At 68.5% G+C, this 57,213-nt stretch carries 53 protein-coding genes, 1 tRNA gene and 1 pseudogene (2 of these 55 running past the window's edge); 19 read left to right on the top strand and 36 right to left on the bottom strand.

The features are described 5' to 3' along the window. The 3 genes in view from F8566_RS18130 to F8566_RS18120 are tightly spaced (each overlapping or abutting the next) and all read left to right on the top strand, a layout consistent with a single transcriptional unit that may run on beyond the window. A protein-coding gene (locus F8566_RS18130) for a hypothetical protein (RefSeq protein WP_151561434.1) crosses the window boundary here: on the top strand, positions 1-295 show its 3' end. Its footprint begins 332 nt before the window's first position; the window shows 295 of its 627 coding nt (coding positions 333-627); its start codon lies off the left edge, out of view; the stop codon is at positions 293-295. After that, positions 292-897: a hypothetical protein gene (locus F8566_RS18125; RefSeq protein ID WP_151561433.1), complete on the top strand. Its 606-nt coding sequence runs from the start codon at positions 292-294 to the stop codon at positions 895-897. The genes F8566_RS18130 and F8566_RS18125 overlap by 4 nt, the downstream gene beginning before the upstream one ends. Further along, positions 894-1,649 carry a hypothetical protein gene (locus F8566_RS18120; RefSeq protein ID WP_151561432.1) on the top strand — a complete coding sequence of 252 codons (756 nt, stop codon included), beginning with the start codon at positions 894-896 and terminating at the stop codon, positions 1,647-1,649. The genes F8566_RS18125 and F8566_RS18120 overlap by 4 nt, the downstream gene beginning before the upstream one ends. Here the strand turns inward: F8566_RS18120 and F8566_RS18115 are convergent. The 10 genes from F8566_RS18115 to F8566_RS18075 all read right to left on the bottom strand — a co-directional run bounded on the left by F8566_RS18115 (position 1,531) and on the right by F8566_RS18075 (position 7,969). After that, positions 1,531-2,838 carry a hypothetical protein gene (locus F8566_RS18115; protein ID WP_151561431.1) on the bottom strand — a complete coding sequence of 436 codons (1,308 nt, stop codon included), beginning with the start codon at positions 2,836-2,838 and terminating at the stop codon, positions 1,531-1,533. The two genes, F8566_RS18120 and F8566_RS18115, sit on opposite strands and share 119 nt — an antisense overlap. 304 nt (positions 2,839-3,142) lie before the next feature. Next, entirely contained in the window at positions 3,143-3,451 is a 309-nt protein-coding gene (locus F8566_RS18110) for a DUF1416 domain-containing protein (protein ID WP_151561430.1), read from the bottom strand. A gap of 56 nt (positions 3,452-3,507) precedes the next feature. Continuing rightward, positions 3,508-4,347 carry a sulfurtransferase gene (locus F8566_RS18105; RefSeq protein WP_151561429.1) on the bottom strand — a complete coding sequence of 280 codons (840 nt, stop codon included), beginning with the start codon at positions 4,345-4,347 and terminating at the stop codon, positions 3,508-3,510. Beyond that, entirely contained in the window at positions 4,344-4,781 is a 438-nt protein-coding gene (locus tag F8566_RS18100) for a DUF4395 domain-containing protein (RefSeq protein ID WP_151561428.1), read from the bottom strand. Before F8566_RS18100 ends, F8566_RS18105 begins: the two co-directional genes overlap by 4 nt. 74 nt (positions 4,782-4,855) lie before the next feature. Next, positions 4,856-4,921: a putative leader peptide gene (locus tag F8566_RS52985; protein ID WP_360610734.1), complete on the bottom strand. Its 66-nt coding sequence runs from the start codon at positions 4,919-4,921 to the stop codon at positions 4,856-4,858. A 116-nt stretch (positions 4,922-5,037) separates the two neighbouring features. Continuing rightward, on the bottom strand, positions 5,038-5,481 hold the full coding sequence (locus tag F8566_RS18095; RefSeq protein ID WP_151561427.1) for a TlpA family protein disulfide reductase: 444 nt from the start codon (positions 5,479-5,481) through the stop codon (positions 5,038-5,040). A 72-nt stretch (positions 5,482-5,553) separates the two neighbouring features. Beyond that, positions 5,554-6,285, bottom strand: a complete 732-nt coding sequence (locus F8566_RS18090) for an anti-sigma factor family protein (protein WP_151561426.1) — start codon at positions 6,283-6,285, stop codon at positions 5,554-5,556. Next, positions 6,282-6,836, bottom strand: a complete 555-nt coding sequence (locus F8566_RS18085) for a sigma-70 family RNA polymerase sigma factor (protein WP_449691931.1) — start codon at positions 6,834-6,836, stop codon at positions 6,282-6,284. The genes F8566_RS18090 and F8566_RS18085 overlap by 4 nt, the downstream gene beginning before the upstream one ends. Positions 6,837-6,885: 49 nt before the next feature. Further along, positions 6,886-7,581 carry an LmeA family phospholipid-binding protein gene (locus tag F8566_RS18080; protein WP_151561425.1) on the bottom strand — a complete coding sequence of 232 codons (696 nt, stop codon included), beginning with the start codon at positions 7,579-7,581 and terminating at the stop codon, positions 6,886-6,888. Between the two features lie 127 nt (positions 7,582-7,708). Then, complete coding sequence (locus F8566_RS18075; RefSeq protein WP_151561424.1) at positions 7,709-7,969, bottom strand: MoaD/ThiS family protein; 261 nt, start codon at positions 7,967-7,969, stop codon at positions 7,709-7,711. Between the two features lie 223 nt (positions 7,970-8,192). Here F8566_RS18075 and F8566_RS18070 point away from each other — a divergent pair, with 223 nt between their 5' ends. Then, entirely contained in the window at positions 8,193-8,903 is a 711-nt protein-coding gene (locus F8566_RS18070; protein WP_151561423.1) for a winged helix-turn-helix transcriptional regulator, read from the top strand. Between the two features lie 221 nt (positions 8,904-9,124). Here the strand turns inward: F8566_RS18070 and pstB are convergent, their stop codons facing one another. From pstB to F8566_RS18020, 10 genes are all read right to left on the bottom strand, one after another. After that, complete coding sequence (gene pstB, locus F8566_RS18065) at positions 9,125-9,901, bottom strand: phosphate ABC transporter ATP-binding protein PstB (RefSeq protein WP_151561422.1); 777 nt, start codon at positions 9,899-9,901, stop codon at positions 9,125-9,127. A 35-nt stretch (positions 9,902-9,936) separates the two neighbouring features. Then, a complete protein-coding gene (gene pstA, locus F8566_RS18060) occupies positions 9,937-10,845 on the bottom strand; it encodes a phosphate ABC transporter permease PstA (protein ID WP_318836421.1) in 909 nt (302 codons plus the stop codon). Then, positions 10,842-11,819: a phosphate ABC transporter permease subunit PstC gene (gene pstC, locus F8566_RS18055; RefSeq protein WP_225993292.1), complete on the bottom strand. Its 978-nt coding sequence runs from the start codon at positions 11,817-11,819 to the stop codon at positions 10,842-10,844. Before pstC ends, pstA begins: the two co-directional genes overlap by 4 nt. A gap of 92 nt (positions 11,820-11,911) precedes the next feature. Further along, on the bottom strand, positions 11,912-13,018 hold the full coding sequence (gene pstS, locus F8566_RS18050; RefSeq protein ID WP_151561421.1) for a phosphate ABC transporter substrate-binding protein PstS: 1,107 nt from the start codon (positions 13,016-13,018) through the stop codon (positions 11,912-11,914). Between the two features lie 216 nt (positions 13,019-13,234). Beyond that, entirely contained in the window at positions 13,235-14,131 is an 897-nt protein-coding gene (gene mshD / locus F8566_RS18045; protein WP_151561420.1) for a mycothiol synthase, read from the bottom strand. An 85-nt stretch (positions 14,132-14,216) separates the two neighbouring features. Continuing rightward, the gene (locus F8566_RS18040) at positions 14,217-15,377 is read right to left on the bottom strand and encodes an anion permease (protein ID WP_449691926.1); all 1,161 of its coding nucleotides are present in this window, start codon (positions 15,375-15,377) and stop codon (positions 14,217-14,219) included. Next, positions 15,374-15,991 (bottom strand): DUF47 domain-containing protein, encoded by a 618-nt coding sequence (locus F8566_RS18035; RefSeq protein ID WP_151561419.1) that lies wholly within the window; start codon positions 15,989-15,991, stop codon positions 15,374-15,376. Before F8566_RS18035 ends, F8566_RS18040 begins: the two co-directional genes overlap by 4 nt. Before the next feature lie 306 nt (positions 15,992-16,297). Then, on the bottom strand, positions 16,298-16,486 hold the full coding sequence (locus F8566_RS18030; protein WP_151561784.1) for a hypothetical protein: 189 nt from the start codon (positions 16,484-16,486) through the stop codon (positions 16,298-16,300). 284 nt (positions 16,487-16,770) lie between these two features. After that, positions 16,771-20,640: an AAA family ATPase gene (locus F8566_RS18025; protein ID WP_151561418.1), complete on the bottom strand. Its 3,870-nt coding sequence runs from the start codon at positions 20,638-20,640 to the stop codon at positions 16,771-16,773. Between the two features lie 305 nt (positions 20,641-20,945). Continuing rightward, positions 20,946-21,470: a gamma carbonic anhydrase family protein gene (locus F8566_RS18020; protein ID WP_151561417.1), complete on the bottom strand. Its 525-nt coding sequence runs from the start codon at positions 21,468-21,470 to the stop codon at positions 20,946-20,948. A 218-nt stretch (positions 21,471-21,688) separates the two neighbouring features. Between F8566_RS18020 and F8566_RS18015 the strand changes: the two genes are divergently transcribed. Further along, entirely contained in the window at positions 21,689-22,771 is a 1,083-nt protein-coding gene (locus F8566_RS18015; RefSeq protein WP_225993291.1) for a DivIVA domain-containing protein, read from the top strand. Between the two features lie 109 nt (positions 22,772-22,880). Further along, entirely contained in the window at positions 22,881-23,444 is a 564-nt protein-coding gene (gene def, locus F8566_RS18010) for a peptide deformylase (RefSeq protein WP_151561416.1), read from the top strand. A gap of 111 nt (positions 23,445-23,555) precedes the next feature. Here the strand turns inward: def and arfB are convergent, their stop codons facing one another. From arfB to F8566_RS17990, 4 genes are read right to left on the bottom strand one after another with little or no spacing between them, the layout of a single operon-like run. Further along, positions 23,556-23,981, bottom strand: coding sequence for an alternative ribosome rescue aminoacyl-tRNA hydrolase ArfB (arfB, locus tag F8566_RS18005; protein WP_151561415.1), 426 nt, complete (start codon positions 23,979-23,981; stop codon positions 23,556-23,558). A gap of 48 nt (positions 23,982-24,029) precedes the next feature. Then, positions 24,030-24,860 (bottom strand): NAD(P)H-binding protein, encoded by an 831-nt coding sequence (locus F8566_RS18000; RefSeq protein ID WP_151561414.1) that lies wholly within the window; start codon positions 24,858-24,860, stop codon positions 24,030-24,032. A 24-nt stretch (positions 24,861-24,884) separates the two neighbouring features. Further along, positions 24,885-25,562 carry an SDR family oxidoreductase gene (locus F8566_RS17995; protein WP_151561413.1) on the bottom strand — a complete coding sequence of 226 codons (678 nt, stop codon included), beginning with the start codon at positions 25,560-25,562 and terminating at the stop codon, positions 24,885-24,887. Next, positions 25,559-26,020 (bottom strand): nuclear transport factor 2 family protein, encoded by a 462-nt coding sequence (locus F8566_RS17990; RefSeq protein ID WP_225993290.1) that lies wholly within the window; start codon positions 26,018-26,020, stop codon positions 25,559-25,561. Before F8566_RS17990 ends, F8566_RS17995 begins: the two co-directional genes overlap by 4 nt. A 61-nt stretch (positions 26,021-26,081) precedes the next feature. Here F8566_RS17990 and F8566_RS17985 point away from each other — a divergent pair, with 61 nt between their 5' ends. Together F8566_RS17985 and F8566_RS17980 are read left to right on the top strand one after the other, a co-directional pair. Beyond that, positions 26,082-26,990, top strand: coding sequence for a LysR family transcriptional regulator (locus F8566_RS17985; RefSeq protein ID WP_151561411.1), 909 nt, complete (start codon positions 26,082-26,084; stop codon positions 26,988-26,990). Beyond that, positions 26,987-27,865 carry an oxygenase MpaB family protein gene (locus tag F8566_RS17980; protein WP_151561410.1) on the top strand — a complete coding sequence of 293 codons (879 nt, stop codon included), beginning with the start codon at positions 26,987-26,989 and terminating at the stop codon, positions 27,863-27,865. Before F8566_RS17985 ends, F8566_RS17980 begins: the two co-directional genes overlap by 4 nt. Positions 27,866-28,169: 304 nt before the next feature. Here F8566_RS17980 and F8566_RS17975 read toward each other — a convergent pair whose 3' ends face one another. From F8566_RS17975 to F8566_RS17935, 8 genes are all read right to left on the bottom strand, one after another. Continuing rightward, entirely contained in the window at positions 28,170-29,315 is a 1,146-nt protein-coding gene (locus F8566_RS17975) for a S1C family serine protease (protein WP_151561409.1), read from the bottom strand. A 259-nt stretch (positions 29,316-29,574) separates the two neighbouring features. Then, positions 29,575-31,020, bottom strand: a complete 1,446-nt coding sequence (locus F8566_RS17970; protein WP_151561408.1) for a sensor histidine kinase — start codon at positions 31,018-31,020, stop codon at positions 29,575-29,577. Between the two features lie 308 nt (positions 31,021-31,328). After that, positions 31,329-32,078 (bottom strand): response regulator transcription factor, encoded by a 750-nt coding sequence (locus F8566_RS17965; RefSeq protein ID WP_318836424.1) that lies wholly within the window; start codon positions 32,076-32,078, stop codon positions 31,329-31,331. A 104-nt stretch (positions 32,079-32,182) separates the two neighbouring features. Then, a complete protein-coding gene (locus F8566_RS17960) occupies positions 32,183-33,262 on the bottom strand; it encodes a beta propeller repeat protein (RefSeq protein ID WP_151561407.1) in 1,080 nt (359 codons plus the stop codon). A 162-nt stretch (positions 33,263-33,424) separates the two neighbouring features. Continuing rightward, positions 33,425-34,189 (bottom strand): crotonase/enoyl-CoA hydratase family protein, encoded by a 765-nt coding sequence (locus tag F8566_RS17955; RefSeq protein WP_151561406.1) that lies wholly within the window; start codon positions 34,187-34,189, stop codon positions 33,425-33,427. 8 nt (positions 34,190-34,197) lie between these two features. Then, the gene (locus F8566_RS17950) at positions 34,198-34,971 is read right to left on the bottom strand and encodes an SDR family NAD(P)-dependent oxidoreductase (RefSeq protein WP_151561405.1); all 774 of its coding nucleotides are present in this window, start codon (positions 34,969-34,971) and stop codon (positions 34,198-34,200) included. A 1,566-nt stretch (positions 34,972-36,537) separates the two neighbouring features. Next, positions 36,538-36,915, bottom strand: coding sequence for an SCO5389 family protein (locus tag F8566_RS17940; protein ID WP_151561404.1), 378 nt, complete (start codon positions 36,913-36,915; stop codon positions 36,538-36,540). Between the two features lie 57 nt (positions 36,916-36,972). Next, entirely contained in the window at positions 36,973-38,241 is a 1,269-nt protein-coding gene (locus F8566_RS17935) for a glycoside hydrolase family 1 protein (protein ID WP_225993289.1), read from the bottom strand. A gap of 806 nt (positions 38,242-39,047) precedes the next feature. On the opposite strand from F8566_RS17935, the gene F8566_RS17930 reads away from it, so the two are divergent. The 3 genes from F8566_RS17930 (at position 39,048) to F8566_RS17920 (ending at position 41,718) form a co-directional block, all read left to right on the top strand. After that, positions 39,048-39,338: a YiaA/YiaB family inner membrane protein gene (locus F8566_RS17930; protein WP_151561402.1), complete on the top strand. Its 291-nt coding sequence runs from the start codon at positions 39,048-39,050 to the stop codon at positions 39,336-39,338. Positions 39,339-40,154: 816 nt separating this feature from the next. Continuing rightward, complete coding sequence (locus F8566_RS17925; RefSeq protein ID WP_225993288.1) at positions 40,155-40,619, top strand: C40 family peptidase; 465 nt, start codon at positions 40,155-40,157, stop codon at positions 40,617-40,619. A 592-nt stretch (positions 40,620-41,211) separates the two neighbouring features. After that, entirely contained in the window at positions 41,212-41,718 is a 507-nt protein-coding gene (locus tag F8566_RS17920; protein ID WP_151561401.1) for a C40 family peptidase, read from the top strand. Positions 41,719-42,003: 285 nt separating this feature from the next. On the opposite strand, the gene F8566_RS17915 is transcribed toward F8566_RS17920, so the two are convergent. After that, on the bottom strand, positions 42,004-43,125 hold the full coding sequence (locus tag F8566_RS17915; protein WP_192809729.1) for an alkene reductase: 1,122 nt from the start codon (positions 43,123-43,125) through the stop codon (positions 42,004-42,006). 112 nt (positions 43,126-43,237) lie between these two features. Here F8566_RS17915 and F8566_RS17910 point away from each other — a divergent pair, with 112 nt between their 5' ends. Both F8566_RS17910 and F8566_RS17905 read left to right on the top strand, forming a co-directional pair. Continuing rightward, positions 43,238-45,940 (top strand): AAA family ATPase, encoded by a 2,703-nt coding sequence (locus tag F8566_RS17910; RefSeq protein WP_151561399.1) that lies wholly within the window; start codon positions 43,238-43,240, stop codon positions 45,938-45,940. Then, complete coding sequence (locus F8566_RS17905; RefSeq protein ID WP_151561398.1) at positions 45,937-46,476, top strand: hypothetical protein; 540 nt, start codon at positions 45,937-45,939, stop codon at positions 46,474-46,476. Before F8566_RS17910 ends, F8566_RS17905 begins: the two co-directional genes overlap by 4 nt. Here the strand turns inward: F8566_RS17905 and F8566_RS17900 are convergent. Further along, entirely contained in the window at positions 46,466-46,873 is a 408-nt protein-coding gene (locus F8566_RS17900) for a PaaI family thioesterase (protein WP_264159344.1), read from the bottom strand. The genes F8566_RS17905 and F8566_RS17900 overlap by 11 nt on opposite strands. A gap of 30 nt (positions 46,874-46,903) precedes the next feature. Here F8566_RS17900 and F8566_RS17895 point away from each other — a divergent pair, with 30 nt between their 5' ends. Then, a complete protein-coding gene (locus F8566_RS17895; RefSeq protein WP_151561396.1) occupies positions 46,904-48,181 on the top strand; it encodes a cytochrome P450 in 1,278 nt (425 codons plus the stop codon). An 892-nt stretch (positions 48,182-49,073) separates the two neighbouring features. Continuing rightward, positions 49,074-49,146, top strand: a tRNA-Lys gene (locus tag F8566_RS17890). Positions 49,147-49,327: 181 nt separating this feature from the next. Here the strand turns inward: F8566_RS17890 and F8566_RS52980 are convergent. Together F8566_RS52980 and F8566_RS17880 are read right to left on the bottom strand one after the other, a co-directional pair. Then, positions 49,328-49,741 (bottom strand): annotated as a pseudogene (locus F8566_RS52980) (tyrosine-type recombinase/integrase); the annotation flags it as partial. After that, a complete protein-coding gene (locus F8566_RS17880) occupies positions 49,708-50,052 on the bottom strand; it encodes a tyrosine-type recombinase/integrase (RefSeq protein ID WP_151561395.1) in 345 nt (114 codons plus the stop codon). The gene F8566_RS17880 and the pseudogene F8566_RS52980, both read right to left, overlap by 34 nt. 580 nt (positions 50,053-50,632) lie before the next feature. Here F8566_RS17880 and F8566_RS49900 point away from each other — a divergent pair. The 4 genes from F8566_RS49900 to F8566_RS17865 form a co-directional block, all read left to right on the top strand. Then, positions 50,633-50,776, top strand: coding sequence for a hypothetical protein (locus F8566_RS49900; RefSeq protein WP_192809728.1), 144 nt, complete (start codon positions 50,633-50,635; stop codon positions 50,774-50,776). Between the two features lie 722 nt (positions 50,777-51,498). After that, on the top strand, positions 51,499-53,031 hold the full coding sequence (locus tag F8566_RS17875; RefSeq protein ID WP_151561394.1) for a hypothetical protein: 1,533 nt from the start codon (positions 51,499-51,501) through the stop codon (positions 53,029-53,031). Continuing rightward, positions 53,024-53,764: an NUDIX hydrolase gene (locus F8566_RS17870; protein WP_151561393.1), complete on the top strand. Its 741-nt coding sequence runs from the start codon at positions 53,024-53,026 to the stop codon at positions 53,762-53,764. The genes F8566_RS17875 and F8566_RS17870 overlap by 8 nt, the downstream gene beginning before the upstream one ends. A gap of 760 nt (positions 53,765-54,524) precedes the next feature. After that, on the top strand, positions 54,525-57,213 hold the 5' portion of the coding sequence (locus F8566_RS17865; RefSeq protein WP_151561392.1) for a hypothetical protein. 197 nt of this gene lie beyond the right edge of the window; 2,689 of the gene's 2,886 nt are visible here — the first part of the coding sequence; it begins with the start codon at positions 54,525-54,527; the stop codon falls past the right edge of the window.

Genomic DNA, 57,213 nt, shown 5'->3' with positions numbered 1-57,213 from the left:
CGGGCTCAGGGACGGCATCGCGGCCCGTACCAAGGCCGGCAAGTGGGTCCCGCCGGACGACGTCAACGGGACCGCGACCGGCGGCAAGGTCAACGCCGTCGAGCCGGGCCTTCCCGTCGAGGCGTCGGTCATGTGGCGGATGGGACCCGCGGATGCGCCCACGACGTTCACGGTGGGGGTGCTCACCTGGGAGTACGGCACCGGCTTCACCGACAACGAGTACAAGTGGCGCGTGGTCGACAAGTCCGGGGGCAAACTCGCGGGCCTCCTGACGCTTCCGGTGGCGGGACCATGAAGGCGCAGATCGTGCTCGTCCGGGGCGGCGCCGGGGTGGTCGGCTGCGCGTTGCTCGCGGCCGCCATGTGGTTCCACTCGCTGAAGCCCAAGGTCGAGGCGGACGTGATCGACCCGATCCGCACCTCCGGCAAGGTCGGCAAAGTGATCACTAACCGCGACTTCAAGCTCCAGATCGAACGGGTGGTCGTGGCGCGCTCGCTCAAGCAGGGCCTGTCCAGCAGCACCCAGCCGCCGGTCGCCACCGAGGGGATCTTCGTGGTGGTGTCGGGCCGCGCGATGAGCCAGAAGAAGCCGATCAGCCTCAACACCGCCGTCCTGGAGACCCGTGACGGCTACAAGTACAGGAAGGCGCAGCGGCCGGGCGTGTACGGCGCCCTTGACGGGTCGGACTTCGCGCCGCTGCTCTGGGGCAAGCTCACCTTCTACTTCGAGATACCGAAGCACCGCCTGGCCGGGGCCCGTGTCGTGGTCAGGCAGAGCAGCCTGTTCCTGTCCCCGGACGCCGCCACCGAGGTCGACCTCGGCATCAGCGAGTCGCGGGCGGAGGAAATGATCCGCGGCGCCGCGCAGAACTATGACCTCTCCGGGAGGCGCCCATGAGCTCGCAGCCTCCCTGGCCGACCGAGCCGCCGCCCGGCAGACATCGCCAGCCCGGACAGGCTCCACAGCCGCCCGGGGACGGCTCGTTCGGCCAGAGTGGGGCGTACCAGGGTGTCCGCCGGGCTAAGCAGGATCCGTTCGAGCAGACCCGGCCTGAGCGCGATCCGTACGAGCAGACCCGGCCCGATCCCCGGCAGGACGAGCGCGCGGAGGGCGACGAGGGCGAGGAGACCCCGCCGCGGCGGGAGTGGCTCCGGGGCGGGGAGCGGCGGTTCATCGAAGTGATCGTGCTGGTCTGCCTGGCCTCGCTGTTGCTCGGCCTCCGGTGGGTGGATTCCAAGGACGCCGTCCGCAAGACGTTCCAACCGCCCGAGCAGGTGACCTCCGTGGCTCGCGGGGCTCCGGGCGTGCTGGCCGACATCGAGTGGCGCGTGACGGGCCGGACGGCCGGGCGGGCGCTCGGCGAGCGGGACCCCGAAGTGGCGGAGCTGCGGCTGACGCTTACGGCGCGCCCGCTGAACGCCGCCGGCATGAAGGCGATCAGGGGCTACGGGATCAGCTACCGGGTCCTCGACGCCGAGGGGCGGGAGTGGGACGCGACGGGCCTGCCACGCCCTGGCGCCCCCTACCAGGTCACCGTCCGGGCGACGGTGCCCCGCTCCAAGGCTGACTCGCTGACACTTGAGGTGCTGGCTCCGCGGGACGTGGAGAGGCGGGGGGCGCCCCGGCCTTCGCTGCGGTTTGCACCATGACCCTGGTCACCACGAGGTTGAACGCGGCGGCCAGCAAGCAGATCCGCAACATCTCGAAGAGCATCCCGACGCCGAAGCCGACGAACGGGAGGGTGACCGCCCACCAGGCCGCGTCGTGCGGGCCCAGCAGCTCGTAGACCAGCCGCCGGGTCATGACCTCCACCACGTGCAGGCCCATGAACATCGCGGCGAACGTCGCGAACGGAACGAGGCCCGACCGCCGGACGAGCCGGAGCCCGTACCAGGCGGGAAGCCACATCTCGCGGAAACCGCGGGTGACGAGCTCGCGGAAGCTGTTGGTGCGTGCCAGTCCGCTGGCCCGAGCCAGCCGCTGGGCCGCCCGGCTCCGGCCGAGCACCACCTGCTCGTCGCTCGCGTCCAGGCCCAGGATCACACCGGCGATCACGAGCCAGATCAGGCCGCCCAGCACCGCGTGCTTGAACGACGGCCACAACGCCAGGACGTCGCCGGCGACCTCGTTGATCCATCGCCAGAGCTCGCGCTGGGTGATCCAGTCGCCGAGCTTGCGGCGCAGGTCCTCGATGGTGAACAGGGCCGCCAGCGCGAAGTTGATCTCGATGAACGCCAGCACCAGCCCGGACACGCGAGGCAGCCGGTCCCGCAGCAGCCACTCACCGAGGATCTTGAGCACGATGAAGCCGATCGTGAGCCCGATCGCCAGCTCCATGTGCTCGCCGACCGCGATGGCGAGCTCCAGCCCCTTGCTGGCACCCTCGATTCCGCCCTCGGCGATCCCGCGGCTCACCGCCGCCTCGGAGAAGTCGAGGGCGTCCTCGCGCAGCATGCCCCACGCGAGATAGAAGATCACGAACGGGAGGACGGCGCGGTTGAGGGCGTCGATCGCGGACTCGTCGTTGCCGACCGCCCAGGACGTCAGGTCGCCGCCGGCCTCGCGGGCGTGCACCACGTCCAGGCCCTCGCGGACGCAGTGCACCATCGCCACGGTGATGGCGAGGCTGAGCATCACGAGCACGCCGATGGTGAGGAGGGGCGTGACGGTGGCGATGACGCCCTTCATCTGCCCGGCCTTGTATCCGCCGTACATCACCCCGTAGCGCAGCAGTTCCCCGATCGTGAACCACATGGCCAGCGGCAGGGCGAAGCGTGCCGAGAGCTTGAGCGTGGCCCACGGCAGTACGAGCGGAGAGCGCGCCGACAGTTCGAACATTCCGGAGATGGTATCGAGCCAAAGAGACACAAAGTGGGCGGAGACGCGGCTTCGCTAACCCGACTGCGGCACCGGCCGCGACACCGACATGGGGTGTTTCGCCCGGAACGAGGCCATGCAGCGGGACCAGATCGCGGGCGGCGCGGCCGGACCTCCCCGGCACCCGGGAACGTCGCCCTACCCTGGACAGCCGCCAGGCCAGGCTCCGCGAGCCTGAACGGCGAGAGACACCGAACCCCGCCGTCCGCGGTGGGCGGATGGGCGGGGTTCGAAGCGGGCTCTCAGGCCAAAAGGCGACCCTGGGTCAGATCGCGACCTCGAGGGCGGCGACTTCGCCGACCTTGGCGGTGACGGTGTTGTCCACGCTCACGCCGCCTGCGGCGAGCACGCGGACCGTCCAGTCGCCGTCGGCGGCGAAGAACCGGAACACGCCCTCCTCGCCGGTGACGACCTCGGCGGTGAACTCACCGGTCGAGTCGAGCAGCCGGGCGTAGGCGCTGGACACCGGGGCACCGTCACGGGTGACCGTGCCCTGGATGACGGCTTCGTTGTTCAGGTCGACGGTCGCCGGAAGATGCGCCGTCTGCGCGGGTGCTGCGCAGCCCTGAGTCATGTCTCCTCCTTCTCCGCCACGAGGCGGGGTCAACTCCGCTGAGGGGCGGACAGGCCTTACTTCGCCTCGCCGAGCTCGATCGGAACGCCGACCAGCGAGCCGTACTCGGTCCACGAGCCGTCGTAGTTCTTCACGTCTTCGAGCCCGAGCAGCTCACGGAGCGCGAACCACGTGTGCGACGACCGCTCGCCGATGCGGCAGTAGGCGATGGTCGACTTGCCCAGGTCCACGCCGGCCTCGCTGTAGATCTTGCGGAGCTCGTCGTCGGACTTGAACGTGCCGTCGTCGTTGGCCGCCTTGGACCACGGGATGCTGCGCGCGGTCGGCACGTGACCGGCCCGCTGCGCCTGCTCCTGCGGCAGGTGGGCGGGGGCGAGCAGCTTGCCGCTGAACTCGTCGGGAGAACGCACGTCGATGAGGTTCTTGGTGCCGATGGCGTCGACGACCTCGTCGCGGAAGGCCCGGATGGACAGGTCCTGGTCCTTGGCCTTGTAGTCGGTGGCGGGCCGGGTCGGCACGTCGGTGACCAGCTCGCGGGAGTCCAGCTCCCACTTCTTGCGGCCGCCGTCGAGGAGCTGGACCTTCTCGTGGCCGTAGAGCTTGAAGTACCAGTACGCGTAGGCCGCGAACCAGTTGTTGTTACCGCCGTACAGGATCACCAGGTCGTCGTTGGCGATGCCCTTGGCCGACAGCAGCTGCTCGAACCCGGTCTTGTCGACGAAGTCGCGGCGGACCGGGTCCTGCAGCTCGGTCTTCCAGTCGATCTTCACTGCGCCACGGATGTGGCCCTTGTCGTACGCGGACACGTCCTCGTCGACCTCGACGAGGACCAGGCCGGGGGCGTCCAGGTTGGACTCCACCCAGTCGGCGTCCACCAGAACGTCGGAGCGGCTCATGCGGGAACCTCCCAGTCGGAATGCTTCTTCGGAGAAATGCGGCGGATCAGCAGATACATCTCGCAGCCGAGGCAGAACCCGAACGCCGCGTTCAGGAACGCCGCCCCCAGCGCGAAGGCGGTGGCACCGATGCCGAGCCAATCGATCCCCAAGGCGTAACCGGCCGTTCCCACCAGGGCGAAGACCAGCCCGACCCCCTGAGCGAACCGGGGTGGGGCGGCGTCCTCGTAATCCTTGGGCGGGGCTAGACGGGGCCGGATCAGCAGTTTGAAGACCATCCCGTACGGGGCGTACCGCAGACCGAAGACGGTGCCGAGTGCGAACACCAGCGCCTGGCAGGCCAGCAGCACCCAGCTTCCCTGCACCAGAACGCCGATCAGGACGACGGTCGTGACGGCCGCGGCGAAGCGCTGCCCTCTCGGGTCAACCTGCATCGGGATGCTCCTGTGCGGAGAGAACGTGCGTACGAGCAGTCAGAAATGCTCAGGGGCGAAAAGGCTCAATGCCTCTAGGCCATGCGACAGAGCGAAGCGGCCAGGCGGCAGAAGTCGACCGCGCGGCGCTTCGTGAGCATCTGCTCTGTCCAGTAACGCACGGGTCGATGGTAAGCCGAGTTTCGGTGGGCTGTCACATCTGTCTCGCGTTTCGAGACAACGGTACGGCTTTTCACGCAGGTCAACGGGCCGCCGCTCACGGGGTGATCGCCTCGCCCAGAGCCGCGATGACATCGGCCTTCCTGGGCTGCCCTGCGGCTCGCCGGATGATCCGCCCACCGCCGTCCAGCACGAGCACGGTTGGGGTACGGATCACATTTAGCCGGCGCACCAGCTCCAAGTGATGCTCAGCGTCGATCTCGACATGTGAGACGCCTTCCACCATGCCGGCCACCTCGCCGAGGACCCGCCTGGTCGCGCGGCAGGGTGCGCAGAACGCGCTGGAGAACTGAACGAGGGTGGCGCGCTCACCGAGCTCCTCGCCACCGAGATCCGCGGCGTCCAGCCGCTCGCCCGTCCCGTTCACACCACGTGCTCCAGCCGACTTGTCCGAACGCAGCACTCCGTCGCGGCGCCGCCGGACGACCCCGAACACCGTGGCCGCCGCCAGAACCGCGATCGCGACGAGTGCACCCTCCATCGCCAGTGAAAGTACCCGGACCGCCGAAAGATTCCCGACGCGGGGTCGGCTCTGACGCTCAAGCGGGGGTGGTCAGGCGGGGATCGTGATCAGGGGCTGGCCGCCCACGGTGACGACCTCGAACGAGAAGAGCTCGTCCCGGCTGAACATCGTGGACCCGGAGTACTTCCCGTAGCCACGCGGGTATGCGACATGCCAGCTGCCGAGCATGTCCCGCCGCCCGTCCTTGGCGACGGCGTACCAGCGGCAGCTCTCGCCGTACGGCGCCCCGCTCAGGTAGATCTCCACGCTGGTGCCCCATTTCTTCTGGAACAACATCACGCGCGCGTCGACCTTCTGATCAGGCGATTTGGCACTGATCTGCTCCGCCTTCGGGGGTTTGGTGGGCGTCGGCGGCGGCGGAGTGACCGTCCGTACGGCCGCGGGGCGTTCCCCTGCGTTCAGCCCGCCGGACATCTCCACGCCGATCAGCGCCCCGATCACCAGCAGCACCGCGGCGGCGACCGCGAGCGGCGCCCAGCGCGTCACTCCCCCGCCGAACAGCCGCCCCCACGAGCCCTTCCGCTCCTCCGCCGCCCGCGCGAGCAGGCTGTCGAGGAGCTCCTCGGGAGGCCCGGCGACCTGGGTGATCTGTGCCTCGGTCACCCGCCCGAGCAGCGCAGGCAGCCCCGCCAGGCCCGCCAGCTCGTCCCGGCAGGACGGGCACGACTCCAGATGGCTCTCCAGCCGGCTCCGCTCGGCAGGGTCGATCGCGCCGAGGACGTACACCCCCAGCGAGGCCTTCTGCTCCCCGCAGCCGGTCATGGCGCCAACCCCCGCTCCTCCAATGCGAGTTTCAGCGCCCGCAGCGCGTAGTAGGTCCGCGACTTGACCGTGCCGGGCGGGATGCCGAGCGTCTTGGCCGTCTCCGCCACCGAACGGCCGCGGTAGTAGGTCTCCACCAGCACCGCGCGATGCGGGGGGCTGAGATCCGCCAGCGCCTCCGCGACCGTCCACGATTCGAGCGCCCGGTCGATGTCGTCCACACCGGCGGTCTGCGTGACCTGGTCGTCGATGCCGGTCTCGGGCGGCCGGGCCCGCCGCGCCCGGTGCGCGTCGACCACGAGGTTGCGGGCCACCGTGAACAACCACGGCCGTACCGGGCGCCCGGCCAGCGCCTCGGGATGCCGCCAGGCGCGCAGGAGCGTCTCCTGGACGACATCCTCGGCCTGCGGCTTGTCGCCCCCCGTCAGTCTCAGCACATAACCGAGGAGAGGACCGCCGTGCTCGCTATAGAGGGCGCGCAGCAACCCTTCATCCGCGGTTGGACCCACACCACAGACACGTACGCCGATCGCGCCCGGTTCACAAGTCACCGACTATTTCCAGGACGGACGCCGATCAGCTCTTTGCCCGGGACGCCGGTCAGGCGTTCGGGAGATCGTTCAGCCGGAGGTTCTTGGCGGTCGCCCCGACCCGCAGGCCGTCCGGGGTGGGCTGGATCTCGCTGATCTTCGAGCCGACCGGCAGGTTGGCGACCGGGACCGTCCAGCTGACGAGCTGGCCCACGGCGGGCAGCTGCGGCAGGCCGGTCAGGCCGCCCGAGACCGGCGTGATGACGATGCCCTTGTCGCTCGGCTTGACCGAGACGACCGCGCTGCCGCTGAGCGGGATGCCGGCGATGGTGCCGTCCAGGTCGAGCTGGAGGTTGTCGCCCCTGGCGGCGATGCCCTTGACCTCCCTGGGCGCCCGCGCCTTGATCACGCTGTACGGGATCACCGCGGAGGCCCTCGCCTCCTGGGCGGTGACGTTGTCGGCGTTGCCGCCGGCGACGTCGGCCAGCGGCGCGCTCACCCCGCGCATCTCGATCGTGACGTCGCCGACCGTGACGCCGCGCTCGGTCCACTGGCCGAGCTTCACGTCGATCTGGTCGTACTCGCCGCCGATCGCCTGGGTGAGGAACGGGAACCCGTGGATGGTCACCTCGGGCTGTTGTTGCAGGTTGTACTGCGCCGCCACCTGCTTGCCGATCTCGTCCTGCGCGACCCGCACCCCGATGCGGTCGGCGGCGACGACGCCCCCGATCAGCAGGATGAGCAGTACCAGCAGTACTTTCCGCATGTTTCTCCTCTAGGCGGCGAACCCGGCGATCGCCACACGATAGTGGCCAGGAGGGCGCCACCGAGTCGCCTCAGAGATTGAGATCGCGGCACGGGACCATCGGTTCACGGGACCAGTGAATGTGATGTCAACCACCTGCGAACGGCGGCAGGACCTCGACGACCCCGCCCTCCGGCAGCTTGATCGAATCGTGCGCGCGGGTGCCGACGGGGTCGCCGTCGACCAGGAACGAGCTGCGCTCGACCACGCGCCGGAAATCGCCGGTTCGCCCGTCCCGCAAGGCGGCACCGGCGATCGCCTCGGCGAGCGTGTCCGCTTCGTACGGTTCCTCGGCGACCCCGGCCGCGGCCTTCGCGGCGGCCCAGTATCTGATCGTTCCCTTCGCCATGACCCCAGGATCTCATCCCGGCAACCCCGGAAACCTGTAGTCAACGTCCCATTGCCCCGCTCGACCACTCGGATATGCTCAGTCCGAGGGATCCGGGCGACGAGGCCATGGAGTTCATCCGACAGCCCCTTCATGGTCACCTCTCCTTGAGCCGGCGACCTGCTGCCAGGCTGGAGGACGAACCGCCTGGGTCCTCGACGTCTTTAGGGCGAGGAGGCGGCATTTGAGCAGCTTGCTCCTGCTGACCAACGCGTTGGAACCTTCCGATGAGGTACTGCCCGCGCTGGGGCTTCTCCTGCATTCGGTACGCGTCGCGCCCGCCGAGGCGTCCGCGCTGATCGACGCACCCCCGGCGGATGTGGTCCTGGTCGACGCCCGCCGCGACCTGGTCCAGGCCAAGAGCCTGTGCCGGCTGCTGCGGACCACCGGGCTCGACTGCCCGCTGCTGGCGATCGTGACCGAGGGCGGCCTGGCCGCGCTGAGCCCCGAATGGGGCCTGGACGACGTCCTGCTCCAGTCGGCCGGCCCAGCCGAGGTCGAGGCGCGCCTCCGCCTCGCGGTGGGCCGCGTGTCGGTCGCCGAGGCCGACGAGGTGCCCGGCGAGATCCGCAGCGGCGAGCTGACCATCGATGAGGCCACCTACACCGCCCGGCTGCGCGGGCGCGTGCTCGACCTGACGTTCAAGGAGTTCGAGCTCCTCAAGTACCTCGCCCAGCACCCGGGCCGAGTCTTCACCCGCGCGCAGCTGCTCCAGGAGGTCTGGGGCTACGACTACTTCGGCGGCACCCGAACGGTCGACGTGCACGTCCGCCGTCTCCGCGCCAAGCTGGGCGCCGAATACGAATCGCTCATCGGAACGGTCCGAAACGTCGGCTACCGCTTCGTCCCCGACCACCGCCCCGGCGAAACAGAAGACGTCACGGTGTCTCATTAGCTTTTTCGGCCTCAACGGCCTCGCCTGGCGGCTCGACCGCTGAACCGCAAAAGCGGCGTGCGCGATCTCTCGTGAAGCTTCGCCTTCGGCTCGCTTCACGACCCGTTAGCGCGCCCGCGTGCGTGGCTGGGATTGTCGCGGTGCTGGAATTTCATTCTTCTCGATCATGGAATGACAGAGCCCCGCCGTCCGCGAGGGACGGCGGGGGCTGTGCGCCCCGATCAGCCGAAGCGGCCGGTGATGTAGTCCTCGGTGGCCTTCTGCTCGGGGTTGGTGAAGATCTTGCTGGTCTCGTCGATCTCGATGAGCTTGCCGGGCTGGCCGGTGCCGGCGATGTTGAAGAACGCCGTGCGGTCGCTGACGCGGGCGGCCTGCTGCATGTTGTGGGTCACGATGACGATCGTGTAGAGGCTCTTCAGCTTGGCGATGAGGTCCTCGATCGCGAGCGTGGAGATCGGGTCGAGCGCCGAGCAGGGCTCGTCCATCAGGAGCACCTGGGGCTTGACCGCGATCGCGCGGGCGATGCAGAGGCGCTGCTGCTGACCGCCCGACAGGCCCGCGCCGGGCTTGCTCAGGCGGTCCTTGACCTCGTTCCACAGGTTGGCGCCCTTGAGCGACTCCTCGACGATCTCGTCGAGCTGGCCCTTGCGGCGGACACCGTTGAGTTTGAGCCCGGCCGCCACGTTGTCGTAGATCGACATGGTGGGGAACGGGTTGGGCCGCTGGAACACCATGCCCACGACGCGGCGCACCGCCACCGGGTCGACGTCCTTGCCGTACAGGTCCTCGTCGTCGAGCATGACCTTGCCCTGCACGCGGGCGTTGGGGATCACCTCGTGCATGCGGTTGAGGGTGCGCAGAAAGGTCGACTTGCCACAACCGGAAGGCCCGATGAACGCGGTCACCGAGCGCGGCTCGACCGTCATCGAGATGTCCTCGATGGCGTGGACGCCGCCGTAGTAGGCATGCAGTCCGGAGACTTCGATGCGCTTGGCCATGAGGGTGATGCTCCTATCGGGTCTTTCGGGGGTGGTCAGCGGGAACCGGGCCGGTGCCTGCGGGCGACGAGGCGGGCCGCGATGTTGAGCAGCATGATGATCAGGATCAGCGTGAGGGCGGCGGTCCAGGCGCGGTCGATCGCGTTCTGGTTGGGGTCGCTGGCCTGGTCCCAGATGAACGTGGGCAGCGATCCCTGCGGGCCTTCGAGCGGGTTGGTGTTGATCGCCTTGGTGAAGCCGATGACCAGCAGAAGCGGCGCGGTCTCGCCCATCACACGGGCGACGGCCAGCATGACGCCGGTGAGGATGCCGGTGAGGGCGGTCGGCAGCACCACGAAGCAGATGGTCCGCCAGCGCGGCACGCCCAGCGCGTACGAGGCCTCGCGCAGGTCGTTCGGCACGAGCTTGAGCATCTCCTCGGTCGCCCGCACCACTGTCGGGATCATGAGGATCGCGAGCGCGAGGGAGCCGGCGAAGCCCGCACCCTCCTTCATGATGCCGAGGGTCAGCAGCCACATCGCAAGGACGAAGAGGCCGGCGACGATCGACGGGATGCCGGTCATGACGTCCACGAAGAAGCTGATCAGCCGGGCGAGCCGGCCGTTGGCGCCGTACTCCACCAGGTAGATGGCCGTGAGCACGGCGATCGGCACGGCGATCACGCTGGTGATCAGTACCTGCTCCAGTGTGCCGACGACGGCGTGGTACGCGCCGCCACCGGCGTCCTTGCCACTCACCCCGTTCATCGAGAACTGGAAGAACTGGGCGTCCAGCCGCTTGATCCCGTTGCCGACGACCGTCCAGAGGACCGACACCAGCGGGATCAGTGCCAGCAGGAAGGCGACGTAGACCAGGCCCTGGGCGAGCCGGTCCTTGAGCTTGCGGGCGCTGGAGACCGAGCCGAGCGTCGGGGTGCGCTTGGCGGGGCTGGACACGGCACTCACACGAACTCCTTGCGGCGGGCGACGACCGCCCGGGCCGCCATGTTGACGACGAGGGTGATCACGAAGAGCACGAGGCCAGAGGCGATCAGCGCGCCGCGGCCCGTCTCACCGGCCTCGGCGAAGCTGTTGGCGATGTTGGAGGCGAACGTGGCGCCGCCGTCCTCCAGCAGGTGGATGTTGATGCCGGGGACGAACGTCAGCACCATGGCGACGGCGATCGTCTCGCCCATCGCCCGGCCCAGACCCAGCATCGAGGCGCCGATCATGCCGGATCGCCCGTACGGCAGCACCGCCATCCGGATCGTCTCCCAGCGGGTGGCGCCGAGCGCCTGCGCGGCCTCCACGTTGGCCTGCGGCACCTGGAGGAAGACCTCACGGGAGATCGAGGAGATGATCGGCAGGATCATGATGGCGAGCACGACCGAGGCCGTGAAGATCGAGTTCTTGCCGGGGCTGCCGCCGAAGAAGGGGATCCAGCCCAGCAGCGTGTTGAGGATCTTGCTGACGCCCTCCATGTGCTGCGACAGGAAGTACAGCCCCCAGAGGCCGTAGACGATGCTCGGCACGGCGGCGAGCAGGTCGACCACGTAGCCGAGCAGCCCGGTCAGCTTGCGCGGCGCGTAGAAGGAGATGAACAGCGCGATCCCGATCGCCACCGGCGCCGCGATCAGCAGTGCGAGGAAGGACGAGACCACGGTGCCGAACGCCAGCTGCGCGATGCCGAACTTGGGGGGTATCGCGTTGGGGTTCCATTCCTCGGTGGTGAGGAAGCTCGCCTCGTTCTTCTGCAGGGCCGGGATGGCCTTCCAGATCAGGAAGACCGCGATCGCCGCCATGAGGGCGAGCACGAAGATGCCCGAACCCCGTGCGGCACCGCTGAAGATCCTGTCGCCGGCCCGGCCGGTGCTCATCGGCCGGCCGGTGGCCCGGTGTTTCGCGCCGGCGGTCGCCTCGACGCCGGTCTCACTCGTCACGGGGTGCCCTCCTCGAGTGTCATCGGTGGAACCCAGGCGTGCCCCGCCACCGAGGTCGTCGGTGGCGGGGCTGCCGGTGGTGTGGTCTCCGGTCAGGACAGGGCCTTCACCGAGGCCTGGACCTTGGTCAGCACCGACTCGGGAAGCGGTGCGTAGCCCAGGTCAGTGAGGATCTTCTGACCGTCGGCGCTGGAGGTGTAGGTGAGGAAGGACTTGACGAACTTGCCCTGCTCGGCGGGCAGGCCCTTCTCGCAGACGATCTCGTAGGTCACCAGGACGATCGGGTAGGCGCCCGCTTCCTTGGTGCCGTAGTCGATCTTGAGCGCTACGTCGTTGCCGGTGCCCTCGACCTTCGCGCCCGCGACGCCCTTCGAGGCGCTCTCGGGGGTCAGCTCGGTGTACTCACCGGCGCCGTTCTTGACCAGCGCGGTCTGCAGGTTGTTGTTCTTGGCGTACGAGTACTCCACGTAGGAGATCGTGCCCGCGGTGTTCTTCACCTGGCCGCTGACGCCGTCGGACTTGGCCGCGCCCTGGCCGGTTCCGTTCGGCCACTTCTTGGCGGGCTCCCAGGTCCACAGCTTGGGGGCCGTCTTGCTCAGGTACTTGGTGAAGTTGTCGGTCGTGCCCGACTCGTCGGAACGGTAGACCGGCTTGATCGGCGAGCTCGGCAGCTTGGCGCCGGCGTTCTCCTTGGCGATCGCGGGATCGTTCCAGTTCTTGATCTTCCCGGAGAAGATGCCGGCCAGGGTCTCGGGGGAGACCTTGAGGCCGTCGACACCCTGCAGGTTGTAGATGACCGCGACCGGACCGACGACCATCGGCAGGTTGAGCGGGGTGTTGCCCTGGCAGCGCGTCTTTGCGGCGCCGACCTCTTCGGGCTTGAGCGCCGAGTCGGACCCGGCGAAGGAGGCCTGACCCGAGCTGAACGCCTGGATGCCGGCGCCCGAGCCGCTCGCGGTGTAGTTCAGGTTCGCACCGGCGCACTTGGAGGCGTAGAGCTTGGTCCACTCCTCGATGGCGTTCTTCTGCGCGCTGGAACCGGCCGCGTTCACGGTCGCCTTGGCGCAGTCGATATTGCCGGCCGGGGCGGCAGAGCTCCCGCTCGCCCCCGTGTTGTCGTCGCTCCCGCACGCGGAGAGGGCGAGAGCGCCCGCGACGACCACTCCGCCCAGGGCGGCCAGCCGAGATCCGTTCTTCACCGGAGGGTCTCCTCGATAGTTGGTGGGCGATGCCCAGACCAGGTTTGCCGTCTTCCCCCGACCGGGTCTCTGGAGTCGTTTGTCCAGGTAAGGGGGGCACCGTCGAAAGCGACGTTAGGCAGGAGAGGTGACCAGTCACCCTGAACCAGGTGAACAGAACATGAACTGGGACGGGCAGAGCCAGGAAGAATGTCTCGACTAGACGTGGACGTGTGGTTAACAACCGCTCTGGAACATCACGTCCACGGCATAGCGGGTGAACCCCAGGGACTCGTACAACCGGACGGCCGCCTGGTTCGACTCGTCCACATACAGCAGGATCGCCGGTACGCCCCGTTCACGCAGGTGGTGAAGGCCCTTGAGGGTGAGGGTACGGCCCAGGCCGAGGCCCTGCGCGCCGGGGTCGACTCCGACGACGTAGACCTCACCGAGACCGTCGGGGTGGATCTTGGTCCAGTGGAAGCCCAGCAGCTTTCCGTCGCGTTCACTTTCGGCGAGGAAGAGGCCCTCCGGGTCGAACCACGGCTCCCGCTCGCGCAGCCGGACATCGTCGAGCGTCCAGGCGCCCTGCTCGGGATGGTCCGCGAAGGCCCGGCGGTTGACCTGCAGCCACGCCTCCTCGTCCTGGCCGACCTCGAACGTGCGGAGCCGCACGCCATCGGCCACCGTGAACTCGGGGAGCGGGTCGTCGGCGGAGCGGCGCATCTGGAAGAGGGCACGGACCCGGTCAAGGCCCTGCGACTCGGCCAGCGCGGTGGCGGCCGGAAGATCACCGTGCGCCCACACGCGCAGAGGCCCGTCCACCTCCTGGCACATCCCGTTCAGCAGGGCCAGCCCGTGTCCGCGGCGGCGCGAGTGGGGATCCACGACGAACTCCCCCGCGGCGGTCTCCTCAGCGGTGGCCAGGTCCAGGTGGGCGTAACCGACGAGCCCACCGGCGTCGTCCAGCCGCAGGAGGCCGCGCGCGTCGCCGCCCCCGCCGCCGCGCAGCCAGAGCAGCGAGCGTTCGGACAGCGGCCCGACACCGTCGTGCTCGGCGGCCGACACGACGAGACGGACGACCTTCTCGATCTCCTCATCCGACAGCGTCGCGCGCACCCGCACCTCAGACATGATCTCAGCCTAGGCGGTACGCCCGGCCCGGTCGGTACCGGGAGCCGACCGCCTTGCTCATGACCGGGCCACCGATGGGCGAACGTCACGCACCGAAGAGGTGGACCATCCAGTAGACGACGGCTGCGACGAGGGCGGCCATCGGCATCGTCAGGATCCAGGCGACGATGATGTTGCCGGCGACGCCCCAGCGGACGGCGGACAGCCGCTTGGTCGCGCCCACGCCCATGATCGCCGAGGTGATCGTGTGGGTGGTCGAGATTGGAGCGTGCCAGATGTACGCGGCCGCGTAGAGCACCATCGAGGCCGTCGCTTCGGCGGCGAAGCCCCGCGGGGGATCGAGCTCGATCACCCGGCGGCCGAGCGTCCGCATGATGCGCCAGCCGCCCGCGTACGTGCCCAGCGACAGCGCCCCCGCGCAGGCGATGATCACCCAGAGCGGGACCGACTCGCCGTCCTCGTGACCCGTGGTGACGAGCGCGAGGACGATGATGCCCATGGTCTTCTGCGCGTCCTGCAGGCCGTGGCCCAGCGCCATGGCGGCGGCCGAGAGCGACTGCGCGATGCGGAACCGGCGGCCGACCCGGCCGGGATGTGCCCGGCGGAAGATCCACAGCAGCGCCACCATCAGGAAGTAGGCCAGGAAGAAGCCGACCACCGGCGAGATCACCATCGGGATGGCGACCTTGTCGACGACCTTGCTCCAGCTGACCGAGGAGGCGGACGCCAGCCCGGCGCCCACGATGCCGCCGATCAGGGCGTGCGAGGAGGACGACGGGAGGCCGAAGTACCAGGTGATCAGGTTCCAGGTGATCGCCCCGAGCACGCCGGCGGCCACCACGGTCAGGCCGTGCAGGCCGCTGGGCGGGGTGATGACGTCGCTGACGGTCTTGGCGACCTCGACGCCGAGCAGCGCGCCGACGAGGTTCATCAGGGCGGCCATCAGCAGTGCCGCGCGGGGCGTGAGCGCCCGCGTGGACACCGACGTGGCGATGGCGTTGGCGGCGTCGTGGAAGCCGTTGGTGTAGTCGAAGATCAGCGCGACGACCACGACCAGGACCAGCACCGCCGCCTGCGCGTCGGACCGCAGCCCGACCGCGCCCATCAGCATGACCAGCAACACGCCGCCGAGCAGCGCCCACCAGAACTTGCTCGGCCCGCGCCGCGCCTGTTCGGCGAGCGACGGGTCCGCCCCGGGCACCGACTCCTTGGTGAGGGTCGTGCCCGCGTCGGAGGGCTCGCTCATGATTCCTTGACCGCGATCGTCTCGACCGTGTTGGCCACATGCTCGAAGGCGTCGGCCGCGTCCTCGAGGCGGTCGATCACCTCCTTGAGCTTGAGGACCGTCAGCGTGTCGTACTCACCGCTGAACAGCTTGGCCAGCAGCTTCCGGTAGATCTGGTCGCCCTGGTTCTCGAGCCGGTTGATCTCGATCCAGTACTCGTTGAGCTCCTTCATGGAACGCAGCCGCGGCATCGCCTCGGCGGTCAGTTCGGCCGCGCGCTCCAAGACCTCGACCATGTGGACGATGCCCTTGGGGAACTCCTCGATCTTGTAGAGGACGACGAGGTCGGCGGCCTCCTCCATCTCGTCCATGACGTCGTCGATCGTGGAGGCGAGCCGGTAGATGTCCTCGCGGTCGAAGGGCGTGATGAACGTTTCGTTCAGCCGGCGCATGATCGCATGAGTGCACTCGTCGCCCGCGTGTTCGCAGGCGCGCAGCTTCTCCGCGATCGCTTCCCGGTCGGCGCCGTCACTGATGAGCTCCACGAGCAGCCTGGCACCAGTGACCAGGTTGTTCGCCGAGTCGGCGAACATGTCGTAAAAGCTGTCCTCACGCGGCGTGAGACGCAAGCGCACGTCGTACTCCTGAAGTGCCGGAACAGTCCGCAGAGGATCGTAGGCGTAACCAGCCGTAAAAAGAACCTTTGCCCCAGCTTCGGCTGGTGTCTGCCATCCTCTCACCTACAAGGTTGCCCTAGATCAAGAGGTGCACACCCCCGAGATACAGCCCTATCTGCAGGGTTCACTGCCGGTGGGCGCCGCTGCGGCCCGCTACGGAAGGTTGCGACGTACAGTAGTGATATTTGTTACAGTGTGCGACCACTGTGCCCCGCGGTGGTGGCGCCGGGGCGTCCCTCGGACATCCCCGGCGCGTTGACGGGACTACTGCTCCTGTGACGTCAGTTCGCGACGACCGGCTTCGTCGGGACGCACTCCGAGCACCATGTCGATCTCAGCCAGCGTGAGCGGCCGCTCGGCCGCCGCCACCGCGCTGAGCATCTCGGCATAGAGTTCGATCTCGTCCAGCGCAACACGGTCGTGGACGCGCAGATCGAGATATTGCTGGCGCACCGCGTCCACCTCCGTTCGTTCCCCACACCCACTGTCGAGGCTACGCGCCGGCCGCCCGGCGGGACATGACCCAAGAGGGCCATTCGAGGGCCACTCTCAGAGGTCCGCTCAGGCCAGGCCTAACGCGCACTTGGAACGACCGTTCCCACGTACGCCCACTTCATGCGGCATCGCGGGATCTGGTGCGCGATCTCCTAGAGGCTCCTCAGAGGCGCCGGAAGCACCACCGGCCCCTGCGGAACCGCCTCGGGCCCGCAGAGCGCGCTGGGACGGCTCAGGGGCGGCTAACGGCCCTGATGGAAGTCACCCAGCATCTGCTCGAGAGGTGATTCGGGCAAGTCGCGCGCGGTGAGCCTCGCGACGGTGGCCGCGTTGACGTCCGCGCCGGCGAGCCTGGCCGCCTGGCGGGCGACGGTCTGCTCGAACAGGGCCCGGACGGTACGGGCGTAGCCGAACGCCGGGTCGTCGCGCATCCGGGCGAACCGGGACAACAACTCGACCCGCAGCTCCTCGTCGAGCATGTAGAGATCACGCTCGGCGTAGCTCTGGAACAGCTTCATCAGATCGCGGTCGCCGATGCCCTCGAACTCCATGGTCCGGCCGAACTCGGCACGGAACGCCGGGTTGCCGGCCAGGAAGCCCTCCATCTCGGCGCCCGGGCTCGAACAGACGATCATGAACTTGCCGGGCCGGCCCCGCATGTGGCGCAGCAGCTCGTTCACCACCGCCGGGTTGCGGTCCAGCCGGTAGGCCTCCTGGATCAGCAGCACCCCGCCGAGCGCCTGGTCGATCATGCTCGCCACGCGGCCCTCGGTGTCGATCGGGTCGCGGCCCGCCAGGTGCACCGGCCGGCACGCCACCACGTGGCCCGAGTCGAGCAGGCCCAGCGCCGCGTAGATCCCGCCGAGCAGTCCCGCGACCGTGGTCTTGCCGGTCCCGGGCGGTCCCGTGAAGATCAGGTGGCGGGACGTGTCGGACGTCACCCCGTAACGGGCCCGGTCGGCGGCCAGCCCGGCCTCGTCGACCAGCTCCCGGACGGCCTCCTTGACCTCCGTCAGCCCGATCAGCCCGTCCAGCCGCCGCAGGTAGCCGTCGATGTCACCGGGCGGCCGCAGGGCGGGCTCGATGCCCTCCGCGACGCCGTTGAGGTCGTCCGGCGTCAGGACGAGCCGGTCCCGCGAGGCTCCGGCCCGTTCGAGATGCCGCTGGCACGCCTGGTCGAGATAGGCCTCCACGAGGCGCGCGTTGACCAGGTCGCCCGGTCCGCGCAGCCGGCCGAGGTCCTCGCGGGCGACTTCGAGCGCCGGGTTGCCCAGCGTGACGCGGCGCTCGTCCGCCAGCAGGTGCAGCAGCGTCATGCGGTTGTCGAGCTCGGTGAGGTCGGGCATCCGGTAGACACGGAACACCTCGACCAGCCGCGGATGGTCCTTGAGGAGACGCTTGTACGCCTGGGGCTCGCAGGTGGCGATCAGCACCGTCCCGGTCGCGGGATGCCGCCGGGCCCTCCGTACGGCCGCCGCGACCGCCACGGGATCCGTAGCGGAGGTGATCGCCACATCGAGCCGCTCGAAGAGCACGGCCGCCGGGCCTTCCTGCTCCAGGATCCGTGACATTCCCTCGACCGGCGCGTTCCGTACGTCCTCCGCGTCGGCGGCGCGGATCGCGCCGTCGCCGAGGCCGGCGTCCGCGGCGGTCAGGGCGATCATCCTGGCGAGCCTGCGCTGCCCGGTGTGCGGGTTGCCGACCAGCATCACGCTCGGCACGGCGACGGTGTCGCCGGGCTGGCCGTCGACCCGGGTCGCCTCAAGGCCCCCGCCGGCGGGGGCGTTCCACTCGGCGACGCGCCGCCGCACGGTGTCCAGCAGTTCCCCGGCGTCCTGTGCCCCGGACACGAAGCTGATGGCGAAACGTTCGAGGGTCCGGCGGTCGCCGCGGTCCGCCGGCGGCGGGATCTCGTGAACGGGCCGTTCCGGCGACGGGGTGTCGTCCAGGAAGTCGAAGTTGCCGACCATGGTCTCGGACATGATCCGCGTGCCCCCGCCTCCACCCGCGCCGGCGGGCGGCGGTCCGACCGGCTGCGGAGGCGGGACGTCCCCCGCGACATCGCCTTGGTCCAGGATCCGAGTGCGGGGCGGAGCGGCCGGCGCCGGCGGAGCGGCGCTGGGCGGAGCGGCGTTGGGCTGGGCTGCCGGTGGCGGGCTGGCCTTCGCGGGACCGCCCTCGTCGAACCTCGTCGCGTATGGATCGACAGGCGGCGGCGGGGACTGCGGCGTGGGCGCAGCCGGCTGCTCGACCTGCGTCACCGGCGGCTGCTGCATTTGCTGCTGCTGCTGACGCTGTGGAACGGGCTGCTGCGGCTCTTGGCTCTGACCTGGGACCGCACCAGGACGTTGAAAGCCAAGCTCGGTGTAGGGAGGAGCGATGTTCTCCGCAGCGCTCTTCTCCTCGGGCGGACTCGGCGCTCCAGCCGGCACAGGCGGGATGGGTGGTCCTGGCTGACCTGCCTGGCCAACCGGGATGGGCGGCGCCTGCTGGTGCGCGGCAGGCTGCGCAGCCTGCGGCTGAGCGGGCTGCGGCTGAGCGGGCTGCTGCGGCTCCGACTGCGGGGGTCTGTAGCCCAGTTCGGTATACGGAGGTGCGAAGTTGCTTGCCTCCTGCGCCCCCTCAGCCGGGGAGGTCCCACCCATCTGCGGATCGGGAGACGCGAACGCCGCCTGCTGCCCGTGCTGCTGTACGGGCGGCGGCACGTTCGCAGGGGGATGAACGTTGGCGGGCGGTTGCACGAAGGGCTTGTCCGGGCCACCGGGCATGCCCATGACCGGCTGCGGGGTACCCGGCTTGACTCCGGGCTGGCTCTGCGAGCTCAACGGCGAGGGCGGCTGGGCGAACGGCGGGACAGGCTGCGGCGTGCTCGTCGTCCCGGTCGCGACGGCCCGTGCCCGGTCCGCCCCGATGATCTCGGCGACGATCGCCGTCGGCACGGGGAAGCCGCGCGGTCTGGCGGGCATCCCGGCCAGCCGGCACCAGGCGAGGTCCACCTCGTACATCGACGCGAGCAGGCGGGAGGCGGCATCGCCTCGCCCGATCGAACCGCGCAACGGCTCGGGCAGGCGCATGTCGCTCGGCCAGAGGCGGCGCAGCGGATGCCCGGGCTGACTCCGTACGGCCTGAACGGTGTAGCGGATCTCTGGATCGAGCCACGGGACGATGCCGTCCGCCACGTCCTTGCGGACCACGTCCAGGTCGGCGGCGACCAGAGCGGCCGCCACCAGCCTGGGCTCGATGTAGACGGGGTCGGCCGGGTCCCCGACCAGCGACGCGACCACGTCGGCGAGGCTGTAGTAGGCGTGCCGGAAGTTGTCGCCCGGGGACGTCTCGTTCCGCAGCGCGGGCACCAGGTGCGGCGGGCATCGCGTCAGCCACTGCTGGACGATCGCCTGGTCTCCGTACGGCAGCGCGTCGTAGTCCACCGTCGGGTTGCTAAGGGTGGAGCCGAGGATCTCCAGCAGCGCGTCGGCGCGGACCTGGAACCGCAGGTCCTCACGGAGAACGCTCGCCACGGCCCACATCGTGCGCAGGACGACGACGGCCGCGTCCACCCGGCTGGCGCGCAGGCGCTCGGCGTACAGCCCGACCAGGGCCTCCAGCGGCGGCGGCGTCAGCCAGCGCGGGCCGTCCACGCCCGGCAGCGGCTTGGCGCGGTACGGCTTCCAGAGGTCGAGCATCTGCCCGTCCAACCGGGAGTCGAACACCGGAGCGGCCCCGCACCACAACATCACGCCCCAGCACGCGACCACCGTGGACGGCGTCTCGGACGTGAAGAGCGACCACCAGTGCGGGTATTCAGCGGACGGCAGGTTGGAGGCGGAGTCGACGGTCGAACGGACGCGGGCGGTCAGTTCGAGCGCGAACCCCTGGTCGACGAACGGCAGAGCGCCGGGCGGCGCGTAGGAGAAGTCCGGCCCGGCCGGGACGACGTGCGGTGGCAGCGCCGGGACCTGTCCCCCGCCGTGCTGGGCGGGGCGGGCGGCCATCCGGACACCTGGCGAACGCGGCGGCGGGCACAGGTACCACTGGCCGTCGGACGGGTGCAGCCGGTACCAGCGCGCCCACGCCCCGAACAGCCACCACGTGCCGTCGGGGAGCATGAGCATGCGCCCCCCGATGGCGTGCTGGCGCTGTTGTGGAGGCGCCGACGCCCACCATCCGGCGGCCACCATCGCCTTCGTGTCACGCTCTGCCGCCGTGAACGGATCTTGCCCCGTCGGGGGGCTGGGCGGCGGAGCACTGCCATAGCCCGGTCCCCACACCACATGGTCATCGTAGTCAGCATCCGGAGGGAGGCACTATTGGACGGCCCATCTCCCACCGCCCGGCCACTCCCGGCGCGGCACCCGCAGGAGCGCGCGGTAGGCGCGGGGCCGCAGGTGCGCGCGGGGGCGCAGGTGCGCGCCGGGGGCTACTTCCAGACGGCGTTGCGGTGGAGCTGCGACTTCTTCACGTACACGGCGGGGGTGTGCTCCAGGACGAGGCGGTCATCGTCGGTGAGTTCGCGGACGACCTTGCCCGGCATCCCGGCGACCAGCACGCCCGAGGGGATCTGCTTGCCCGGCGGCACCAGGGCGCCCGCCGCGACCAGCGTCCCCGCGCCGATGCGCGCGCCGTTCAGCACGATCGCGCCGATGCCGATGAGCGAGCCGGTCTCCACGTGGGCGCCGTGCACCATGGCCTTGTGCCCCAGGCTGACGCGGTCCTCAAGGACGGCGGGCAGTCCCGGGTCGGCGTGCAGGCAGCTCAGGTCCTGGATGTTGCAGGCGTCCCCGACGACGATCTCCTCGTCCTCGCCGCGCAGCACCGAGCCGTACCAGACGCTGGACTCGCGGCCGAGGGTCACCTTGCCCACGACGACCGCGCCGGGCGCGACCCATGCCTCCGGATGGATACGTGGCTCGTCCGCGCCGAGGGACCCGATATAGCTGCTCATGCCACTGATGCTATAAGGGCGGCGGCTGTAATAAGGAGGCGGCGGTCGCCTCCGGACCGGCGGCACGCTGCGCGGACATTGACGCGATATTTCCTAAGATTGGACAACTTGCCTGCCCACCCCAGGTTAAGAAATGGCTGCGACAACACCCGTTCCGGTTGCGCGAATGGGGTGGACCGGACAAGAGTCAATCCTGACGTTTCCCGTGTTGTCCTCCCGTGCCGTTCTCCGACCCTGACGGGGTGATCACCCCCGCCAACGACCCCCAAGGCATCATGAACAACGAAGCAGAAATCCTGCCGAACCTCCTTCGCGAGGAATCCTTCGAGATCGTCATGCGCGGCTACAACCGCCGCCAGGTCGACGAGTTCATCGCCCGCAGCCAGAACCAGATCCGCGAGCTGGAGGCCCGGCTCGCCCGCGCACTCGACGACGTCGAGCGGACCCGCCGCGAGATGGCCGAGGTCCGGGAGGCGCGCAAGCCCACCGGTGACGACCTGAGCGACCGGCTCCGCCAGATCATCAACCTGGCCGAGGACGAGGCCAAGGACAAGGTCGCCGAGGCGGAGGCCAAGGGCGCGCAGATCCGCAAGGAGGCCGAGAACGAGTCCAAGCGGATCGTCGACGACGCCAGGGGTCACGCCGAGGAGGACCTCCACCAGGCCAAGCAGAAGGCCGAGCACGTGCTCGCCTCGGCCAAGAAGGAGGCCGACAGCGTGCTGACGGCCGCCAAGCAGGAGGCCGAGCAGACCGTGACCAGCGCCCGGCTGGAGGCCGAGCGCACACTGACCGCGTCCGAGCGCCGGGCCAGCGTGATCAACGAGGGTGCGACGACGCGCCTGACCCAGCTCACCAAGAACCACACCCAGGCACTGCAGCGGCTGACCGAGATCAGCGAGACCCTCAACCGCCTGCTCAAGTCCGAGAACGACGCCGGCCCGCTGGAGAAGATGGTCGCGGACGCGGTCAAGCAGCCGGCGCCGCCCGCGCCGCAGCGCAAGCAGCCGGTCCCGACCGGCGTACCGGCGGCTCCGGTCGCGCAGCCGTCGGCGGCCAAGCCGGTGCCGGCCGCCCCGCTGCCGCCCGCGCCGCCCACCTCGCAGGCCCCCGTCGCGACGCCGACTCCCGCGATCAAGAAGCCGGAGCCCGAGGTCACCAGGTCGGACACGCCCACGGCACACGTTCCGCAGCAGCCCAAGCCGTCCGCTCCGGCGGGAGACCAGGACAGGCCCGGGCCCGGCGGGATCCCGCCGCAGCCCGCCCCCAAGCAGCCGGGCCCCAGGCCGGGCGACGCCGGCTGAGGCGCTCCTGCAGCGAGGTTCGGGGAACCAGGCAGGGCATGACGGTGTCTCCGCCATGGGTTGCGATCCATGGCGGAGACACCGTTGTCGCTTGAATAGGATCTTCCGTATGGCGAGGGCACCACAGGGACGTGACGGCAGGCGGGGCAAGCGGCAGGACGGGCAGCAGGGCACGGTCCGCCCGATCCGGCGGCTGGGCGACCCGGTGCTGCGCACCGAGTGCGACCCGGTCCGGACGTTCGACGCCGCACTCGAACGGCTCGTGGACGACATGTTCGCGACGATGTACGAGGCCGACGGCGCGGGCCTGGCCGCCAACCAGATCGGTGTCTCCCAGCAGATCTTCGTCTACGACTGCGCGGACGATGAGGGCCGCCGCCACATCGGCCACGTCGTCAATCCCGTGCTCGTCGCCGAGGACGGGGAGATGGTCGTCGAGCAGGAGGGGTGCCTGTCGGTCCCCGGCTTGAACTTCCCGACTCCGCGCCACGCCCACGCGATCGTGGAAGGCGTGGACGTGAAGGGCAAGCCCGTGCGCATCGAGGGCACCGGCTACTTCGCCCGCTGCCTCCAGCACGAGTGCTACCACCTGCGCGGCGGCGTCTACATCGACGTACTGTCAGGCGAGGCTCGCCGTGAGGCCATGCGCGCTATCCGAGCCGCCCAGCCCTAGGCGCATCTCCATGTCAGCAGCTCTAGGCCACGCATCTCAATGTCAGCCGCCCTACTGCGCGATGTGCCCCAGGCGCGTCTCGATGTCAGCCGCCCTGCTGCGCGACGTGCCCTAGTCCCAGCGGCGGGAGCGGGCACGTTTCACGTCTGAACGGCGCTTCTTGTTCTCCAGGCGGCGCTCGTTGATGCCGCGCGGGATCTTCTTGGGGATCCGCTTCTTGGGCGGCGGGGCGATGGCCTCGGACAGGACGGCCGCCAGCCTCTCGCGTGCCGCGTCGCGGTTGCGCGCCTGCGAGCGGTAGTCCTCCGCGCGGATCGTCAGGACACCGCGCACGAGCCGTCCCGACAGCCGTTCCAGTGCCCGCTGCTTGAGCGGATCGGGCAGCGACGGCGACTCCGCGACGTCGAACGACAGCTCCACGGCCGTCGACGTCTTGTTCACGTTCTGCCCGCCCGGCCCGGAGGATCTGGAGAAACGCCAGCCGAGCTCGGTCTCCGGGATGGAGACCGAGCCGCGGACGTGGATCTCGGCGGGCATGCCCTGATTATCCCCACCGTGTGTGGATCATGTCGCGTGGTTTTCAGCTCAGCGGAACTCGCCGGCGTGCGCGTTCGCCCATTCGACGAACGTGCGGGGTTCGCGGCCGGTGACGTCGCGAACGGTCGGGCGGACGATCGACTCGTCGAGCGTGCCCTTCACGTAGAAGTCGAAGAAGGCGTCCACGTACTCGACCGGCATGGAGGCGGTCATCTCGGCGCGGGCCTGCTCGTTCGTCAGTTCCACGGCGCGCAGGTCGCGTCCGAGCACCTCGGCCAGCACGGCGACCTGCTCGGCGGGCAGCAGCGCCTCAGGGCCGGTCGGCCAGAGGATCTCGCCCTCGTAGTCGTCGACGAGCAGCGCGCGGGCGGCGACGGCACCGAGGTCGAACGGGTCGAGGATGGCCGTGCGGACGGTCGGGAACGAGACACGGACCTCGTCGCCCGACTGGATCTGCGGCAGCCAGCGCAGGGCGTTCGACATGAACGCGCTCGGCCGCAGGAACGTCCACGACAGTCCAGACGCCCAGACCGCCGCTTCGGAGGCGGCCATGTAGCGCGTCACCGCGTTCGACTGGTCATCGATCCCAGCCGAACCGCCGGACAGCAGGACGACCTTCTCGGCACCCGCCTGCTTCGCTTCGCTGAGCAGTCCGGGCATGTCCTCGTACCCCGGAAGCAGGAAGACCGCACGCACGCCGGCCAACGCCTGGGTCAAGCTGGCAGGCTTGTTGAGGTCACCGCCGACCGTCTCGACACCCTCGGGCAAGGTGACGGCCTCGGGCCTGCGTACCAGCGCGCGGGTCGGCTCCCCGGCGGCGACCAGCGCCTTGACGACTTCCGAGCCGACGTTTCCGGTGGCTCCGGTTACCAAAATCATTGATCTGTCCGTTCTCGTCGATTCTCACCAGGGAAGGGGACGGCCGTCGCGGAAGAATCCGCCGGTGGGGCCGCCATCGGGAAGGGTCGCGGCCCAGACGATCCCGGCTGCGCCATCGGCGACCGGCCTGCCGCCGGGTCCGCCCATGTCGGTCGCCACCCAGCCGGGGCAGACCGCGTTCACGAGGATGCCGTCGCCGCGCAGCTCGGCCGCCAGCATCCGGGTCAGAGCGTTCAAGCCGACTTTGGACGCGTTGTACGCGGGTGTTCCGCCGCCCATGTTCGTGAGCGAGGCCGCCTCGCTGGAGACGTTGACGATCCGCGGGTGCTCGCTGCGGCGCAACAACGGGAGCAACGTCTGGATCAGGCGCCACGGGCCGTAGAGGTTGGTCTCGGCCGCCTCGCGGACGACGTCCAGGTCGGCCTCGACGGCCCGCTGCCAGGTGTCGTACGTGATGGCGGCGTTGTTGACCAGGATGTCCAGGCGCCCGTACCGCTCGTCGACTTCGGCGACCACCCCGGCCAGGTCGGCGGCGGTGACGTCGAGCCGTAGCGGGACGGTGTCCCGCCCCAGCTCGCGCGCCGTCTCCTCCGCCGCCTTGGCCGAACGTGCGGTCACCAGAACGGTGTGGCCCGCGGCGGCGAGCTGGCGGCTCACCTCGCGTCCGATGCCCCGGTTGGCGCCGGTGACAAGCGTGATCATTGTGATCCCGCCGCCGCCGCGAGCGAGAGCAGGTCCTTGTTCCCGTCCGCCCAGGTCGCGGTCATGACGACGCCGCTGATCCGCCATCCGGAGCCGGTGCGGACGAGATCGAAGCGATAGGTGCCGCCGAGGGTCCACAGCGGCGCGCCGAGCGGGTTGGCCAGCCGGTGCGTCGCCTGGAACGAGGCGGTGCAGACCGCGGTGTCGCCGTCGACGTCCACCAGATGGTTGGTGATCAGGTGCTGGGTCGCGTCGAACGAGCCGAGGGTCGCCGACCAGCCCGCCACGATCTGCTCGGGGCTGAGCTCGGCGGGCTCACCTCCGTTCAGGCTCGTGTAGTCCAGGGTCACCGAGTCGGCGAAAATCCCGGCCAGCAGGTCCCATTCACGCTGGTCGGCATGCCACGCCATCCGAGTGCAGGTCTCGACGACGGCAAGGCGATCTTCAACGGTGCTCATGGTGATCATCTTGGGAGCAGCGGCTTGGCAGGTCCAATACACACTGTGATAACCATCGGCTATGGATGCCCATCTGCGGGACATGCGCTACTTCGTGGCCGTCGCCGAGGAGCTCAACTTCACCCGGGCGGCGGAGCGGCTGTTCATCTCCCAGCCGGCGCTCAGCAAGCAGATCAGGCAGCTCGAAGACCTCCTCCGCGTGAAGTTGTTCGACCGGGACCGGCGCACGGTGACGCTGACGGCGCCCGGCAGGGCACTGTTGCCGGCGGCCCGCGAGATCCTGCTGAAATGGGACGAGGCGCAGCGCGCGGTGAGCGACGCGGCGGCGACCGACGCCGCCCGGCTCACGGTCGGCATATCGACCAGCGTGGGCCGGGGCCTGTTGTCGACGATGCGGTCGCGCTTCTCCGAACGGCGGCCCACCTGGCAGCTGCAGATGCGCCAGGTGAACTGGGACGACGCTTCCGCCGGGCTCGCGGAGGGCGAGGTGGACGTCGCGTTCATCTGGCTTCCGATCCGTGATCAGGAGACGTTCAAGGTGTGCGTGGTCGCGTGCGAGCCGCGCTGGGTCGCGTTCCCGGAGGACCACTGGCTCGCCGGCCGCGAGGAGGTCGGTTTCGCCGAGCTCCTGGACGAGCCGTTCCTGGCACTCCCCGAGAGTGCCGGGCCGCTCCGCGACCACTGGCTCGCCCTCGACGAACGCGGCGGAAAGCAGGCACGGATCGGCGGTGTCGTCACCAACGCCGAGGAGACGTTCGCCGCCATCGAGGGCGGCACGGGGATCGTCCTGCTCGCCTCCGGGAACGCGGCGCTCTACCGGCGCCCGGGCGTCCACGCCATCCCGGTCACGGGCCTGCCGCCGTGCGAGCTGGCGCTCGCGTGGCGCCCTGACGACCATCGCAGCGTGATCCGTGACCTCGTCGAGGCAGTGGCGCCACAGCAAGTACTTACTTACAATCAGCCGTCATGACCGATGGACTGTTCCGGGACGACGACATGATCCGCGTCGTCACGCGCGAGGGCCTGCTCATCGCGGCGGGCGGGGTCGCCTCGCTCCTCCAGACCGCGCACCCCAAGGTCGCCCAGGGCGTGTACGACCACAGCTACACCGCCGAGAACCCGCTGCGGCGCCTTCAAAACACCATGGGCTGGCTCTACGCCGTGCAATTCGGCACCCGCGACGAGGCCGAACGGTTCAGCGCGCTCGTACGCAAGGGGCACGAGCAGATAACCGGCCCGGACTACGAGGCCAACGACCCCGAACTGCAGGTGTGGGTCGCCGCCACGCTGTTCGCGGTGGGCGCACAGTTCTACCAAGCGCTCTTCCGGCGCCGGTTCAGCGACCAGGAACTGGCGGAGCTCTACGGGCAGACCAAGGTGTATGCCACGATCCTGGGCTGTCCCGAAGAACGCATGCCCGCCACCTACGCCGACTTCCGCGTCTACTACGCGGACATGGTCCACAACCTGCGGATCACCGACGCCTCCCGGCAGATCGCCCATCAGGTGCTCAACCCGCGGCTGCCGATCGGACCGCTCCGCGCGCTCAGCGCGCCGGGACTGGCGATGATCCGGCTGATCACGGCCGGCATGATGCCCGCGCCGATCCGGGAGCAGTACGGATGGACGTGGACCGCGGGCCGTGAGTTGCGCTTTCGGCTGCTCATGGGTGCACTCGCCACCGTCTATCCGCGGCTGCCGTCGCGCGTACGCACCCTGCCCCGCGAGTACTACCTCATGACCACCCGGCGGACGCTGGCCAAGCTCGCCAAGCAGCGGAACCCCGTCCTGACGGTCACGACCACCGGCCGCAGGGATCCCGGACAGACGGGTACGGCTGCGTGACCAAACCCCCTCAGCGTGGTCACGCAGCCGCGTTCTCCCCTCGGAAGCCTGCTCCCCGGACTCCCTGACCCCCCGATCCCCCCAATCCCCGCTTCGCCCGACCCCCAGTCCCTGATCCGGCTCTAATCCGCTGACCCGCCCCCCTGGTCAGCCCCGATTCTTGATCCACCTCCTCTCCTCTGATCCGGTCCCCCGAACCGGATCCGTTCCGGCGTACGTGTCATCGGAGGCCGCCGCCCGACCGCCCGCTCCCCCCAGAGCCGTGCCTTGACGGCGGCCTCCGATGAGTCTCGTCAGGGCCGCGTCACAACTGCGCACCCTTGATGATCTTGTCGGCGGCCTTCTTCGCGTCGTTGATCGGGATCGCGAAGCCGACGCCGATGTTGCCCGAGCTGCTGCCGGACGTGGCGATCGCGGTGTTGACGCCGACCAGCTGCCCGGCGGCGTTGACGAGCGCGCCGCCCGAGTTCCCCGGGTTGATCGCCGCGTCCGTCTGGATCGCGTTCTTGATCACCGTGCTCTGCTGCTCGGTCAGCTGGCCGCGCAGGCCCGGCGGCAGCTGCTCCTCGTCCGAGCCCTCCTGGATCTGCCGGCCCAGCGCGCTGACGATTCCGGACGTCACCGACCCGTCGAGACCGAGCGGGCTGCCGATCGCCAGCACCGGGTCGCCGACCGCGAGCGCGCTGCTGTCGCCGAGCGTGATGGGCTTCAGCCCGGACACACCCCGCGCCTTGATCACCGCGATGTCGCTGGACGGCGCCCTGCCGAGCACCTGCGCCGGTGCGGTCTTCCCGTCGCTGAACTTCACCGACACCTGGTCGGCGCCCTGCACCACGTGGGCGTTCGTCATGATGACGCCGTCCGAGCGCAGCACGACCCCCGATCCGGTGCCGGCGCCCATGCCCGACTGCGCGGTGATGGACACCACGCTCGGCTGCACCGCGGCCGCGACCTGGGCCGTGGAACCGAGCTTCGTGGAGGCCCCCGACACCGCCGTCGGGCTCCCGTACACGGTCTCGTTGCCCGTGAGCGCCGCCGCCCCGAGCGCACCCATGCCACCGGCCCCGAACGCCAGCGCGGCCGCCGCTCCCACAGCCATGACCTTGCGGCGCAACGTCCACCAGTTCGACGTCCCAAAGGGCTGCCCCTGCGGAGCCACCTGGCCTTGACCCGGGAAAGCCCCGCCGTGCGGCGGCTGCCCAAAGCCCGCTCCCTGCGGAGTCGCCTCCCCGTAAGCCGCGGACTGCCCGTGCGGGCCTGGCTCGTATGGGCCCGGTTGGGTGAAGGTCGCGGTCTGGCCTTCGCTGCCCTGGCGGTCCGCCACGGCCGGGGCGCCCCAGACTCGCTGGTCGGTCGCGCCGGTCTGATCGTAGGTGGGGGCATGGCCGAAGCCGGTGCCTTGCGGCTCATGCCGCCCGTCCTGGTCGCCCTTCGGCGTTTCGGTGCTCATCGGACCCCCTGTCGTCCATTCACCAAGAGAATGACCAACGGGCCTGCAACCACCCTGGACCGAACCTGAAAGTCACCTGAACGCCCCGCGCGGCAAGCGAAAGGCCGTGACCGGAAGATCGGTCACGGCCTCTCGGACGTTGGCCAGGGCGCGCGCCCCGGTTCCCGTCGCGGTGTTCCGGGGGCGCCCTGTGCCTCACAGGCAACCGCATGTACCTGAACGGATCCTGAACCCATCCCCAAGGTTGGCCAAGGATCGTTCAGTCGGGGGCCAAGGGCAGCAAGACCCGGAAGACGGCGCCCTCACCGGGGGCCGACTCGACCTCCACCTTCCCGTCGTGCGCGGCCACGAGCGCGGCGACGATCGCCAGGCCGAGCCCGGTGCCGCCGTCCTTGCCGGTACGGCTGATCGCGGTTCGTGCCGGGTCCACGCGGTAGAAGCGTTCGAAGACCCGTTCAGCCTGCTCGGGTGACAACCCCGGTCCCTCGTCGGCGACCTCGCACACCACCGCGGGCTGCCCGTACAGGCTCCCCGACAGGAGCCGCACTTCGACCGGGATGTCGTCCGGGGTGTGGGTGAGCGCGTTGGTCAGCAGGTTGCCGAGCACCTGGCGCAGCCGAGGCTCGTCCCCTAGCACCTGGTAGGCGATGCCGTCCCGGACCGACAGCTCGATCGGACGGTCCGGGGCGACGACCTTGGCCTCCTGCACCGCGTCCGCCGCGACGGCGAGGATGTCGACCGGGCGCCGCTCGACCGGGCGTTGCTGGTCCAGCCTGGCCAGCAGCAGCAGGTCCTCGACCAGCAGGCCCATTCGGGCGGCGGCGTCCTCGATGCGGCCGATCAGCCGGTCGAGCTCCTCGGGCGAACGTGCCGCACCCTGCCGGTAGAACTCGGCGAAACCGCGGATCGCGGTCAGCGGCGTTCGCAGCTCGTGGCTCGCGTCCGCGACGAACCGGCGCATGCGTTCCTCGGAACGCCGCGCGCTCTCCTCCGACCAGCGCGCCGCAGCCTCGGACTCCGCCCGTGCCCCGAACGCGGCCTCGATCTGGGCGAGCATGCTGTTGAGCGAACGGCCGAGCCGGCCCACCTCGGTGCCGGGATCCCCCTCGGGCACGCGCCGGGAGAGGTCTCCGGCCGCGATGGCCCCGGCCGTCTCCTCGATCGCTTTGAGCGGCCGCAGGCTGATCCGTACCACCCAGACACCCAGAACGGTCAGGCCGGCGACCACGGTCAGGCCCACGGTCACGTCGATGGCGATGAGCCGGCCGACCGTCCGCTGCATCTCGTCCAGGCTCAGCCCGAGGACGAGGGTGCCGCCGCCCGGCAACGGCTCGGCCAGAACGCGCCACTGGGTACGCCCCTTGGTGCCGTGCACCGTGAACGGCGTGCTGGTGCGAGTGGCGATACTGGCGGGCAGCTTCGGCGCGGCGTCGGGCTGGTCGGACGCGGGATCCGGCGGCAGGGCCCGCCCGTCCGGGGTGTAGACCTGCGTGTACATCTGGCTCGGCAGCCGTATGCTGAACCCCGGAATCGAGTCGTTCATCTGCCTGGCGACCTGTTCCGCCACGCGGTCCGCCGTCGTGCGCAGCTGGTCGTCCGCCCGGTCGAGCAGGTAGTCGCGAAGCACCCAGACGCCCGCCACGCCCATCACGGTCAGGCCGATGATGACCAGCACCAGCGTCCCGGCGATCAGCTTGACGCTCATCGGCGTCCGCCCTGGAATCGACCGCAGGGCGGCCACGACTCCAGGTTGTGACGAGTCCGCGTTCGGCGTGGCCAGTTCATCCGCTGGCGCGAGTGACCCGTCCGGCTCTGGCGCTCCGGGTCCTGGCGCTCTGGGCCCCGGCCCTGGCACGGCTAGCCCTGGGTGTGGCGCGCCCAGGCCTGGCTTGGGCGTACCCGGACCTGGCCTTGGTGCGTCCGGCCCTGGCCTTGGTGCGTCCTGCCCTGGCTTTGGCGCATCGGCCCATCTGGGCTCCGGGCCTGGCACGCTCGTTCCCCCCGTGCGTGCCATCAGCTTGGATTCGGCGGCAGGCGGAGGACGTAGCCGACCCCGCGCAAGGTGTGGATGAGCCGCGGCTCCGTGTTGTCGACCTTGCGCCGCAGTGCCGACACGTAGGACTCGACGATCCCGGCGTCGCCGCGGAAGTCGTAGTTCCAGACGTGGTCGAGGATCTGGGCCTTGGACAACACCCGGCCCGAGTTCCCCATGAAGTAGCGGAGCAGCTTGAACTCGGTGGGCGAGAGCTGGATGGGCCGTCCGTTCCGCCAGACCTCGTGGCTGTCCTCGTCCAGCTCGATGTCAGCGAAGACCATGCGCGGCGACGGCTCGGCGGCGCCGCCCCCGACACGGCGGAGCACGGCGCGGATGCGGGCGACGACCTCCTCCAGGCTGAACGGCTTGGTGACGTAGTCGTCGCCGCCGATCGTCAGGCCCTTGATCCGGTCCTGGACGGCGTCCCTGGCGGTGAGGAAGAGCACCGGTGTGTGCGTTCCTCCCGAACGGAGCCGCCGGACGACGTCGAAGCCGTCAATGTCGGGCAACATCACGTCCAGCACGATCAGGTCCGGCCGGTGACGCTGGGCAGCCTGCACCGCGTCCGCCCCATTGGTGGCCGTGACCACCGCGAAGCCGGTGAAACGCAGGCTCCCGGCCAGGAGCTCCAGAATGTTGGGCTCGTCCTCGACGACGAGCAGCAGCGCCTCCGGCGCCTTGCCGCCCGCCTCGCCGTTGATCCCGGCGTTCAGCGACTGCTCAGCCAATGCCACGTTCCCCCTCCGCCATCATCGCAGAGCGTTTCAAAGGAACCTGAAAGGATCCTGAACGCCCGCCATGAGTTGGATGAGACCGGAGGATGCGGCTCGGCTCAGCTGAAGTATTCGATGAACGGGGTGTTCTTGTTCTGCGCGGCTGCGGCCCCGACGCCGGCGATCCCGGGGGTGCCGGGCCGGTGGTCGAGGTCACCGCCCTGGACCTTGCTGTTCTTGCGGGCCGGGCCGTACAGGGTGCGCCATGCCGAGCCGTTGTAGTGCAGGTACTGGGACCTGTTGCCACTGGTGACGGGGATGATGACCACTCCGGACCTGCCGTCCGACGACATGGCGAGCCCGGCGGCGTTCCAGGGAGTGTTGATGGTCGTCCAGGACTTGCCGTTCCAGCGCATGAGCGCGTTCGGCAGCTGCGCGGTCTGGCTGACACGGTCGAGATACACGTTGGTGGGCGAGGCGACGACGATCCGGTGCATGACGGCCCGGTAGGCCGGGGTGCCCATCGAGCCGGGAGCGTTGATGCGCTTCCAGGACTTGCCGTTCCAACGCAGCATGAAGGCGGTGACCCCGATGCCGTCGGAGGTCGTTCCGGCGAGCCAGACGTCGTTCTTGCTGCGCACTTCTACCGCGGTGACGCTGCTGCTCGGCGGAAGCGGCACGTTGATCTTGATCCAGGCCTTGCCGTTCCAGCGCAGCACCGAGCTCAGGCCGCCGGCCGAGGAGTCGATCCCGGCCAGGGAGTACGCCGTGCCGTCACGAGAGGCGGAGACCTGGAACGGCATGCCGACCACGGGATAGTGGGCCTTGCTCCACTTGGTGCCGTTCCAGTAGAGGCCCACGGTGCGATCGCGCAGGTTGAAGCCGACGATCCAGGCGCGTTTCGCACCGGCGGCCGCCACGTCGGTCGGGACGAAGCCGACCGGGCTGGCCTGCCGGATCCAGGCCTTGCCGTTCCAGCGAACGATCATGGTCTTGGGGTTGAGGATCGAGCCCTGGGCTCCGACCGCCCAGCCGGCGCCCTTGTCCGCGAAGTCGACCCGGTCCAGGCTGCCGTTGTAGGCGAGTGCCTTGCTGCCGACGTTCCGCCAGGCGGCGGCCTGCGCCGGCGTCGCGATCGCGATCGCTCCCGCGCCGCAGACGACCGCCGTGGCCGCGGCGAGCATCGCTTTCCTTCGCATGTGTCCACTCCAAGATCAAGTCGAGGCGGTACAAAAGAGTACGGGAACGGTTACCTCCGGGTAAGCCCTCTTTATCCCTGGCCGCATCAGGCCTTCGTGTAAACCGAAGACGCCCGGGCCATGAGGCTCCGGGCGTCTGTCGTTCAGGTGCTGCGAGGCGGGTTATTCGCCCTTCCAGACCGGCTTGCGCTTCTCGGCGAAGGCCGCCGGGCCCTCCTGGGCGTCCTTGGAGACGAACACCGGGAGGGTGATCTCGCCCTGCTTCTTGAACGCCTCGTCGGACGGCCAGTCGGCCGACTCGACGATGACCTTCTTGGTGGCGGCGAGCGCCAGCGGCGCGTTCTCGGCGACCTTCAGCGCCAGCTCCTTCGCCGCGGCCAGCGCCCCGCCCGGCTCCGCGAGCCGGTTGACGAAGCCGAGCTCGGCCATCCGCTCCGCCGGGTACTTTTCGCCGGTGAGGGCGATCTCCATGGCGATGTGGAACGGGATGCGCTGCGGCAGCCGCAGCAGACCGCCGCCCGCCGCGACCAGGCCGCGCTTGGGCTCGGGCAGCCCGAACTGGGCCTCCCTCGACGCCACGATCATGTCGCAGGCCAGCGCGATCTCGCACCCGCCGGCCAGGGCGTAGCCCTCGACGGCGGCGATGAGCGGCTTGGCAGGTGGCTTCTCGGCGATGCCCGCGAACCCGCGACCTTCCACGATCGGGTTGTCGCCCGCCAGGAAGCCCTTGAGGTCCATGCCCGCGCAGAACGTGCCGCCCGCGCCCGTGAGGACGCCGATCGACAGGTCCTTGCGACTGTCGAGCTCGTCAAGGGCGGCCGCGATGCCCCTGGCCACGGCGCCGTTGACGGCGTTCCTGGCCTCGGGGCGGTTGATCGTGATGATGAGGACGGCGCCGTCCTCCTCGGTGAGAACAGCCTCTGACATTCAGTGCCTCACTTCGGCTGGAAGCGGATGCCGCCGTCGAAACGGATGGTCTCGCCGTTCATGTAGTCGTTCTCGATGAGGGACTTCACCAGGTGGGCGAACTCCGAGGCCTTGCCCATGCGCTTGGGGAAGGGCACCGGGGCCGACAGCTTGGCCTTGAACGCGTCCGCGGCCTCGCCCTCACCGTAGATCGGGGTGTCGATGATGCCTGGGCAGATGGTGTTGACCCGGACGCCGATCGCGGCGAGATCGCGCGCGGCGGGAAGCGTCATGCCGACGATGCCGCCCTTGGACGCCGAGTAGGCGACCTGACCGGTCTGCCCCTCAAGGGCCGCGATCGACGCGGTGTTGATGACGACCCCGCGCAGCCCGTCGTCATCGGTCGGCTCGGTCTTCGCGATCGCCGCGGCACCGATGCGCATCAGGTTGAAGGTGCCGATCAGGTTGACCTGGATGACCTTCTCGAAGGTCGACAGGTCGTGCGGGCTGCCGTCACGGCCGACCGTCCGGGAGGCCCAGCCGATGCCGGCACTGTTGATGATCACCCGCAACGGCGCACCGGTGTCGACCGCGGCCTGGACGGCGGCCTGCACCGAGGCCTCGTCCGACACGTCGGTCTTGACGAACACGCCACCGATCTCGTCGGCGAGGGCCTTGCCCTTCTCGTCGTTCAGGTCGGCGACGACTACCTTGGCGCCGTTGGCGGCCAGCTCGCGGACGGTGGCCTCACCGAGACCGCTCGCGCCACCGGAAACAACGGCGGAAACTCCGTTCAGGTCCATAAGCAGCACCTTACGTGAGGAACCGAATGTGGTTCGGGTGATGTTACCCACAGGTCACAATACGGGGAACGCCCGACCCCTGCCTTGACAGGTACCCCACATTCACGTGCGCCTTTATAGGACCGGCGGATAGATCTTAAGTACGCCTCCGAATCACCGCACTCCCGTTCGAGGGTCCACCTCGCCGCCCAGCACCGCCCCGCCGTTCTCCTCATCCCGAAGGACCAGCGGGCTCCGCCCAAACTCCCACCCGACCGCTAAGCGCCCTGCCCAGGACGCGCTCCTGGCGCCAAACCGCGGCGGACAGTCGTCCGTGGCTGAGCCAGCGCGGCCTTCGCCGGAGCGGTTCGGCTGACGCGCCCCGTACCGACGGGGAATTTACGGCGGTCATAGCGGCGGCAGGCCGACGCACGTGGCAGCACCATGCTGCCACCGCGATGGCCACGACGTCCGTGGTCACCCATCCTCCCGGAAGGCGATGGCGGGCCGCGCGTGATGCCGCCACCAAGGGCCCGAGCGTGGGCGGCGGCGCCGGCCACCAGGGAGGCCACCTGCGCGTTGGGGAACGCCGTGTGACAAGGCGGCGCCTCCTGCCCGCCGGACAACACGCCCCGGCGCTACACCACGGTGACCGTGGCGGGGGGACTACGAGCCTGCACCCGCACGGCCCTACGCGGACGCGGCTGAGCGAACGCGGCCTGAGCGAGCGCCTAAGAAAGCGCGGCGTGCGAGCGCGACCCTCACCCACGCGGGCTGTGCGAGCGCGGGCTATGCGCACGCGAGCTATGCGCACGCGGCCTGCACCCGCAGGCCCTATACGGACGCGGCCTGCACCAGCGTGGCCCATGCAGACGCGCGGGCTGTGCGAGCGCGGGTTGTGCGAGCGCGGGTTGTGCGAGCGCGGGCTGTGCGAGCGCGGGCTGTGCGAGCGCGGCTGACCGGACGCGCCTGGTGCGACTGTGCGAGCGCGGCGTGCACCCACGCGGCCTGTGCGGACACGGCCTGCACCCGCCCGACCTGAGCGAGCGCGACCTGCGCCCGCGGACCTGTACCCGCGCGGCCCGTGCGGACGCGACCTGCACCAGCGCGGCCCATGCGGACGCGACCTGCACCCGCGCAGGCTGTGCGAGCGCGGCTACACCTGCGCGGCCCTACGCGGACGCGGCTGACAGGACGCGCCCAGTGCGGCTGTGCGAGCGCGGTGTGCCGACGCAGCCCGCACCCGTGGCCTGTACGGACACGGCCTGCACCCGTCCGACCTGTGCGAGCGCGACCTGCACCAGCGCGGGCTGTGCGAGCGCGGCTGACCGGACGCGCCTGGTGCGGCTATGCGAGCGCGGTGTGCACCCGCGCGGCTTGTGCGGACGCGGCTGTGCGGACGCGGCTGAGCGGACGCGGCTGAGCGGACGCGCCCAGTGCGGCTGTGCGAGCGCGGCGTGCCGGCGCAGTCTGCACCCGTGGCCTGTGCGGACATGGCCTGCACCCGCGCGGCGTGGGCGGCGGGCGCGGGGCGTATTGGGCTGGGGTGGCCTGTGCCGGGGTTCGGTCGGCACAGGCCACGGCGGATCAGCAGTCGACTAGGTCTGGGGACTGGTTCAGAAGTTGTGCGCGAGGTGAGGTGAAGGCGGCGTAGCGGTCGGTGGCGCTGGGCGCGAAGGCGGCAACGCGGTGGCAGTTCTGGAAGGCCAGGCGGACGCCGAAGTGGCGTTCCAGGGCCCCGCGCATTGCATCGCTGGCCAGGGCGCGCAGTAGTTGGCCGCGCGCCTCCTCGTTCGGCGGCGGCGTCTGGTTGTCGGCGAAGCCGTCGCGCATCCGGCCGACGACCTCGCTGATCACCTCCCAGGCGTACGGCAGCGAGGTGCGCACGCACGCGAGGAACGCCGCATCGTCGACCTCTCCCTTGCGGGCCTGGTCGAGCAGCCGGTCATCGACGGTCAAGGACATGACCGTTCTCCCTTCTCGATCTCGTCTTCGTGATCTAGGCTCGCACGGAAACGATTATCATTCCAGAGTGGGGAGGTGGGAGATTCCGCCAGAAAGCTGATAGGGCGCGGGTGGCGTCGGGACCTTGCCGAAACAGGTGGCGATGGGATCCTCGATCGAGCACCAGCCCGGCCTGCGCTTGGGCACGTACCCGGAAGGCACGCCGAGGTTGGCGATGATGGCGCGGTACGCGGGCACGGCGTCGGTGGGCCGGCGGGTGAGGGCCGGATCGGTCAGGGCGTCCACGGTGTAGAGACCGAACCGGGGACGGTAGCTGCCCCATTCGTAGTTGTCGGTGAGGCTCCAGTAGTTGTAGCCCATCACCTTGACCCCGTCGGCGAGCGCGCGCTGCACCCAGTAGAGATGGTCACGCAGATGGTCGGCGCGCGTGTAGCCGTCCGCACGGGGACGGCCGTTATCGGTGGGCATGCCGTTCTCGACAATGTAGACCGGCAGCTTCGGTAGGCGACGCTGGTAGTTCTTGAGGACGTAGTAGAGGCCCTCTGGCTCCGGGTCGATCCGCCAGAACTCGCCGGTCAGTGCGTGGACGGCCGTGGTGTTCTGCACGTTCGCGCCGTAGTAGTAGTCGATGCCGATGAAGTCGAGCTTGTCGGTGACCTGGTTGAAGACCGCCGCGTCGAAGAGGGCGTTGAAGACGGTGCCGTAGGCGACGTTGGTCGACACGAGCGCGCCGCGATCGACCTTGTGGATCATGTCGTACGCCCTGCGGTGGGTCTTGGTGAGGGCGTCCCGCATCGTCGACAGCTGGACGAGGTTCATCGGGCGGGCGAGGAACTCGTGGTAGAGGTACTGGCTGGCCTCGTTGAAGGTGATCCAGATGATGCCCATGCCCCGGTAGCGGTTCACGATGAACGCCGCGTTCCGCAGCCAGTCGTCGCTCGTCCGCGGGTTGTCCCAGGCACCCTGATCGGCGACCCAGCCCGGGTACACCCAGTGGTCGAGTGTGATCATCGGGCGCATTCCGGCGGCGCGGATCCGGCGGATCAGGTCGTCGTAGTAGGCCAGTTCGCGCGCGTCCCGAACGCCGCGGCGCGGCTCGACGCGCGACCACTCGACCGAGGTCCGGAAGACCTTGACCCCGAGTCGCCGGGCACGCTCGATGTCCTCGGCGTAACGGTGCCTGAAGTCGACCGCCTTCACGTAGCGGTCCTTGATCCCGTAGGCCTTCCTGTCCACGTACCGGGTCCAGTTGCTGTCAGGGAACGAGCCCTCAGACTGGAACCCGGAGGTCGACACCCCGAAGAGGAAGCCCTTCGGAAACTTCACCGGCGGACGTGCCCCACCCGCATGGACCGTGGCGGAAGCCTGGGCGGCGCGTCCCCCATCGGCTGCGTAAGCGGTGCAAGCCTGTGCGGAGGCCACCGCGTCGGCTGCGGCGCAAAGCTGAGTTGCGGCAGTCGCATTGGGCAAGGCGAAAGCCCGTGCGGCGGGCGTCGCAACGCCTGGATTTAGAACGGGCGTATGGGCGGCTGCCCTCTTGGCCGGGGCGGGTAGATCGAGGGCGCCCGTCGCAGCCTCGGCGGAAACCTGTGTAAGGGCGGTCGAATCGGTGACTGCACGAACGGCGGTCATCGCATCTGCAGCGGCGGACGCCGCATTGGGCAGGGCGAAAGCTCGCGCGGCGGGCGTCGTGCCATCTGCGTCTGGGACGGCGGCTGTCCTCTTGGTCTGGGCAGATAGATGGAGGGCACGCGTCGCAACTCCGGCGGGAACCTGAGCGAGTGTCGTCGAATCGGTTGCTGCAGGAGCGGCGGCCATCACACTCGCTGCGGTGGTCGCATAGGCCGAAGTGGCGGCTGGTGGAAGGGCTTCGGCGGCGGCTAGTCCGGCGAAAAGGGTGAGAGCGGAGAACGTGTGCACGGCGCGCGGCATGCCCGACACTGGATCTCCCTTCGGAGAACAGGACATTGGGCCTGCTTGGATGACAGGTGCGCACGGGAAGGCTGTCAATGGCAGTGACGTGACCGGATCCGGCAAGAGGCGGATACTCAGGGAGATCGCGGCCGGTGCTGAGTAGGGATCCCCGCGTTCCTACTCAGGCACGGCGGAACGGCTCGGCGCACAGTTGTCCCATGAACGCTCTACTGCAGCTCAAGGGGACGACCGCATTCTTCATCCAGGCGATCATCTCGTTCGCGGTCGCGGTCACCGCGATGGCGCTCGGCGTCGTCTACATGCCCGCCCCGGTGTGGATCCGTGCCTTTCTGGCGCTGGGCGGGCTCTATCTCATCACCTCGACCTTCACTCTGGCCAAAGTCATCCGGGACCGGCAGGAGGCGGGCGCGGTCATGGCCGGCCGGCCGGAGAGCCCCCTGCCGCCGAACGCGCCGTACGTCGACCCGTCGTCGGCTTCGTGGAGTTGACCGGTTCTGGACCGGGCGCGTGGCGACCGCCTCGAACGACCACCGGATGTGACCTGAACTACACAATGGTGATTCGGCCGCATGAGGCCACCGCACAGGCCGCCGGGAGACGGTCATGGACGGAAAAGGCAACCGGCGCCCGCCGTACGGCGGGCGCCTTTCTCGTCCCCGAGGTCCATGGAGTGAATTCAGTGCACCACTCACCGTGAATACGGACATACACCCCTTATTGCCGAGGATGGGCACGGGACGACACGCCGGGGGGCGGAATGTGGTCGACATCACAGAACCATAAACCGTCCACTATCTTGTGCAGCTCTGATTACTTTCTGTAATCGTCATTTCCTTGATCTAAAAGGACTTCGTAACGCTCAGGGATATTGCCGGTCCATGCTCCCGTGGTTAACGTGACCGGCGAGCGGCAAAGGGGTCGCCAACAACCGAACAATGGGCCGGTCGCGACCATGTGGCATGTCCCCATGGCCTCCAGTCCGCGCACTGTCGTATGGCGCGCACGCGGCCGACCAGCCGAATCCATGCAGACCAGAGGCATGGAACCGGGCGCCCGCCGCCTCCGGAAGCCATCCCGGACCGCCGCGGAATAAGCACAGCCGAAACCCTTTCCCATGCCTCGCCATTTCGGCTGCCCGGTAGGCAGAAACCGCGAGGTGAGGAGCAATCCTGTATACCTTCGGATTCCCCTTTAAGACCCGCACCTCCACCCCGCTTCTGCGTGGCTGCGCCATGGGCGCATCGGCCATCGCATGGGCGGCCACGCTGCCGGCCACGCCGGCCATGGCGTCCAGTCCAGGCAGGGTGTTGACATCCGGGACGGCCATGCACGCCGTCGCGCACACGCCCCCGTCGATGGCCACGGGCACGTTCTCGACGGCGGAATCGAGAAAGGCCAGGCAGAAGCGCCGGGCAGCCGCCGCGGTGGCCTACGCCCACAAGCAGATCGGTGACCGCTACCGATACGGCGGCACCGGACCCCACTCCTGGGACTGCTCCGGCCTGGCCGGCGGATCCTGGCGCAAGGCGGGGGTCAAGCTCCCACGCACGACGTACGCGATCTATCGAGCGGTCAAGTGGAAGGTCTCATGGAAGAGCGCCGCCAAGGGTGACCTGCTCTTCTTCTACTCCGGCAAGAGCCATGTGGGCATCTACGTGGGCAAGGGCTACATGATCCACGCGCCCAGCTCCGGCAAACGGGTGAAGAAGGTCAAACTGGCGGGCCACTACAAGCGGCACTTCAGCGGGGCGGTCCGTCCCGGCTACTGAGCGTGAGTGCCTGAGATCGCTTTTCTGAGCACTAAAAGCACCTGCCACCGAACGCTGTGCGCCCGGTACGGAACGTGCCGGGCGTTCAGTGTCCTGGCTCACGAATCGCCCATCCTTGACCCCTGGCGACCAAACTGTGACTCAGATCACATGGCCTCAAAACTGCGTGAATACATGCAGGCTGTGACCTGAATACGCGGTATACCAGACACCTGTCCAGGCCGAATCAAGGCTCAGGGATTTGCCGGATATCGCGGCGCTGGCTACGTTCTTGCCGTTCCATAAGCGATGGAGCGATGCAGATAACAGAACATTCACGTCGACGAGCGGCAGCAGTGCCCCAGCCTCCCGCCGCCTAAGAGACCGCCGTCGACTGCCGCGTCCACGCAGACCCGAAGCGTGGAGCCGGAAGCGTCCATCGCCCCCGCGTGCCCTCCCATGGCACCGGCGGAGGCGGTACGCGCAGCGACCCGAACCCGGTGGCCGAACGCCGCCTGCGGTACGGGCTGCCCGGTAGGCACCACCTGCTAGGTCAGGAGTCGTCCTGCATACCCCCCGAATCCCCCTCAAGCTGTTCGCCGGTGGCATCACGTTGAGCACTGCGGTCGCACTCGGAGCCTCGCTCCTGACGGCCGGACCGGTGAACGCGTCAGCTCCACAGGCAGCCCAGCCGACGGCGGCCGAGGCGAGTGTGACGGCCAAACTCTCCAAGAAGCGTCTCCAGAGGCAGCAGAAGCGCGCCACATGGGCGGTCAAGTACGCGTACAAGCAGATCGGTGACCGCTACCGATACGGCGGCACCGGACCCTACTCCTGGGACTGCTCCGGCCTGGCCGGCGGATCCTGGCGCAAGGCGGGCGTGAAGCTCCCGCGGACCACCCAGCAGATCTACCGGGCGGTCAAGTGGAAGGTCTCGTGGAAGGGCGCCCGCAAGGGCGACCTGCTCTTCTTCTACTCCGGTAAGACCCACATGGGCATCTACGTGGGCAAGGGCTACATGATCCACGCGCCCAGCTCGGGCAAGCGGATCAAGAAGGTCAAGCTCAACAGCTACTACAAGCGCAACTTCAGCGGTGCCGTGCGCCCCGGTTACTACTGAGCCTTGTAGAGACCCGAGGTACCGAGCCTCATCGAGCTCAGAGGTCACTGAGCCTCATTGAGCTCCGGAGGCGCTGAGCCTCATTGAGCTCCGGAGGCGCTGAGCCTCTTCGAGGTCCGAGCTTCGAGCTCTGAGCAATGAGCTCCGAGCACGCCGCGGGCCGAGGCTGAGCCTGCAAAGGCTGGCCTGCGGTGGGCCAAGCGGAACGGGGACGCCCCGACGGTGATCGCACCGTCGGGGCGTATCCGTATGTCAGGGCGCATCCCGTAGGTCAGGGCTTATCCGTTAGGCAGGCTGTCCTTCTGACACGGACCTCCGCACCTCACCATCGCCGTTCAGCGTCGGGTAGTCGGTGTAGCCGCGGTGGTCACCGCCGTAGAAGCTCGCCTTGTCCGCCTCGTTGTACGGCCCTCCGGCCTTGATCCGCGCGGGCAGGTCCGGATTGGCCAGCCACAGCTCCGCCAGCGAGACGACGTCGGCGACACCCTCGCGCAGCGCCTCCACGCCGTACTCAGGCCGCGAAGGGAACGAGTCGAGCGTCGGGTGCGCGTTCAGGATCAGGACGCCCGGCCACTCTGCCCGGATCAGCTTTGTGACGTCCCGCGTCGCCAGCTCCATCACGTGAACGTAGGCCAGCCCGAGCGGCGCCAGCGCCCGCGTGAGCGCCACGTACAGCTCCGGGGTGTCGCTCTCGGAGATCCCGTTGGCCGAGTTGCCCGGCGACACCCTGATCCCCGTTCGCTCCGGGCCGATGGCGTCGCTGACCGCCCGCGCGACCTCGACCGCGAACCGGATGCGGTTCTCGATGGAGCCGCCGTACGCGTCGGTGCGCCGGTTGCTCCCGTCCGCCAGGAACTGATGGATCAGGTAGCCGTTCGCGCCGTGCAGCTCGACCCCGTCGAAGCCGGCCTCGATCGCGTTGCGCGCCGCGGCCACGAAGTCGTCGACCGTCTGAGCGATGTCCTCAATCGACATCTCACGCGGCGTGGGGTGTTCCAGCATGCCCTCGTCCGGCGTGTACAGCTGCTCACCGGACGGGATCGCCGAAGGAGCGTGCGGCAAGGCGTCATCCGCATAGAGGTAGGGGTGCCCCACCCGGCCGCTGTGCATGATCTGGGCGAAGATGTGGCCGCCCTTGGCGTGCACCGCGTCGGTCACCTTGCGCCAAGCCGCCACCTGCTCGTCGTGGTGCAGTCCCGGCGTGTAGACGTACCCCTGGCCGATCTCGCTCGGCTGCGTGCCCTCCGTGATGATCAATCCGGCCTCGGCGCGCTGTGCGTAGTACTCGGCGGTCAGCTCGGTCACCTTGCCCGCGTCGTACGCACGGCTCCGGGTCATCGGGGCCATGGCCAGCCGGTTGCGCAAGGTCAGCGTGCCAAGGGTCACGGGCTCGAACAGGTCCTTCATCACGGTCTCCAGCCATCTAAAGAATGTGTTCTCGATGGTGAAGAAGGTATGAATCACGGGATACGGGCCGAATCCGTAAAGCTTCGGTAGTTGGCCCCGTAGTTTTGATGACGTGCTCTACGGACGTGAGACCGAGCAGATACAGCTCAACTTGATCATGAACGGGGCCCGGGCCGACCGGCGCAGTGGCGCCCTGGTGCTGCGCGGCGAGGCGGGCATCGGCAAGTCCGCTCTGCTCGAATGGGCGGCCGAGGACGCCGCCCGCACCGGTCCCGAGGTGACCGTGCTCCGCGCCACGGGATTCGAGAGTGAGAGCCACATCGCGTCCGCGGGCCTCCACCAGCTGCTGTGGCCCGTCCAAGAGCGGATCAACGACCTCCCCGCGCCCCAGGCGATGGCGCTCCGCCGTTCCCTGGGCATGTACGACTCGTTGGACACCGCCGAGGCCACGCCGACCGGCCTCGCCCAGGATCGTTTCCTCGGCGGCTTGGCCGTGCTGACCCTGTTGTCCTGCATGGCCGACGAGGGTCCGGTGCTCTGCCTGATCGATGACGCGCAGTGGCTCGACACCACGTCCGCCGAGACCTTGCTCTTCGCCGCTCGGCGGCTCGCCGCGGAGGGCGTGGTGATGTTGTTCGCCACGCGTGAGGACGGCTTCACCGGGACCGGACTCCCCGAGATGCAGCTGTCCCGGCTGAACCGCCAGGAGGCGGAACAGCTCCTGAACGGGCGGGACCTCGCCCCCACGACCCGCGACCGCGTGCTCATCGAGGCCGACGGCAACCCGCTGGCGCTGATCGAGTTCGGCTCGACTCCACATGCCGGGGCGCGCATCCCCTCGCCCCTCCCCGTCGCCGAACGCGTGACCGCCGCGTTCCGGGCGCAGATCGCGGCGCTGCCGGACAAGACCCGGCTCATGCTGCTGATCGCGTCCGCCGAGGGACGCGGTTACCTGCCCGCCACAGTCGGCGCAGGCGAGCTGCTAGGAGTCGAGCTCGCCGATCTGGAAGCGGCCGAGAGAGCTCGCCTGGTGGAGATCACCGGCACCTCGGTGAGGTTCCGGCATCCGCTGATCAGATCGGCGACCTACCAGGGCGCGTCCGCCGCCCGCCGCATCGAGGTCCACCGCGCGCTGGGCGAGAGCGCCGACGACCCGGACTGCCGCGCTCGCCACCGCGCCGCCGCGGCGATGGCGCCGGACGAGGACGTCGCCGCCGACCTGCAGGAGGCAGCCGAGCGCGCGCTGAACCGCACCGGCCACAACACGGCGGCCGCACTCTTCCAGCAATCAGCCGACCTGACCCCGGACCTCAACGTCCGCGCCCAGCGCCTGGGCTCTGCGGCCAACGCGTTCCTCCGCGCCGGAAGGTTCGCCGCCGCCGACGAACTGGCCGCGACAGCCGCGAAGTACGCCGAGGCTCCCGAAGAGCACGCCCGGCTCGCTCAGATCCAGGCAGCCGTCGAGTTCGAACGCGGCGAGCAGAGCACGGCCGCCCGCCTTCTGATCGACAACGCCCGCCACGCCGCCCCCGAAGACGTGCCAGGCATGCTCCGTACCGGCGCCACGTATGCCTGGAGCTGCGGCGACGTGGCCACGATCAAGCAGAGCGCCGAGCTCCTCCGGGCCGGCGGCCACGACGACAAGGCCGTCCGCGGCCTCGCCCACATCATCGACGGCGACTACGCCCGCGGCCTCCCGCTGCTCGCCCAACTGATCAAAGCAGGCCGCAACGCTCCTCTCCACGCCCCGGAAGAACGGCTGCACGCCATCACCTGCGGGCTGATCCTCGGCGACGACACGATCACCCTCGACCTGGCCGTCGCCGAAGCAGCCCGTCTCCGCCGAGACGGGCTGATCGGCGCTCTCCCGGACGCCCTGCAGGCACTCGCCCAGGTCCAGATCACCGCCGGCCGCCACCGCGACGCCGAGGCCACCGCCGCCGAAGCGATCACCATCGCCCGCGACACCGGCATGGCGGTACGGAAGAGCCGCATCAACGTCGTCCTCGCCCGCATCGCGGCGATCGAGGGAGACGAGGAACGCCTGCGGACCCTTACCGCCAATTCATCGGCCGCACCCGGCTGCGGCCTCGCCGACGTCGCCATCAGCCTTCTCGACATTGGCCTAGGCCGCTACGAAACGGCCCTCCGCCGCCTGGACGAGATCGCCGCCAACCCCCGCCGCCACACCTCGGCCAACCTCCTGGCCGCCGCCGACCAGGTAGAGGCAGCCGTACGCCTCGGCCAGCTCACCCGCTCCCAGGAGCCTCTAGAACGAGTCCAAGCCTGGGCCGACGCCGGCGGTCTAGCCTGGGTCCGCGCAGTGGCCTTCCGCTGCAACGCGCTGGTCTCCGACTCAGGCGAGGCATACGAAGAGGCCCTGCGCCTACACGAGGATGGCAGCCGCCCCTTCGAGCGTGCCCGTACCGAACTCCTCTATGGCGAATGGCTCCGCCGAGCCCGCCGCCGAGCCGACGCCCGCATCCCGCTCCGTTCCGCCCTGGAAATCTTTGACCGCCTAAAGGCCGCCCCCTGGGCCGACCGCGCCCGCTCCGAACTACGCGCGACCGGAGAATCGTCCACCACACCCGCATACGAACAAGCCGTGGCCCCCGACGTCCTAGACCGCCTGACCCCTCAGGAGCTCCAGGTAGTACGGCTAGCAGCCGACGGCATCAGCAGCCGCGAGATCGCCGCCCAGCTCTTCCTGAGCCCCCGCACGGTGGAGTACCACCTCTACAAGGCCTATCCCAAGCTAGGCGTAGCCTCCCGCAAGGAACTGCACAAACTCCACCTGGAACCAGCCGCCAAATGACCGTTCCCCTCTACCGGAACGTCTTCCTGCGGATGTTCGCTGTAGCGCCGGAGTCCGAGAGCGCCTCGCTGGCAGCCGCACTGGCGGCCGAATTGCAGCGGTACGGCAAGGTCCGCGTGCAGGAACATGGCCCGTACTGGAAGATCCCGGACAACCTGGAATTCACCGTGGACGTGACCCCATCCGGCCGGACCGGCGAGTGCGCCGCGTCATTGCGCTCTCGCGCCCCTGCCGGATGGGAAGGCACGAACCCGGGCGATGACGTCTGGACCAGCCGAGTCGGCGAGGTGTTCCTGCACCCGGCCGTCGAGTGGGTCAACATGGTCGTCACTGAGGCGCCGACATTGCCACGCTTCGCGCCAGGCGAGACCGTCCGCATCCTCGACTCGCCACCCGCCCGCGAGCACGACGTCGTGGACGCCTTGGCTGAGGTTCACGGTGCCAGCCCCGGCACGCCCCGATGGCGCTACACCCTCATGCCGTTCGGCCAGGACTGGACGATCGAGCTCTCCGAGTCGGAGCTCGTCACCCCATGATCGCGTAGACGGTCGTGGCGTGCGCCGCCACCTCGGCATCACCGTCGCCCGTCATCGTGATGTCGGCGAACGCCAGCGTCCGGCCGAGCTTGGTGAGCCGAGCCGTCACCAGAAGATCCTTGGCCAGCATCGGTCGCTGGAACGTCGTGGACTGCTGCACCGTGGTCATCGGAACGAACCCGTCCCGCGCCACGGAGACCGCGATCACCGTGGCGGTGTCGGCCGCCGCCATCATGGCCTGACCGCTCAGAGCGCCGCCCTCCCGGGCCAGCCGTTCCGACCAGGGCAGTCGTAGCGTGGCCTGGCGTTCCCCCAGCGCCTCAACACTCAGCCCCAGGTCAAGCACCCAGGGCGCGAAGTTGTCCTTCAGGATCTTGTCGCCGTCCGCAGGCTGCATCGTCACCCCGTCATGATGCACGCTGAGAGCATGCTTGAGGAGATCTTCCTGCCCGCCACCTACGCCACAGGCATTCCCTACGACACCTTCCGACGACTCCGCGCAAAATCTCCCGTCTGCTGGATCCCCGAGCCCGCCGTCGGCGCCTGGCCCGCGGGCCCCGGCTACTGGGCGGTGTTCCGGCACGCCGACGTCAAACACGTCCTGCGTTCGCCCGAGCTCTTCTCCTCCAACCTGGGCGCCACCCAGATCCGTGACCCCGACACCCCAGCCGACCTGCACTTCGTCCAATCAATGATGCTCAACCAAGACCCGCCCGACCATTCCCGCCTGCGCCGCATCGTCGCCGCCGCGTTCACCCCCCGCGCCGTACGAGCCCTGGAAACCACAATCGAAGACCGAGCCCGCTCCCTCATCGAATCCGCCCTCAACCAGGACGTCGACTTCGTAGAAATAGCAGCCGACCTCCCCGTATGGACGCTGGCCAAAATCATGGGAGTCCCCGACGAGGACCGCCGCCTCCTCTACGACTGGGCTTCCCGCGTCATCGGCTACCAGGACGCCGAATACTCCAACCTGGCCTCCGACACCTCAGCCCTTTCCCCCATGGCCCGCGAGGCTCTGACCCACCGTCCCGCCTCAACCCGCCCCGATGGCCGCCCGATGAACCCCCGCTCCCGAGCGGCCCTGGCCGACATGTTCGCCTACGCGCACGCCCTGGCCGAGTCGAAACAACCCACCGACGACGTGATGTCCCACATGCTCTCCGGCGGCCTGACAGGCGCCGAGTTCGAGAACATGTTCTTCCTCTTCGCCGTAGCCGGAAACGAGACGCTCCGCAACGGCATCCCCGGAGGCCTACTCACTCTCCTAGAAAACCCAGACCAACTGACCCTGCTCCGCCGCAACCCAGACCTCCTCCCCTCAGCGATCGAAGAGATGCTCCGCTACTGGCCCCCGGTCATGGACTTCCGCCGCACCGCCACCCAAGACCTGGAGCTCTCCGGCCAAAAGATCAAAAGGGGCGACAAGGTGGTCGTCTACCACGCCTCCGCCAACCGCGACGAGACCGTCTTCGAGTCCCCCGACACGTTCGACATCACCCGCACCCCCAACGACCACGTGAGCTTCGGCTTCGGCCCCCACTTCTGCCTAGGCGCCCACCTGGCCCGCACCCAGATGCGCGCGATCTTCAAGAACCTCCTCCCCCTGGAGATCCACCAGACCGGCGCCCCCACCCGCCTGGTCTCCAACTTCCAGAACGGCCTAAAACACCTCCCCCTCCGCCTAACCCCAGCGCCTCACTAACAAGCAAGCAGCCACTGTTTCGACGCGGCACTTCCGACCCACCCCTGAGTCCAGCCTGAGCCATTCGTCCAAGCACCACTGACCTCGCCCCATACCAGCCGCTGCAACTGGACCCGGCTGCGCGCCCGGGAGTTCAGCACCATCCCCGCAAGCGAGCTCCGCCCTACGGTCCGCAAGCCCGACAAACACCCCAGAACGACCGTTGCGCCCACGGCTGCCGACGGCCCTCCATGTTCTTGAGCCACCCCCCGTACGGCGACTCGCTCCCCGGCCCTGCGCATAGCGGTATCCAGCGCGACCAGCCAATCCTTCACGAAGGTCATGTGGTAGCACGTGGGAGAAAGATCGACTGACCGTGAACACGGCACGAACGCCCAGCCCACCTGATGCGTTCGTATGGGGACGACAACACCTGGTCTCACCAGGCTCGCCCGGAACCGAAGCACGAAGGAGACGGGCCGAGTGCGGCTCGGTGGCACGAAGCCCACTCGTCAAGACTGCCCAGAGAATGAAACGCCCGCCCTCCCGGAGGAGAGCGGGCGTTCCTGCCGGCTGGGCTTCCCCACCCGCCGACGATCACATGCTATCGATGTTGCGGCACGAAGGGCGCGCAACTGCCAGGAGGTCTTGCGGCGCAAGTGGGGTCTTCGCCAGCGGCTCGTTCAGGGCGGCCGCTCTCCACGGCAGCGGGTTAGTCGACCAGGATGGTCGCCACCGCAGACATGGCTCTCCGACGGTCCAGGGGCGCTGCCGGGCGTTTACTGATGTGCAGGGAGCTAGTGGTGCCCTCTACACTCAGAGCCAGCCCAAACGGGCCGGAGTCCTAAGCCGTCTCGCCCATGTACGATCGGGCACGGTCGCCGCTGATGGAGGAAACCGCAGGTCAACTCGAGGGTCGCTAGCTCAATTGGCAGAGCTCCGGACTTTTAATCCGTAGGTTGTGGGTTCGAGTCCCACGCGACCCACCGTTATGCAGGTCCGTGACCTGGGCTTCCTCGGGGCTCTGGAATCCGCGGGTTGGACCCCCAGCGCCCGAAGGGGACTCATCCGTCCGGGAGTCCCCGACCGCGCCGGCACGGGGATGATCGCCGCGGCGACCTCAGCGGCTTGCCGGGCAGCGTCTGGGAGCACCAAGGTGTAGGTGTCGTTCGAGATCGTGATCGACGAGTGCCTCAGCAGATTCTGTACAAGTTTCCTGTCCGCCCCGCCGGCGAGAAGCAGCGTGGCCGCTCCGTGCCGGAGGTCGTGCAGCCGGATCGGCGGTAGGCCCGCCTCGAACGCCAGTCGCTCGAACGTCTGGAAGGCGGTGTCGGGGTGGAGCGCCTCGCCGTTCTCCCGCATGAACACCTTGCCGGAGTCGACCCACGCCCCATCCCACGCGAGTTGTTCTTCCTTCTGCTGCTTCCGCCACACGCAGGACGGCGACGGGGTGGAGTCGAGCGCGATGGTGTCCTCACTGGCGTCGCTCTTGGGTGAGCCCCCTTCGAGCTCGGCGTAATAGATCGTCACCCGCAGCGTGCGGACCGTCAGTCCTGCGCGTCCAGGTTGACGTCCGACCATTCCAGCCTGGCGACCTCACTTCGACGGAGACCGGTGACCGCGACCAGGTGGCACATCGCGTACAGCCGGTGGTGGTGCGCCCGGTCCAGGAAGGTGCCGGTCTGAGCGGGCGTCCACACCATCACTCGGGACGGCATCGGCATCGACAACCAGATCTTGAAGACGTTCACCGGCCGCGTGCCAGCGACCGCACGGGCGGCTTCGACCTCCCGTTCGAACTTCAGACGCCAGGCCCGGACACGTTCGTCGTTCCACACGAGGGCCTTGGGCCACTTGTCGGGGTCGAACTCCACCAGCTTGGCAACGTTCACCGTGACGAGCCCCTGCCGATGCGCAGCAGTCAGCGCTACCCGAAGCGTCGCCCGGATCCGCTGCATCGTGGCCGGCCCACCTGCCGCCGATGCGTGGGCACCTAGGCCAGCTCAGCGCGAGCCTTCGCGTGGGCTTCCTTGTCACCGGCTCACCAGACCTGCCGCGCCTCCTCACACAGACGCCTGCGGTCATCAGTCGCGGCATTGCCCGGCGATCTCGGCCTCTACCCCGCGGCGCATCCTGGCCGCCAACAAACCCTGGCAGGACCGGTCCTGGGGGTGTTAATCCGCGCCACTGACTTTCGCCGCCAGAGGGAGCTGCATCCTGGGCCTGTACGCACGCGCCTGGCAGGGCGTACGGCTGCGCAAAGACGAGGATGGGGGCTCGACCTCCACCCAGGCCCGTTGCCGCCGCCCCACACTGCCCGGCGCCTGCCGCGCGCGATGCCGTCGAGCACGAGTACGACCGCGGCGTGGCCGTGGCCTGCGTGGCCGCCTACGACGTCCATCGGGCCCAGGTGATCGGGCTCTGCTCCGAAAGCACCAGGATCGATCCGTTCATGGAACTGGCGAGGAGGTCATGAACAAGACGCTTTCGGCCCACAGGGTGTACTGGGCCGTCGACAACGGCTTCTTCCACCGCGGGCAGGCGGCGACCGGCCGGCTGACCAAGCGCTATTCGCACGCAGTCATGTCCACACACCCGGTGCACGCCTCCTGCTGAACCAAGTGGAGATCCTCTTCTCCACCATGCAGCGCAAGGTCGTGTACCCAACGGCTTCACCGACATCGACCGACCGTCCGGCCGTTCCAATGGAGGTTCACCACAACCGACCTGCAGGACCTACTCTCCCGAATCAAGCGACACGAGCAGACAGAACCCGACTCCAACACCGGCATCAGCCCGCACTGCCAACCGCAGCCTGAAACACCCCGGAAGGACTTGGGGACCAGACCGCTCAGTCACGCCACTACGCCTGGCTCAAGCTCGCGCTAGGTCCGTTCTTTATAGGTCATTGATTCGATGCCGCAGGTTTAGGACGTCCGAATTTCGGTGGCATCGGTCACTCTTCTTGGCTAAACAACCCTTACCTGGAGCCTTGATACTTCCATCAAAACCTTGTCCACTGCATGAACATTTTCATCGTCGGCGCCGGGTCTCAGTATCACAGCGTGATCGCGGGACGCGTTGTTCATCGAACATGGCGAGGCCCTGGTAGGCGAGTCGGTCAACTGTCCTGCATCGCTCAACACCGCGAATCCAGGCTGCCACACGACGACGAAAAACACTCACCATATTGGCCGCCTGCAGTCACGTCAATCACACCAGGACAACCAAGGTCCAGACCAACTTGATGCAATCTCTTGTCTCCATTGAATCGCCGTGATACCTAGAACCACATGGATTAAATCGCCGATCTGACGCGGGCCACAGTGTGGTGGTCAATGCGTCTGACGCAGGAGGAGAAGAGATCGATGGTGGGTACGGTGAGTGGAGACTTCCGGAAGATCGATAATTCCGATCTGGAGCCAATCGCCGTGGTGGCGCAGTGTCTCGACAACCAGTGGGTTCCACGGGAGCTGCTGACGAAAATGATTAAGCAGGGGTGGTCCCTCAATCACCGCAAGGTGGTTGACCGCCGCAGGAGTGCCTCGCGCCATGAATATCTCCGGTCCATTCTCAACGCGCAGCAGGTCATCGTCAACCGAGCCTTCTTCTACAACAATCCCGTCGTCTACCAGGACTTCCTCCGTGACGGCAGGCCGCAGGAAGCATTCCGAAATCTGCTCGACCAGTCTGTGATCATCCCCTATCTCTACAACGAGACCAGTCCGATAGAGGAACAGGAGTTTACGACCCAGCCTGAGGGATGGCAGGCATGGCTGCGTGTTGCCGGCGAAACCAGGAGCAGTTGCCTCCGCCTGTCCTGGGATAACGACGACGACAACGCTGCCTATACCCGCGAATACCTCAACCGCCCCTTCCGTCGCTTCCTGATGTCAATGGCGGATTTGGAAGAGGAGGGTTTGATGCAGGATTTCGGACTCGACGAAGAGGGCGCTTCTCAACTCAAGAGCCGACTCCGGGAAGTCTCTGCCTGGGCGGTGTACAATGCATCGACCCGAGAAGAATTTTACCGAGAGTTCGTCGTCGCCGAGGGGACAAAGCCAGCAGACGGCTGCTTCGACAAGACAAAGCAGTTCGCCGGTCAGATCAAGCAGCTTGCGGACCTCCGATACAATAGCAATCTTGCGGATGCCGTTGATCGCTATCCGATGACGCCGGTCGATTCGCTTCACCGCACCGCCCTCCAGGAAGGCCGTGTAGGCCGCCCTCCAGTTCCAGGCGCAGAACAAGAGGAATTCCTCAATGTGCTACTGCGCAGGCAGGCTTTTGCCCTCATGCAGGGAGCCTTGGACGTCGGACTTACCGGGCTCGACCTGCACCACGTGCAACAGGCAAGAACGTCCGACGAGTGGACGGCCTACACAACAAGCCTCACATCGCTCATCAATTCGCCCGAGGAATTCGAGAATCTCGGACAGGATGTCTACAACAAATACATTGCTCTCGCCACTACACTCAGCTCGATTGTTGGCGATCGGCGTGTAGATACGGTGGATCGGTGGGAGCCGATCATCAGAGTCAGTGTGGAGACGATCGGTGCGGTCATTTCTGTTGTCTTCGACACGGAGCCATATGTGGAGGTGATCGGCGAAGTGGCCCAAGCCGTTGCTGCCCGAGCGTCCACCGCCGTAGTCCGCTTTGCCGTGGTCGGCCGGGACCAGCGGCGTGCCGACACTCAACTCGGAACGAGCGTAGACCTGATGCGAATCCGGTTCGACAGAACCGAGCGGGATTGGAAGAGACTGATAGGCGGATTGGGCCAGGCCGGTTATCCCGTGCTGGAACAGGCCCGTCGATCCGAGGTGGACGCCAATCTCGACATGCCCGAAAAGAGCGAGGACAATGAATGAGTCAGGGCGGAGAAGGCGATACGACGCCCTGCGTAAGCGATGGCCGGAGCTGTTCGCCAATCCGGCCGAATCTGGATTTACGATCCTTGTCGAGCCTTCCCTGGTGGCTTCGGCTGAAGCAGAAGAAGCAGCCCGCCTGAGCTCCAGAGGTCTGCCGGCGGCGTGGAGCAGCACCGGTGTGGTGTACGAAGATCCTTATTTGATCGTCGTCCGCGACGCCGTGCGCCGTCCGGACGGCCGTCTTGGCACATATGTACGAACGCTGCCTGCGAGCGGCGCTGCCGGTGCTGTCGTGCTTCCCATCCTCGACGGACAGATCGTACTGGTGCGTCACTTCCGCCATGCAACCCGGACGTGGCAACTCGAGGCGCCACGCGGGTTCGGCGAACCCGGTATGAGCATGGTCGATCTGGCCCGTCAGGAACTGCGCGAGGAAATTGGCGCGGACAGCGGCAGCCTTGTCAGCGTGGGCAGATTTCGCACCAATAGCGGGATGGCAGTCGATTCGGTGGAACTCTTTGTGGCTGAGATCGACGAGCTGGGACAACCACAAACAGATGAGGGTATCAGTGGCATTGAGCTACATTCCCCGAACAAGGTCACTGAGATGATCCGCACCGACATGATAGACGATTCCTTTACGATTGGTATATTTACTCGTGCGTGGCTGAACGGTCACTTGCCTGGCCTGCCCGCCCTGGGACGCCCAAACGGAGGCTCCAGCGAATCGTGATCGATGAATACATTGAATTGGGGGGTCATGTCGTTTCCTGCGCGAGAGGCCGTATCCCATGCGTCGAACCGACGACGTCGGGCCCGCCGGTCATAGCCAGGAGGAACATCGGACGGATTCAGTCCGTCGACCACACTGAGTTGTGATCTCACTCCCTGTCCTGACCGTTGACGAGTGATCATGTGCCTCACAGCTCTGGACCGGGTTGCAGTTTGGGTTGCGGTCCAGTGAGCCTTTTTCGCGTTGTGGTCAGGAGACCGCGGGTCACGTGGTGATCGCGGGCGGTATGTCGGGCCTGGAACGTGGAGAAGCCCCTGGCAGGAGAGGTGATCACCACAACCTCCACCTCCGCCTAGAGGCTTCGCATGCTGTTGTTCGTGCTTCGCTGCCGTTGTCGCGTTCGACCCTGAAGTACGTGACCGGCGTGATCCGCCGGCACCGCACCGGCCTGGGTGGCAAGACCAGGGGCACTGCCGCCGGGCAGCCAGGCAGTGATGGTGCTCAGCGAACCCCTTGACGTATGTAAGTGCGGGCGGTGTTCGGGGACAGCGGCGCGGAAACGGCCGCCGAGTCCGCGGGCGACCGGATCGGCATCGAGTCGGTGGGGCGCGCGAATCGTTGCCCTCCGCCAGTGCGGCGACGGCATCGTTTGCGACGGCTGGCCGCATTGCCCCGGTTTGCACTCTGCCGGAACCGATCGCTCGGGTAGGCCGTCGCAGGGTTTCATGGTCATTTCAGGAGATCAGGGACGGGGCACGGGATGACTCAGTTTCCGCAGTTGCCGGCACCGGCGGACCTTGCCGCTGCCGGGCCTAAGGGCGCCAAGAAGATGCTGACCAAGGCAGCGGCCCCGTTGCCCGCCGCCGAGCTGGCGCCGTTCTTCGAGCAGGCCTGCCGGGAGCTGGTGCGGGCTGGGGAGAGTGAGCTTGCGTTCTGGGCGTTCGGGCAGGCGCGCAAGGTCGAAAAGGATCATCCCGCGCTGCTCGACCTCGATCGGGTGCAGGACGTCTTTCTTGAGCTGGTGCCTGCGGGTGGGGTCGGGCCGGCCGCGCTGCGCGACTATGCCAAGACGCTCGCGGCGGAGTTGCCAGGTGAGGAGGCGCACGGGCGGTTCCGTGAAGTGATCTGCGCGGGGTTCGATGCCGGGCTCATCCCGTACGCCCGGATCTTCCCTGACCTGCGCACGCTGGCTCGGGCCGCGAAGATCAAGAAGCGGGACGAGGAGGCGTTCCTGGCCGAGCGGCTGCTCCGTGCCGGCCTCATGCCCATCGCGTCCCACCAGGTTTGGGCGGCCGCCCGTGAGCCGCTCGCCGCGGTGGCCGGACGCGACGAGGAGCTGATGAAGCTGCTGATCGCCGCCGAACCCGACCGCATCCGGCACGAGGAGGAGAGCGGCGAGGAGGTCGCTGAGGAGATCCGGCAGATGTGGCTGGAATCCTTGGCCGAGAGCGGGGCGGGGGCGCACCTGTCGGCGCAGTGGTTCGGCGTCACAGGACGGGGTTGCGCGGCCGCAGTGCTGCTGAAACTCGTCGATCAGGCGGGGAGTCGGCTGTTCCCGCGGGGCGAAGTGGTGTTCGGCGAGGAAACGGACCCGGCGCTTCCGCCTCCTGACTACCGGCACATCATCCCCCGGAAGGAGATCACCACCGACTCGCCCCGCTGGTGGGGTCCGGGCTTCGACGCGGGGCAGCAGGCTGCGGAGGTGGCATCCGGGCCAGAAGGACGCGAGCGTTTTGCCAGTCTGCTGGACGCGTTCGTCCGCGACCTGGGGTATTTCGGCAACGTCGACTACGCGGCCACGGTGAAAGCGCTCTGGGGCCTGCCGGAGACCCGGGAGGTGCTGAGCAAAGCCGTCGACGCCTGGAAGGCCGACGCAGGTCGCTCTGACCTTCCCTTCATGTACAACGCCTTGCACCAGTTGGTGCGGCTCTTCAGCAGCGGCGGCTTCCTCGACCTGGAGCCCGGCGTCGCCGAGGGGCTCGAACCTGCCGACCCCGTGGACGCCCTGCTGGCGGCCCTGCGCGGTGGCATTCCCGCCGAATTGGCAGTGCCCGGCAATGGGTCACCGCACAAGTCTCCGAAATCAGGCCGGACGATCGTCCAGCACCTCGGATACCTCACCATCACGGACCGGTCGTCCTGGAACACTTCCGCGTCCGTCCTCGGCGACGGCGACCTGTCGGTGAGGCTTCCCCGACTGCCTGATGGGTTGCTGCCCTGGTACGACGGCAAGACCGGCCTCCTGTCACGAATCCAGGACGGCGTCTGGCAGACGTTCCGGGTCGAGGGACGAACGGGCCAGACCGTCGCGTTGACCCTGGACCCCGACACCGCTACCGCACGGCCCGAGGCGCCAGGAGCCTCCGAGGTGACGTTCCCGGGCGCCGCCGGGCCGAGCGAGATCCGGTTGAGCCGCGGTGCGATCACAGTCACCGCCCCCGATGGGACCCGGACGGCCCGGCTGCTCTTCTCGCCCATCATGAGCACGAAGGGCGGGCTCGTGCCGCCGCCCGGCTGGTGGCCGCGGCGGGAACCGGTGGACCCGGACGGGTCGGCGGCGCTGCGACGTCTCGACCGCGAACGTGCGACGCGCCTGCTGGAGGCGACGCTGACCGGACCGCGCGCGGCCACCGACGCGCTGGAGGCCGTGCTGCCCGAGGTGACCGCGCCGGCTCTGCGCGACGGCGTCCTCGAAGCGGCCCGTACGGCCGTCGAGTGTCTCCTCCTGGCCATCGACCTGCGCGACCGGATCGGCCGCCCCCAGCCTCCAGCACTGCCCGCGCTGGTCTCACCGGCCTCCGGCCTTCCCTTCGCGCGCACCACGGCGCGAACGAGGTGGCTCGTACGCCAACGGCTTGTGGCACGCGCGCTGGAGTCGGCGACAACCGACGAGCCCACAACCGACAAGCCTTACCTGGTACGGACGGCCTCCCTGCCATTCGGCGGTCACGTGGGCGTCGACCTGAGCACCCTGGCGGGCTACGCGCTCCCGGCCGTCCTGCCGTGGACTTCTGACACACTGCGCGAAGGCATCCTCGACGTCCTGCGCCTCTGGGCCAACGCTCCGATCGGCGACGGCACGGGAGCCTGCCGCATAGTGAGCCTCACTCCGGCAGGTGGCGAGGGGCAGTCCAGCGCCGAACGCCAGATGGTCGACAGGCAACTGGAGAAGGCGGCGCCCGGGGAGCTCTGGCGTACCCCCAACGGCGCCCTGCTGATCTTGAACTACCAGCGACATGACCGGACCGCGACGGCCGTGGAGTACTCGCCCGGCGGAACGTTCGACCCGATCGAGCCACCCGGCTGGCAGGCGGCTCGGGCGCCCATTCCCTGCTGGGGCAACGCCGACCGCGTCGTCCGGCTCATCCAGTTGCTGACCGATCGCGGCCCCGCAACGATCGATGCCGCCGCTACCGTTAACAACCTGGCTGAACGTGCGGGCCTCGGGG

Origin of the sequence: Actinomadura rudentiformis (assembly GCF_008923185.1) — a bacterium.
GTDB classification, from domain to species: Bacteria; Actinomycetota; Actinomycetes; order Streptosporangiales; family Streptosporangiaceae; genus Spirillospora; species Spirillospora rudentiformis.
This window is presented reverse-complemented; position numbering and strand designations above follow the sequence as displayed.

Coding starts and splice junctions, on each gene's coding strand:
- F8566_RS17875 (WP_151561394.1), top strand. CDS start 51,499: ATGCGTCTGACGCAGGAGGAGAAGAGATCGATGGTGGGTACGGTGAGT.
- F8566_RS18115 (WP_151561431.1), bottom strand. CDS start 2,838: ATGTTCGAACTGTCGGCGCGCTCTCCGCTCGTACTGCCGTGGGCCACG.
- F8566_RS49900 (WP_192809728.1), top strand. CDS start 50,633: ATGAACAAGACGCTTTCGGCCCACAGGGTGTACTGGGCCGTCGACAAC.
- F8566_RS17915 (WP_192809729.1), bottom strand. CDS start 43,125: ATGAAGGACCTGTTCGAGCCCGTGACCCTTGGCACGCTGACCTTGCGC.
- F8566_RS17960 (WP_151561407.1), bottom strand. CDS start 33,262: ATGCGAAGGAAAGCGATGCTCGCCGCGGCCACGGCGGTCGTCTGCGGC.
- F8566_RS18110 (WP_151561430.1), bottom strand. CDS start 3,451: ATGACTCAGGGCTGCGCAGCACCCGCGCAGACGGCGCATCTTCCGGCG.
- def (WP_151561416.1), top strand. CDS start 22,881: ATGGCGAGGGCACCACAGGGACGTGACGGCAGGCGGGGCAAGCGGCAG.
- F8566_RS18095 (WP_151561427.1), bottom strand. CDS start 5,481: ATGGAGGGTGCACTCGTCGCGATCGCGGTTCTGGCGGCGGCCACGGTG.
- F8566_RS17895 (WP_151561396.1), top strand. CDS start 46,904: ATGCTTGAGGAGATCTTCCTGCCCGCCACCTACGCCACAGGCATTCCC.
- F8566_RS18040 (WP_449691926.1), bottom strand. CDS start 15,377: ATGAGCGAGCCCTCCGACGCGGGCACGACCCTCACCAAGGAGTCGGTG.
- F8566_RS18020 (WP_151561417.1), bottom strand. CDS start 21,470: ATGAGCAGCTATATCGGGTCCCTCGGCGCGGACGAGCCACGTATCCAT.
- F8566_RS17930 (WP_151561402.1), top strand. CDS start 39,048: ATGAACGCTCTACTGCAGCTCAAGGGGACGACCGCATTCTTCATCCAG.
- F8566_RS17985 (WP_151561411.1), top strand. CDS start 26,082: ATGGATGCCCATCTGCGGGACATGCGCTACTTCGTGGCCGTCGCCGAG.
- F8566_RS18090 (WP_151561426.1), bottom strand. CDS start 6,285: ATGACCGGCTGCGGGGAGCAGAAGGCCTCGCTGGGGGTGTACGTCCTC.
- F8566_RS17870 (WP_151561393.1), top strand. CDS start 53,024: ATGAATGAGTCAGGGCGGAGAAGGCGATACGACGCCCTGCGTAAGCGA.
- F8566_RS17905 (WP_151561398.1), top strand. CDS start 45,937: ATGACCGTTCCCCTCTACCGGAACGTCTTCCTGCGGATGTTCGCTGTA.
- F8566_RS17990 (WP_225993290.1), bottom strand. CDS start 26,020: ATGAGCACCGTTGAAGATCGCCTTGCCGTCGTCGAGACCTGCACTCGG.
- pstB (WP_151561422.1), bottom strand. CDS start 9,901: ATGGCCAAGCGCATCGAAGTCTCCGGACTGCATGCCTACTACGGCGGC.
- F8566_RS17970 (WP_151561408.1), bottom strand. CDS start 31,020: ATGAGCGTCAAGCTGATCGCCGGGACGCTGGTGCTGGTCATCATCGGC.
- F8566_RS17940 (WP_151561404.1), bottom strand. CDS start 36,915: ATGTCCTTGACCGTCGATGACCGGCTGCTCGACCAGGCCCGCAAGGGA.
- F8566_RS18105 (WP_151561429.1), bottom strand. CDS start 4,347: ATGAGCCGCTCCGACGTTCTGGTGGACGCCGACTGGGTGGAGTCCAAC.
- F8566_RS18100 (WP_151561428.1), bottom strand. CDS start 4,781: ATGCAGGTTGACCCGAGAGGGCAGCGCTTCGCCGCGGCCGTCACGACC.
- F8566_RS17995 (WP_151561413.1), bottom strand. CDS start 25,562: ATGATCACGCTTGTCACCGGCGCCAACCGGGGCATCGGACGCGAGGTG.
- F8566_RS18080 (WP_151561425.1), bottom strand. CDS start 7,581: ATGCGGAAAGTACTGCTGGTACTGCTCATCCTGCTGATCGGGGGCGTC.
- F8566_RS18125 (WP_151561433.1), top strand. CDS start 292: ATGAAGGCGCAGATCGTGCTCGTCCGGGGCGGCGCCGGGGTGGTCGGC.
- F8566_RS18000 (WP_151561414.1), bottom strand. CDS start 24,860: ATGATTTTGGTAACCGGAGCCACCGGAAACGTCGGCTCGGAAGTCGTC.
- mshD (WP_151561420.1), bottom strand. CDS start 14,131: ATGTCTGAGGTGCGGGTGCGCGCGACGCTGTCGGATGAGGAGATCGAG.
- F8566_RS18025 (WP_151561418.1), bottom strand. CDS start 20,640: ATGCTCATGCTCCCCGACGGCACGTGGTGGCTGTTCGGGGCGTGGGCG.
- F8566_RS18075 (WP_151561424.1), bottom strand. CDS start 7,969: ATGGCGAAGGGAACGATCAGATACTGGGCCGCCGCGAAGGCCGCGGCC.
- F8566_RS17950 (WP_151561405.1), bottom strand. CDS start 34,971: ATGGACCTGAACGGAGTTTCCGCCGTTGTTTCCGGTGGCGCGAGCGGT.
- F8566_RS18120 (WP_151561432.1), top strand. CDS start 894: ATGAGCTCGCAGCCTCCCTGGCCGACCGAGCCGCCGCCCGGCAGACAT.
- arfB (WP_151561415.1), bottom strand. CDS start 23,981: ATGCCCGCCGAGATCCACGTCCGCGGCTCGGTCTCCATCCCGGAGACC.
- F8566_RS17980 (WP_151561410.1), top strand. CDS start 26,987: ATGACCGATGGACTGTTCCGGGACGACGACATGATCCGCGTCGTCACG.
- F8566_RS17900 (WP_264159344.1), bottom strand. CDS start 46,873: ATGCAGCCTGCGGACGGCGACAAGATCCTGAAGGACAACTTCGCGCCC.
- F8566_RS17955 (WP_151561406.1), bottom strand. CDS start 34,189: ATGTCAGAGGCTGTTCTCACCGAGGAGGACGGCGCCGTCCTCATCATC.
- F8566_RS17975 (WP_151561409.1), bottom strand. CDS start 29,315: ATGAGCACCGAAACGCCGAAGGGCGACCAGGACGGGCGGCATGAGCCG.